Annotated in this window: 46 protein-coding genes, 5 rRNA genes and 1 pseudogene (2 of these 52 cut by a window edge); 24 read left to right on the plus strand and 28 right to left on the minus strand. The window is 44.3% G+C overall.

Translation table 11 applies throughout. The features are described from left to right. The 5 genes from FM038_RS01495 to rrf (FM038_RS01515) form a co-directional block, all read left to right on the plus strand. Positions 1 to 1,081 (plus strand): 23S ribosomal RNA (locus FM038_RS01495) (it extends 1,824 nt beyond the left edge of the window). Between the two features lie 149 nt (positions 1,082 to 1,230). Beyond that, a 5S ribosomal RNA gene (rrf, locus tag FM038_RS01500) occupies positions 1,231 to 1,346 on the plus strand. A 1,462-nt stretch (positions 1,347 to 2,808) separates the two neighbouring features. After that, positions 2,809 to 4,355: ribosomal RNA gene (locus tag FM038_RS01505) — 16S ribosomal RNA — on the plus strand. Between the two features lie 333 nt (positions 4,356 to 4,688). Continuing rightward, positions 4,689 to 7,593, plus strand: a 23S ribosomal RNA gene (locus FM038_RS01510). A 149-nt stretch (positions 7,594 to 7,742) separates the two neighbouring features. Continuing rightward, positions 7,743 to 7,858, plus strand: a 5S ribosomal RNA gene (gene rrf / locus FM038_RS01515). The 16S, 23S and 5S rRNA genes sit together here, the layout of an rRNA operon. A gap of 633 nt (positions 7,859 to 8,491) precedes the next feature. Here rrf (FM038_RS01515) and FM038_RS01520 read toward each other — a convergent pair. The 7 genes from FM038_RS01520 to FM038_RS01550 all read right to left on the minus strand — a co-directional run bounded on the left by FM038_RS01520 (position 8,492) and on the right by FM038_RS01550 (position 18,317). After that, the gene (locus tag FM038_RS01520) at positions 8,492 to 8,839 is read right to left on the minus strand and encodes a hypothetical protein (RefSeq protein WP_142874871.1); all 348 of its coding nucleotides are present in this window, start codon (positions 8,837 to 8,839) and stop codon (positions 8,492 to 8,494) included. Between the two features lie 181 nt (positions 8,840 to 9,020). Then, positions 9,021 to 11,255 carry a hypothetical protein gene (locus tag FM038_RS01525; protein WP_223292977.1) on the minus strand — a complete coding sequence of 745 codons (2,235 nt, stop codon included), beginning with the start codon at positions 11,253 to 11,255 and terminating at the stop codon, positions 9,021 to 9,023. Between the two features lie 59 nt (positions 11,256 to 11,314). Next, on the minus strand, positions 11,315 to 11,959 hold the full coding sequence (locus FM038_RS01530) for a DMSO/selenate family reductase complex B subunit (protein WP_142874869.1): 645 nt from the start codon (positions 11,957 to 11,959) through the stop codon (positions 11,315 to 11,317). 11 nt (positions 11,960 to 11,970) lie between these two features. Then, a complete protein-coding gene (locus FM038_RS01535) occupies positions 11,971 to 14,610 on the minus strand; it encodes a molybdopterin-dependent oxidoreductase (protein WP_142874868.1) in 2,640 nt (879 codons plus the stop codon). Positions 14,611 to 14,619: 9 nt separating this feature from the next. Then, positions 14,620 to 16,317, minus strand: coding sequence for an MtrB/PioB family outer membrane beta-barrel protein (locus FM038_RS01540; RefSeq protein ID WP_142874867.1), 1,698 nt, complete (start codon positions 16,315 to 16,317; stop codon positions 14,620 to 14,622). A 9-nt stretch (positions 16,318 to 16,326) separates the two neighbouring features. Then, on the minus strand, positions 16,327 to 17,187 hold the full coding sequence (locus FM038_RS01545; protein ID WP_142873541.1) for a DmsE family decaheme c-type cytochrome: 861 nt from the start codon (positions 17,185 to 17,187) through the stop codon (positions 16,327 to 16,329). 491 nt (positions 17,188 to 17,678) lie between these two features. Beyond that, positions 17,679 to 18,317 carry an ERCC4 domain-containing protein gene (locus FM038_RS01550; protein WP_142874875.1) on the minus strand — a complete coding sequence of 213 codons (639 nt, stop codon included), beginning with the start codon at positions 18,315 to 18,317 and terminating at the stop codon, positions 17,679 to 17,681. Between the two features lie 173 nt (positions 18,318 to 18,490). Here FM038_RS01550 and FM038_RS01555 point away from each other — a divergent pair, with 173 nt between their 5' ends. The 3 genes from FM038_RS01555 to FM038_RS01565 all read left to right on the plus strand — a co-directional run bounded on the left by FM038_RS01555 (position 18,491) and on the right by FM038_RS01565 (position 20,977). After that, entirely contained in the window at positions 18,491 to 19,177 is a 687-nt protein-coding gene (locus FM038_RS01555; protein WP_223292979.1) for an amino acid adenylation, read from the plus strand. Positions 19,178 to 19,367: 190 nt separating this feature from the next. Then, positions 19,368 to 19,649, plus strand: a complete 282-nt coding sequence (locus FM038_RS01560) for a helix-turn-helix domain-containing protein (RefSeq protein ID WP_142874866.1) — start codon at positions 19,368 to 19,370, stop codon at positions 19,647 to 19,649. Next, the gene (locus FM038_RS01565) at positions 19,649 to 20,977 is read left to right on the plus strand and encodes a type II toxin-antitoxin system HipA family toxin (RefSeq protein ID WP_142874865.1); all 1,329 of its coding nucleotides are present in this window, start codon (positions 19,649 to 19,651) and stop codon (positions 20,975 to 20,977) included. Before FM038_RS01560 ends, FM038_RS01565 begins: the two co-directional genes overlap by 1 nt. 306 nt (positions 20,978 to 21,283) lie before the next feature. Here the strand turns inward: FM038_RS01565 and FM038_RS01570 are convergent, their stop codons facing one another. The 12 genes from FM038_RS01570 to FM038_RS01625 form a co-directional block, all read right to left on the minus strand. After that, on the minus strand, positions 21,284 to 21,856 hold the full coding sequence (locus FM038_RS01570; RefSeq protein WP_142874864.1) for a PDDEXK family nuclease: 573 nt from the start codon (positions 21,854 to 21,856) through the stop codon (positions 21,284 to 21,286). A 449-nt stretch (positions 21,857 to 22,305) separates the two neighbouring features. After that, positions 22,306 to 22,857, minus strand: a complete 552-nt coding sequence (locus FM038_RS01575) for a hypothetical protein (protein WP_142874863.1) — start codon at positions 22,855 to 22,857, stop codon at positions 22,306 to 22,308. Between the two features lie 12 nt (positions 22,858 to 22,869). Further along, positions 22,870 to 23,538 carry a nucleotidyltransferase domain-containing protein gene (locus FM038_RS01580; RefSeq protein ID WP_185965875.1) on the minus strand — a complete coding sequence of 223 codons (669 nt, stop codon included), beginning with the start codon at positions 23,536 to 23,538 and terminating at the stop codon, positions 22,870 to 22,872. 82 nt (positions 23,539 to 23,620) lie between these two features. Further along, positions 23,621 to 24,238 (minus strand): tyrosine-type recombinase/integrase, encoded by a 618-nt coding sequence (locus FM038_RS01585; protein ID WP_142874861.1) that lies wholly within the window; start codon positions 24,236 to 24,238, stop codon positions 23,621 to 23,623. An 11-nt stretch (positions 24,239 to 24,249) separates the two neighbouring features. Then, positions 24,250 to 24,438: a hypothetical protein gene (locus FM038_RS01590; protein WP_142874860.1), complete on the minus strand. Its 189-nt coding sequence runs from the start codon at positions 24,436 to 24,438 to the stop codon at positions 24,250 to 24,252. 54 nt (positions 24,439 to 24,492) lie between these two features. Next, the gene (locus tag FM038_RS01595) at positions 24,493 to 25,860 is read right to left on the minus strand and encodes a replicative DNA helicase (RefSeq protein WP_185965874.1); all 1,368 of its coding nucleotides are present in this window, start codon (positions 25,858 to 25,860) and stop codon (positions 24,493 to 24,495) included. Further along, positions 25,853 to 26,632 (minus strand): Lin1244/Lin1753 domain-containing protein, encoded by a 780-nt coding sequence (locus FM038_RS01600; protein ID WP_142874858.1) that lies wholly within the window; start codon positions 26,630 to 26,632, stop codon positions 25,853 to 25,855. The genes FM038_RS01595 and FM038_RS01600 overlap by 8 nt, the downstream gene beginning before the upstream one ends. A 13-nt stretch (positions 26,633 to 26,645) precedes the next feature. Next, positions 26,646 to 26,885 carry a hypothetical protein gene (locus FM038_RS01605; RefSeq protein WP_142874857.1) on the minus strand — a complete coding sequence of 80 codons (240 nt, stop codon included), beginning with the start codon at positions 26,883 to 26,885 and terminating at the stop codon, positions 26,646 to 26,648. After that, positions 26,878 to 27,156: an AlpA family phage regulatory protein gene (locus FM038_RS01610; protein WP_199242722.1), complete on the minus strand. Its 279-nt coding sequence runs from the start codon at positions 27,154 to 27,156 to the stop codon at positions 26,878 to 26,880. Before FM038_RS01610 ends, FM038_RS01605 begins: the two co-directional genes overlap by 8 nt. A gap of 115 nt (positions 27,157 to 27,271) precedes the next feature. Continuing rightward, a complete protein-coding gene (locus FM038_RS01615) occupies positions 27,272 to 28,087 on the minus strand; it encodes a DUF6387 family protein (protein WP_142874856.1) in 816 nt (271 codons plus the stop codon). Between the two features lie 8 nt (positions 28,088 to 28,095). Next, positions 28,096 to 29,307 (minus strand): tyrosine-type recombinase/integrase, encoded by a 1,212-nt coding sequence (locus FM038_RS01620; protein WP_142874855.1) that lies wholly within the window; start codon positions 29,305 to 29,307, stop codon positions 28,096 to 28,098. Positions 29,308 to 29,488: 181 nt separating this feature from the next. Then, on the minus strand, positions 29,489 to 30,352 hold the full coding sequence (locus FM038_RS01625) for a YicC/YloC family endoribonuclease (RefSeq protein ID WP_142874854.1): 864 nt from the start codon (positions 30,350 to 30,352) through the stop codon (positions 29,489 to 29,491). Between the two features lie 179 nt (positions 30,353 to 30,531). Between FM038_RS01625 and rph the strand changes: the two genes are divergently transcribed. Then, positions 30,532 to 31,245 carry a ribonuclease PH gene (gene rph / locus FM038_RS01630; RefSeq protein ID WP_077753489.1) on the plus strand — a complete coding sequence of 238 codons (714 nt, stop codon included), beginning with the start codon at positions 30,532 to 30,534 and terminating at the stop codon, positions 31,243 to 31,245. 106 nt (positions 31,246 to 31,351) lie between these two features. Next, the gene (gene pyrE / locus FM038_RS01635) at positions 31,352 to 31,993 is read left to right on the plus strand and encodes an orotate phosphoribosyltransferase (protein WP_142874853.1); all 642 of its coding nucleotides are present in this window, start codon (positions 31,352 to 31,354) and stop codon (positions 31,991 to 31,993) included. Positions 31,994 to 32,053: 60 nt separating this feature from the next. Here the strand turns inward: pyrE and folE are convergent, their stop codons facing one another. The 5 genes and pseudogenes from folE to coaBC form a co-directional block, all read right to left on the minus strand. Next, on the minus strand, positions 32,054 to 32,713 hold the full coding sequence (gene folE, locus FM038_RS01640) for a GTP cyclohydrolase I FolE (protein WP_142874852.1): 660 nt from the start codon (positions 32,711 to 32,713) through the stop codon (positions 32,054 to 32,056). A 219-nt stretch (positions 32,714 to 32,932) separates the two neighbouring features. Further along, a pseudogene (locus tag FM038_RS01645) lies at positions 32,933 to 34,881 on the minus strand (alpha/beta hydrolase family protein). A gap of 514 nt (positions 34,882 to 35,395) precedes the next feature. Continuing rightward, a complete protein-coding gene (gene slmA, locus FM038_RS01650) occupies positions 35,396 to 35,989 on the minus strand; it encodes a nucleoid occlusion factor SlmA (protein WP_142874851.1) in 594 nt (197 codons plus the stop codon). A 138-nt stretch (positions 35,990 to 36,127) separates the two neighbouring features. Beyond that, positions 36,128 to 36,586 (minus strand): dUTP diphosphatase, encoded by a 459-nt coding sequence (dut, locus tag FM038_RS01655; RefSeq protein WP_142874850.1) that lies wholly within the window; start codon positions 36,584 to 36,586, stop codon positions 36,128 to 36,130. After that, positions 36,583 to 37,812, minus strand: a complete 1,230-nt coding sequence (coaBC, locus tag FM038_RS01660; protein ID WP_142874849.1) for a bifunctional phosphopantothenoylcysteine decarboxylase/phosphopantothenate--cysteine ligase CoaBC — start codon at positions 37,810 to 37,812, stop codon at positions 36,583 to 36,585. The genes dut and coaBC overlap by 4 nt, the downstream gene beginning before the upstream one ends. Before the next feature lie 152 nt (positions 37,813 to 37,964). On the opposite strand from coaBC, the gene radC reads away from it, so the two are divergent. The 4 genes from radC (at position 37,965) to argA (ending at position 40,799) form a co-directional block, all read left to right on the plus strand. Next, positions 37,965 to 38,642, plus strand: a complete 678-nt coding sequence (radC, locus tag FM038_RS01665; RefSeq protein WP_142874848.1) for a RadC family protein — start codon at positions 37,965 to 37,967, stop codon at positions 38,640 to 38,642. A 129-nt stretch (positions 38,643 to 38,771) separates the two neighbouring features. Then, a complete protein-coding gene (gene rpmB, locus FM038_RS01670; RefSeq protein WP_142874847.1) occupies positions 38,772 to 39,008 on the plus strand; it encodes a 50S ribosomal protein L28 in 237 nt (78 codons plus the stop codon). 6 nt (positions 39,009 to 39,014) lie between these two features. Then, positions 39,015 to 39,188 carry a 50S ribosomal protein L33 gene (gene rpmG / locus FM038_RS01675; protein ID WP_011494790.1) on the plus strand — a complete coding sequence of 58 codons (174 nt, stop codon included), beginning with the start codon at positions 39,015 to 39,017 and terminating at the stop codon, positions 39,186 to 39,188. Positions 39,189 to 39,479: 291 nt separating this feature from the next. Next, entirely contained in the window at positions 39,480 to 40,799 is a 1,320-nt protein-coding gene (argA, locus tag FM038_RS01680; protein WP_185965873.1) for an amino-acid N-acetyltransferase, read from the plus strand. A gap of 58 nt (positions 40,800 to 40,857) precedes the next feature. On the opposite strand, the gene rarD is transcribed toward argA, so the two are convergent. Both rarD and FM038_RS01690 read right to left on the minus strand, forming a co-directional pair. Continuing rightward, complete coding sequence (gene rarD / locus FM038_RS01685; protein ID WP_142874872.1) at positions 40,858 to 41,742, minus strand: EamA family transporter RarD; 885 nt, start codon at positions 41,740 to 41,742, stop codon at positions 40,858 to 40,860. Between the two features lie 169 nt (positions 41,743 to 41,911). Beyond that, positions 41,912 to 42,376 (minus strand): thioesterase family protein, encoded by a 465-nt coding sequence (locus FM038_RS01690; RefSeq protein WP_142874845.1) that lies wholly within the window; start codon positions 42,374 to 42,376, stop codon positions 41,912 to 41,914. 174 nt (positions 42,377 to 42,550) lie between these two features. Here FM038_RS01690 and recQ point away from each other — a divergent pair, with 174 nt between their 5' ends. Further along, positions 42,551 to 44,383 carry a DNA helicase RecQ gene (recQ, locus tag FM038_RS01695; protein WP_142874844.1) on the plus strand — a complete coding sequence of 611 codons (1,833 nt, stop codon included), beginning with the start codon at positions 42,551 to 42,553 and terminating at the stop codon, positions 44,381 to 44,383. Positions 44,384 to 44,433: 50 nt separating this feature from the next. Here recQ and FM038_RS01700 read toward each other — a convergent pair whose 3' ends face one another. After that, on the minus strand, positions 44,434 to 46,188 hold the full coding sequence (locus FM038_RS01700) for a nucleotidyl cyclase domain-containing protein (RefSeq protein ID WP_142874843.1): 1,755 nt from the start codon (positions 46,186 to 46,188) through the stop codon (positions 44,434 to 44,436). Between the two features lie 511 nt (positions 46,189 to 46,699). On the opposite strand from FM038_RS01700, the gene leuA reads away from it, so the two are divergent. From leuA to glpK, 7 genes are all read left to right on the plus strand, one after another. Then, the gene (gene leuA / locus FM038_RS01705) at positions 46,700 to 48,271 is read left to right on the plus strand and encodes a 2-isopropylmalate synthase (protein WP_142870923.1); all 1,572 of its coding nucleotides are present in this window, start codon (positions 46,700 to 46,702) and stop codon (positions 48,269 to 48,271) included. A 53-nt stretch (positions 48,272 to 48,324) separates the two neighbouring features. Further along, positions 48,325 to 49,419 (plus strand): 3-isopropylmalate dehydrogenase, encoded by a 1,095-nt coding sequence (gene leuB / locus FM038_RS01710; RefSeq protein WP_142870922.1) that lies wholly within the window; start codon positions 48,325 to 48,327, stop codon positions 49,417 to 49,419. A 3-nt stretch (positions 49,420 to 49,422) separates the two neighbouring features. Next, positions 49,423 to 50,823: a 3-isopropylmalate dehydratase large subunit gene (leuC, locus tag FM038_RS01715; RefSeq protein ID WP_142870921.1), complete on the plus strand. Its 1,401-nt coding sequence runs from the start codon at positions 49,423 to 49,425 to the stop codon at positions 50,821 to 50,823. 10 nt (positions 50,824 to 50,833) lie between these two features. Continuing rightward, positions 50,834 to 51,439: a 3-isopropylmalate dehydratase small subunit gene (gene leuD / locus FM038_RS01720; RefSeq protein ID WP_142870920.1), complete on the plus strand. Its 606-nt coding sequence runs from the start codon at positions 50,834 to 50,836 to the stop codon at positions 51,437 to 51,439. Positions 51,440 to 51,949: 510 nt separating this feature from the next. Continuing rightward, a complete protein-coding gene (locus tag FM038_RS01725) occupies positions 51,950 to 53,302 on the plus strand; it encodes an outer membrane protein transport protein (RefSeq protein ID WP_142870925.1) in 1,353 nt (450 codons plus the stop codon). A 181-nt stretch (positions 53,303 to 53,483) separates the two neighbouring features. Then, entirely contained in the window at positions 53,484 to 53,990 is a 507-nt protein-coding gene (locus tag FM038_RS01730) for a nuclear transport factor 2 family protein (RefSeq protein ID WP_142870919.1), read from the plus strand. 75 nt (positions 53,991 to 54,065) lie between these two features. Continuing rightward, on the plus strand, positions 54,066 to 55,559 hold the full coding sequence (gene glpK, locus FM038_RS01735) for a glycerol kinase GlpK (protein WP_142870918.1): 1,494 nt from the start codon (positions 54,066 to 54,068) through the stop codon (positions 55,557 to 55,559). A 79-nt stretch (positions 55,560 to 55,638) separates the two neighbouring features. Here glpK and FM038_RS01740 read toward each other — a convergent pair whose 3' ends face one another. Continuing rightward, positions 55,639 to 55,947: a hypothetical protein gene (locus tag FM038_RS01740; RefSeq protein WP_142870917.1), complete on the minus strand. Its 309-nt coding sequence runs from the start codon at positions 55,945 to 55,947 to the stop codon at positions 55,639 to 55,641. A 590-nt stretch (positions 55,948 to 56,537) separates the two neighbouring features. Between FM038_RS01740 and mraZ the strand changes: the two genes are divergently transcribed. Then, a complete protein-coding gene (gene mraZ / locus FM038_RS01745) occupies positions 56,538 to 56,996 on the plus strand; it encodes a division/cell wall cluster transcriptional repressor MraZ (RefSeq protein ID WP_142870916.1) in 459 nt (152 codons plus the stop codon). 31 nt (positions 56,997 to 57,027) lie between these two features. Beyond that, positions 57,028 to 57,671: the 5' portion of a 16S rRNA (cytosine(1402)-N(4))-methyltransferase RsmH gene (gene rsmH / locus FM038_RS01750; protein WP_142870915.1), read on the plus strand. Its footprint extends 298 nt past the window's final position; 644 of the gene's 942 nt are visible here — the first part of the coding sequence; its start codon is at positions 57,028 to 57,030; its stop codon lies off the right edge, out of view.

Here is a 57,671-nt window from a genome sequence, read left to right on the forward strand (position 1 = left end):
TATGACGCCTGCCCGGTGCCGGAAGGTTAATTGATTGGGTTATCTTCGGAGAAGCTCATGATCGAAGCCCCGGTAAACGGCGGCCGTAACTATAACGGTCCTAAGGTAGCGAAATTCCTTGTCGGGTAAGTTCCGACCTGCACGAATGGCGTAATGACGGCCACGCTGTCTCCAGCCGAGACTCAGTGAAGTTGAAATTGCGGTGAAGATGCCGTATACCCGCGGCTAGACGGAAAGACCCCGTGCACCTTTACTATAGCTTGGCACTGAACATTGAACCTACATGTGTAGGATAGGTGGGAGACTTTGAAGCAGAGACGCTAGTTTTTGTGGAGTCAACCTTGAAATACCACCCTTGTAGTTTTGATGTTCTAACTCTGGCCCCTGAATCGGGGTTGAGGACAGTGCCTGGTGGGTAGTTTGACTGGGGCGGTCTCCTCCCAAAGAGTAACGGAGGAGCACGAAGGTTGGCTAAGTACGGTCGGACATCGTACGGTTAGTGCAATGGCATAAGCCAGCTTAACTGCGAGACATACACGTCGAGCAGGTACGAAAGTAGGTCATAGTGATCCGGTGGTTCTGAATGGAAGGGCCATCGCTCAACGGATAAAAGGTACGCCGGGGATAACAGGCTGATACCGCCCAAGAGTTCATATCGACGGCGGTGTTTGGCACCTCGATGTCGGCTCATCACATCCTGGGGCTGAAGTCGGTCCCAAGGGTATGGCTGTTCGCCATTTAAAGTGGTACGCGAGCTGGGTTCAGAACGTCGTGAGACAGTTCGGTCCCTATCTGCCGTGGGCGTTGGATGATTGAAGGAAGCTGCTCCTAGTACGAGAGGACCGGAGTGGACGAACCGCTGGTGTTCGGGTTGTTATGCCAATAGCATTGCCCGGTAGCTACGTTCGGAATCGATAACCGCTGAAAGCATCTAAGCGGGAAGCGAGTCCTAAGATGAGTCATCCCTAGGAATTTAATTCCTCTAAAGAGCCGTTCGAGACTAGGACGTTGATAGGCAGGGTGTGTAAGCGTTGTGAGGCGTTGAGCTAACCTGTACTAATGACTCGTGAGGCTTAACCATACAACCCAGATGGGTTTGTGTAGTTAATGAGTGTTACTTCATAAGCACAAAAGAATACGTATTTGATTTAAGTTAGACCCAATTATTTTGCAATTTAGAAGACTTAATAGTTTTTTGAATAGCCAGCTTTCGAAATTTTGCCAAATTAGTCTGGAAACCATAGCATTGTGGCCCCACCTGATCCCATCCCGAACTCAGAAGTGAAACGCAATTGCGCCGATGGTAGTGTGGGGTCTCCCCATGTGAGAGTAGGTCATTTCCAGGCGCCTAATTAAGTAGAGAAGCCACCTGAATAAGGTGGCTTTTTTGCGTCTGGGTATTTTTAAATATAGATTTCATTTCCCATTTTCAACTTCAATGTAAACAGGTGGCTTATCCACTTAAGCACGTACGTGCAATGCCTACTTAACATGCAGTCCAAAGCTGCTAACGCAGTGTGGCCCCCTCAGTTCGACGACTATGTCGCCTCTCGCTACAAAGTCGCTGAATTCTTCGCATCCAAAGCGCGACTTCTCCGCCCCCATGTGTTCGGCCTTCGGCAAGTATCATGTCCATTCAAAGCTATGTCATTGGAAGGCGCCTTGGTTGCAGGCTACAAAACCAATTTATCCAACTTCACAGTAGGCAGGTGGCTTATTCACTTAAGCACGTGCAATGCCTACTTCACATGCAGCCCAAAGCTACTTACGCAGTGTGGCCGTTAATTGCTCCTCGGCTCTAGCAATAACATCCTTGTTAAAAGGCCAGTTCGACCTCCATGTCTCTCGCTTAAAAGCCATCATTTTATGATTTTCGCCCTGCTTCGCTCTCGCTAGTAGCTCCTCGGCATTTGTTCCTGACAATGCTCTACCTCTTATATCCATACAATCGTGCATTATTCTAGCTTCGTCCTTCCTTGGCCTCGCACCTCCTATAACCATTCAGTCGTGCACTTTATTCTTAAATGAAGGCGTGTTCCATACATCTGATATTTAGGATTACCAATTGCCATGATCTAAGGTTGCCAAGGATGATGTAAGCTTCGCAGCAAAAGAATGCTCCTATGTGGGGAATGGGCATTCTTCAATTGTGTAGGACCGGCTTTAGCCGGGAAGAAGAGATCAAATGGGCCCTGCATCTTTTTTTTCATGATTTATCCCTCTGTTTGTACCGCTGTGCAGTATCTTATATATGCGTATCGAGTGATAAGTGCCCACTCAGTCTTTATATCATCATTTTACTCAAATAAGCGCTTGCGCTTAAGGCTGACATCCCTATAATGCGCATCCACTGACACGGCAAACCAGTCCTACTAAGCAGAAAGCTAGGTAAGACCAAAGCCAGTCAGGGCAACGAGTTAAGCGATTTTAAAAACATTTTAAAAAAGCTCTTGACGCCAACCACGGAGAGTGTAGAATACGCCTCCTCAAGCCAACGACCTAGCGTCTAACGGCAGCATCTGAAAGATTGATGCTAACGCTCTTTAACAATTCAAAACAAGAAATCTGTGTGGGCACTCACAGGTGTTGAGTTATTCGAAATTGCCTTCTGTTCTTCGGAATGTAGGCAATCAAAAATTTACTCAATGAACTACTGAGTGACCATAGCAACTTATGATTTGTTTTCTTTCGAGAGAGTAATGATTAAGAAGCAAAATATGTAAGCTTCATAAACCTTCGGGTTTGTGAAAAACAGTATAATTCGTTGAGCCGTTCTTCATCCTTAATCGGGTGAGAACAAAAAAACTTTAATTGAAGAGTTTGATCATGGCTCAGATTGAACGCTGGCGGCAGGCCTAACACATGCAAGTCGAGCGGAAACAGGAAGGTAGCTTGCTACTTTTGCTGTCGAGCGGCGGACGGGTGAGTAATGCCTAGATATCTGCCTAGTCGTGGGGGATAACAGTTGGAAACGACTGCTAATACCGCATACGCCCTACGGGGGAAAGGAGGGGACCTTCGGGCCTTTCGCGATTAGATGAGTCTAGGTGGGATTAGCTAGTAGGTGAGGTAATAGCTCACCTAGGCGACGATCCCTAGCTGTTCTGAGAGGATGATCAGCCACACTGGGACTGAGACACGGCCCAGACTCCTACGGGAGGCAGCAGTGGGGAATATTGCACAATGGGCGAAAGCCTGATGCAGCCATGCCGCGTGTGTGAAGAAGGCCTTCGGGTTGTAAAGCACTTTCAGCGAGGAGGAAAGGTTGTAGTTTAATAAACTATAGCTGTGACGTTACTCGCAGAAGAAGCACCGGCTAACTTCGTGCCAGCAGCCGCGGTAATACGAGGGGTGCAAGCGTTAATCGGAATTACTGGGCGTAAAGCGTACGCAGGCGGTTTGTTAAGCAAGATGTGAAAGCCCCGGGCTCAACCTGGGAATTGCATTTTGAACTGGCAAACTAGAGTCTTGTAGAGGGGGGTAGAATTTCAGGTGTAGCGGTGAAATGCGTAGAGATCTGAAGGAATACCGGTGGCGAAGGCGGCCCCCTGGACAAAGACTGACGCTCAGGTACGAAAGCGTGGGGAGCAAACAGGATTAGATACCCTGGTAGTCCACGCCGTAAACGATGTCTACTCGGAGTTTGGTAACTTAGTTACTGGGCTCCCAAGCTAACGCATTAAGTAGACCGCCTGGGGAGTACGGCCGCAAGGTTAAAACTCAAATGAATTGACGGGGGCCCGCACAAGCGGTGGAGCATGTGGTTTAATTCGATGCAACGCGAAGAACCTTACCTACTCTTGACATCCACAGAACTCGCTAGAGATAGCTTGGTGCCTTCGGGAACTGTGAGACAGGTGCTGCATGGCTGTCGTCAGCTCGTGTTGTGAAATGTTGGGTTAAGTCCCGCAACGAGCGCAACCCTTATCCTTATTTGCCAGCACGTAATGGTGGGAACTTTAGGGAGACTGCCGGTGATAAACCGGAGGAAGGTGGGGACGACGTCAAGTCATCATGGCCCTTACGAGTAGGGCTACACACGTGCTACAATGGTCGGTACAGAGGGTCGCAAAGCCGCGAGGTCAAGCTAATCCCACAAAGCCGGTCGTAGTCCGGATCGGAGTCTGCAACTCGACTCCGTGAAGTCGGAATCGCTAGTAATCGTAGATCAGAATGCTACGGTGAATACGTTCCCGGGCCTTGTACACACCGCCCGTCACACCATGGGAGTGGGCTGCACCAGAAGTAGATAGCTTAACCCTTCGGGGAGGGCGTTTACCACGGTGTGGTTCATGACTGGGGTGAAGTCGTAACAAGGTAGCCCTAGGGGAACCTGGGGCTGGATCACCTCCTTACCTATACGACTAACTCAATATTTGCTGAGTGTTCACACAGATAACTTGTTCTTGTTAGAGCGAGAAACATGCCTTTACGGTGATGTTTGTTCTTTAAAAATTTGGAAAGCTGATAGTGTTAATGTGAAAGGGACTATTGTGAAAGCTGATTCGTAAGATTCGGTAATTGCAGTGGTTTATAGCATTAGCGCGAAATATAAAATAATTGAGTTCTCAAACACTTAAATCAAGTGCCGAAGTGCAGCAATGCACTTCAAGAGTATTCTTTTGGCGAAAGTAAACACCATTAGTTGCGATACAATTTACATTGGTTTAGACCTATGTGGGTTGTATGGTTAAGTGACTAAGCGTATACGGTGGATGCCTTGGCAGTCAGAGGCGATGAAGGACGTAGTAACTTGCGAAAAGCGTTGGCGAGCTAGTAACAAGCATTTGAGCTAACGATATCCGAATGGGGAAACCCACTCACATAAGTGAGTATCACATACTGAATACATAGGTATGTGAGGCAAACCCGGGGAACTGAAACATCTAAGTACCCGGAGGAAAAGAAATCAACCGAGATTCCCCTAGTAGCGGCGAGCGAACGGGGATTAGCCCTTAAGTCTATAGGGTGTTAGTGGAATGAGTTGGAAAGCTCAGCGGCACAGGGTGATAGCCCCGTACATGAAAACTAACTATAGATGAAAACGAGTAGGACGGGACACGTGACATCTTGTCTGAACATGGGGGGACCATCCTCCAAGGCTAAATACTCCTGACTGACCGATAGTGAACCAGTACCGTGAGGGAAAGGCGAAAAGAACCCCTGTGAGGGGAGTGAAATAGAACCTGAAACCGTATACGTACAAGCAGTGGGAGCGGTCCTTGAGACCGTGACTGCGTACCTTTTGTATAATGGGTCAGCGACTTACATTTTGTAGCAAGGTTAAGCGAATAGCGGAGCCGTAGGGAAACCGAGTGTTAACTGCGCGTTTAGTTGCAAGGTGTAGACCCGAAACCGAGTGATCTAGCCATGGGCAGGTTGAAGGTTGAGTAACATCAACTGGAGGACCGAACACACGTATGTTGAAAAATGCGGTGATGACTTGTGGCTGGGGGTGAAAGGCCAATCAAACTCGGAGATATCTGGTTCTCCTCGAAAGCTATTTAGGTAGCGCCTCGTACGAATACCATTGGGGGTAGAGCACTGTTAAGGCTAGGGGGTCATCCCGACTTACCAACCCTTTGCAAACTCCGAATACCAATGAGTACTATACGGGAGACACACGGCGGGTGCTAACGTCCGTCGTGAAAAGGGAAACAACCCAGACCATCAGCTAAGGTCCCAAAGTTATTGCTAAGTGGGAAACGATGTGGGAAGGCTTAGACAGCTAGGATGTTGGCTTAGAAGCAGCCATCATTTAAAGAAAGCGTAATAGCTCACTAGTCGAGTCGGCCTGCGCGGAAGATTTAACGGGGCTAAGCAATACACCGAAGCTATGGGTTTGCTAGTTTACTAGCAAGCGGTAGAGGAGCGTTCTGTAAGCCGTTGAAGGCGAAGGGGTAACCCACGCTGGAGGTATCAGAAGTGCGAATGCTGACATGAGTAACGATAAAGGGAGTGAAAAACTCCCTCGCCGAAAGACCAAGGTTTCCTGTCCAATGTTAATCAGGGCAGGGTAAGTCGACCCCTAAGGTGAGGCCGAAAGGCGTAATCGATGGGAAACGGGTTAATATTCCCGTACTTCTACTAACTGCGATGGAGAGACGGAGAAGGCTAGGCTAGCGCGGCGTTGGTTGTCCGCGTTTAAGGCTGTAGGCTGTTCACTTAGGCAAATCCGGGTGAACGCATTAAATTGCAAAGCTGAGAGTTGATGACGAGTCCCCAAGGGGATGAAGTAGTTGATGCCATGCTTCCAGGAAAATCTTCTAAGCTTCAGGTTAGTAGGAATCGTACCCCAAACCGACACAGGTGGTTGGGTAGAGAATACCAAGGCGCTTGAGAGAACTCGGCTGAAGGAACTAGGCAAAATGGTACCGTAACTTCGGGAGAAGGTACGCTGCCGGCGGTGATGGGACTTGCTCCTTAAGCTGCTGGCAGTCGCAGATACCAGGTGGCTGCAACTGTTTATCAAAAACACAGTACTGTGCAAACTCGCAAGAGGAAGTATACGGTATGACGCCTGCCCGGTGCCGGAAGGTTAATTGATTGGGTTATCTTCGGAGAAGCTCATGATCGAAGCCCCGGTAAACGGCGGCCGTAACTATAACGGTCCTAAGGTAGCGAAATTCCTTGTCGGGTAAGTTCCGACCTGCACGAATGGCGTAATGACGGCCACGCTGTCTCCAGCCGAGACTCAGTGAAGTTGAAATTGCGGTGAAGATGCCGTATACCCGCGGCTAGACGGAAAGACCCCGTGCACCTTTACTATAGCTTGGCACTGAACATTGAACCTACATGTGTAGGATAGGTGGGAGACTTTGAAGCAGAGACGCTAGTTTTTGTGGAGTCAACCTTGAAATACCACCCTTGTAGTTTTGATGTTCTAACTCTGGCCCCTGAATCGGGGTTGAGGACAGTGCCTGGTGGGTAGTTTGACTGGGGCGGTCTCCTCCCAAAGAGTAACGGAGGAGCACGAAGGTTGGCTAAGTACGGTCGGACATCGTACGGTTAGTGCAATGGCATAAGCCAGCTTAACTGCGAGACATACACGTCGAGCAGGTACGAAAGTAGGTCATAGTGATCCGGTGGTTCTGAATGGAAGGGCCATCGCTCAACGGATAAAAGGTACGCCGGGGATAACAGGCTGATACCGCCCAAGAGTTCATATCGACGGCGGTGTTTGGCACCTCGATGTCGGCTCATCACATCCTGGGGCTGAAGTCGGTCCCAAGGGTATGGCTGTTCGCCATTTAAAGTGGTACGCGAGCTGGGTTCAGAACGTCGTGAGACAGTTCGGTCCCTATCTGCCGTGGGCGTTGGATGATTGAAGGAAGCTGCTCCTAGTACGAGAGGACCGGAGTGGACGAACCGCTGGTGTTCGGGTTGTTATGCCAATAGCATTGCCCGGTAGCTACGTTCGGAATCGATAACCGCTGAAAGCATCTAAGCGGGAAGCGAGTCCTAAGATGAGTCATCCCTAGGAATTTAATTCCTCTAAAGAGCCGTTCGAGACTAGGACGTTGATAGGCAGGGTGTGTAAGCGTTGTGAGGCGTTGAGCTAACCTGTACTAATGACTCGTGAGGCTTAACCATACAACCCAGATGGGTTTGTGTAGTTAATGAGTGTTACTTCATAAGCACAAAAGAATACGTATTTGATTTAAGTTAGACCCAATTATTTTGCAATTTAGAAGACTTAATAGTTTTTTGAATAGCCAGCTTTCGAAATTTTGCCAAATTAGTCTGGAAACCATAGCATTGTGGCCCCACCTGATCCCATCCCGAACTCAGAAGTGAAACGCAATTGCGCCGATGGTAGTGTGGGGTCTCCCCATGTGAGAGTAGGTCATTTCCAGGCGCCTAATAACGAATAAGCCCATTGCTAACGCAATGGGCTTTTTTCGTTTTTAGCCTGGAAAGATGACCACTCGAGCATGGGGAAATAGAAAGTCCGAACGCAGTGAGATTCATTTCATGTGATAGTAGGGCGAATATCGCAATAGCGATGTGCTTATGAGCGCGAAGCTTTAGCGTAGCTGGCCATGACAGGCGCCTTTGTTAAGGTTTTAAAAGCTCCTGCTTCGAAGCTATTCCGCCGCTGAGCGGTCAGCCCCCTCAGTTCAGCGACTATGTCACTTCTCGCTACAAAGTAGCTGAATGCTTCGCATCCAAAGCGCGACTTCTCCGCCCCCACGTGTTCGGCCTTCGGTAAATAAAGATATGTCCGAAGCTGGCCATGACAAGGGCACTCCTTATTTGACTGTGACTAAGCTACCTTATCAAGGTAGATTTTTTGTACAGGAAGTGCTTATCTTTGGACGCCAAGAGTGGGGTAGGAAAGGGGTTGCGAAATATAGAGCCTTCGCGTTCACTCTTTACCTAGGTCATAGGGGCTAAATACTGCGTATATACATTTCGAGAAGGAGTTGCTAGATAGAGAAAAGTGTCTTGTATCATTTGCCTAGAGCCTAGAGCCTAGAGCCTAGATAAACTAGCTAAGCATGCTTAGGCTGTTTTTGTCTTTCGGGCGTTTATCTAGCATAGGCTGCAGTAATGGGTATTTTTCGGTAGCGGCTTTGATGATAAACAACGCGATATTCTGTGTATGATTTCTCTCGATAGGTAACTGCTCGGCGCAGTAAGCGAGGGCTATCAGACACTGGGTCTGGTCATCATAATCATCAGCCTGCTCTACTGCACAAGTAGCAATATAGTTGCTCACTTTGGTAAGAGAAATCTGTTTGAATACCTGAGTGATCTTGAGATCTTGGCTGATAAACTGCTCAAGTTTAGCTGAGAGTTTTACTATTTTATATTGGCGCTGTATTAGATTCATCATGGCCTACCTGAGTGCTATTTTACAGTTATCTATTATCCATGATTTAGCGGCCGTATAGAAAGCTGTTAACGGTGATAATTTGAACTTTATACAGTTTATTTCGTGATTTATCTTAGCTAGTTATTGCTGAATAACAAAAAGCCCAGCAGGTGCTGGGCTTTGTTTAGGGCTTAATAGTTAATTAACGGTTGTCGCCTGTGTACTTGTAGAACTCAAGACCCGCACGAGCATTGTCGTTAACATCTTTATCGATATTACAGTAGCTAGCAGTACCTAAATAAAGCTCTTCATCGATAACAACATAGTTACGCACACCGTTGTTACAAGAGTTATCGAAGCCATGCTTATCAACGATAGTTGCAGGTGAGTCAGTATTTTCAAATACTACTAACCATCCACCGTGACCCGCAAGAAGGTCGTCTTGGTTCTGATCTCGAACCGCTTTATACAAGAAGTAAGCAGGGTTGTTTGCGTATGCACGCACGTCACCTGGAGAAGTTTCTGGCAGTGGGTTTAGGAATGGCGGAAGCCCACCGTCAGCTAGCATCTCGTCGATCGCTTTATGTAACTCGCTGCCATCTGTCTTGTATACCGTAGCATCACCAGGTTGGTTAGTGTCATCCATTACGATGTAGTTGTGACTATCTGGGTTCTTATGCTCAATTGGGTCAAACATATCAAATAGACCCGCAGTAGCATTCCAAGTACCGATGATTAACTTCTCATCGTGAACAGCCATGGTCCAGGTATACACAAGGCCTTCATGACCGTAACCAGACTTACCATAAAGTGGCTTCTTACCAAGTAGGTTGTCTTCTAGCACAAATTCATAAGATCCATTGCTATCCATACCAGCTGGATTGGTAACGTCGATTCTCCAATCTTTTTCATTACCGTAAAGAAGGTCAGCTTGAGCATCGGCATTAAGCTCAATATCGTTAAGCTTGATACGGAATAGCTGGCTTGAACGCCAAGTCTTCATCATAAACTCTTCGTGAGAAGCTTCTTCTGCTGTGGCATTACACACGGCTGGAACTGAAGGTTGCTCAACAGTACCCGTACAGAACTCGCCCAGAATATGAGAATACTCACCGGTAGTGCCTTGGTGGTATGAACCGAAGTATAGATAGTCACCGTATACAGCGTTTGCACCAAACTTAGCGGCAACCGCACCGATTGGATCAGGATCAAAGTTACTCATCTGGAAGAAAGGTTCGAAGTGTGCCTGGTTCTCCTTAGTGTAACCCGCCGCTGGCATTGGGTTCGTGAACAGCATAGAGGCTGGTGTGTGCTTCGTTGGGTGGTACCAAGCTGAGCTTACGAAGCGCTGGTTACCTTCTTCATCGGTAAATGGTGTAAAGTCACCAACAGCACCGTAGTTGTTAAAGTCTGCATCAGAGACGATATCGAAACCGTTTCTCTCACCACCTTCAAATGGTGCATCAGGTGAACCCACCCAACGTAACATCTGACTAGCAGATTGACCCGCTTGACCACCAGACTGATCGGCGCCGCCGAACCAATATAGTGCTTCACTTCCATCTGGATGTGAGACCTCTTTCCAGCGACGAACAGTATCGTAACCGAACTCTGCATAGCCTACGTACTTAAGTTCGGCAGTACGAGCATCGAAGGCGAGTACGCGGTTGTAACCGACTTTAGCACCTTCAGTGATCACTCCTGAGAAATCACCTTCAGCAGGATTACCCGTTTCAGTTTGTGGAACCGCAGTTGAGCCGACCATAAACACGATACCCTTATGAGATCCCGCTGCGCGGAAAGTCAACGTGTAGCGAGTGTTGTCATCTACAATGTCACCCGTTTCGGTGTCATAGGTCTGTAGGCCAATATCAGCACCTCGAACGTTCATCATATCTGTCCAGAACTGCGCACCGTTTTCAACGGTATCTGGGCCAATATGCAAGTTTTTCTGTGTATTTACGTCATACATATAAACTTGTGCATCTGGCATGGTCGCATCTTCGATACCAACAGGCTTAGGACCCATTAGATGACATGCTTGACGTTCTGTCTCATAGTTCATCAGGTTCATTGGCATAGCCATAGAGATCATTGGCCAGTAACACCATACACCAGCGGCTGTGCCATACCAGATTTGAGATTCGTTAGTGGTAGTACCTAGCGCGTACTGAGCGTTCTTCCATGGTTGAGCGCCAGCAGGTTGAGGTCTGCCTTCTGAGAAGCCCGCATAATCTAGCTCATTACGGTCATCATTTAGGCCATACCAAGCACCGTCGGCAGGGGCTGTGAATTCACGCTCCCAGCTGAGTTCAAGTGGTGCGGCAGGTACTGGTACTTCAATTGTTTCAGTTTCATCATCACTGCTACAAGCAGTCATGCCTAGGGTTAATGCTGTTGTTATAGATACAGCGAGTAACTTCTTCATCATAGTCATCATGTTTACCTTTGTTTTAAGCGGGCGGCTCAATTTGGGTATAAACCGCCCACAGATTCTTAAACTTCGTTTGGATTCAAAACGCTGCCATTGGTATCGCCGGTAGGGCGAGAGCATTTGGCACCGCGAATAAGCAAGTTAGGTTGAGTAATTCCGGCATCAGGCAACGGCGCAATATGGCCAACACCCGGCGCACCACCATATTTGGCTTGTAGCTCGTCAACCGTGCCGCAATCCAGTGCTCGCTGTGAGCAAGACTGAACACAAAATGGTTTGAGACCGAACTCTAGACGCTCAAAACAACCGTCACACTTGGTCATCTTGCCGCGCGTCTTGTCTAGCTGAGGCGCATCATAAGGGCAGGCTTCAGCACAGCTGTTACAGCCGATACAGATGTCGTCATGTACCGCGACGATACCGTTAGCCTTCTTGTGCATAGCACCCGTTGGGCAAGCTGCAGTACAAGCCGGCTTTTCACAGTGGTTACAACTTACCGATGCGTAGTAGGCAAAGGCGTCCTGAGACATAGTGCCGTCTGCGTTCTTGGTAAAGGTACCGCCACCGTACTCATAGACACGGCGGAAGTTACGGTCTAGAGATAAGCCGCGACCATCTAAACAAGACACCTGACAGCCCTTACAGCCGTTACAGCGAGATGCATCGAAATAAAATGCGAAAGCTTGATTTTCTGTAGCTTTAGTCATAATTAAGCTCCTTACGCTTTAGTGATACGAACGCGAACTGAGTTCATAGGATTACCTTTAGCCAATGGTGTTGGCTTCTGGCGGGTTAAGGTGTTGGCGCAACCACCGACATCTTTATTACCCAACTTCTTATGCCAAGCCCCTTGACCGATAGCGACCACACCCATAGCGATACGTGTCGTTACCTTTGCAGGAACTTCGATTGTGCCGCGGGGGCTAGCCACATCGACCATCTCACCGGAGATGATGCCGAGGTTGTTGGCGTCATAGGGGTTGATCCAGATAGCGTCTTCATACACCTTGCGCAGCGTCGGACAGTTGTGGAAGGTTGAGTGGGCACGTCCCTTAGTGTGGTAGTTCACTAATTGGAACTCGAAGCCTTCATCGATAGCATCTTGGTCTTCAAAATCTTCCCAGGTTCGAAGGTACTTAGGCAGTGCTGTTACGCCACCATCAACATACTCTTCGTCTTTGTCCCAACCTTTGTCTGAAGCAATCCAGGCCAATCTTGGAGAGTAGGCTTCAACTAAGGTCGATGGAGTCGATAACTTAACGCCGCCACCCCGTTGGTTGAACTCTTTCTCCATACCGATTGAAGGTTCTTCAAACTTATGCGTGAACACATAACCGTGCTCTTCATGATCAGACCAGTGAGGTAGCGTCGGATCACCCATCGGGCCGTTGACCGCTTCATCGATAAAGGTCTTAGTCATCGCTTCCTGGGTCAGTCCCTTAGTCGCAAAACCGGTGACGCCCATCTCTTCAGCAAGCATGACAAGGAATTCAAATACGGGTTTACTGTCACCGATAGGCTCGATACTTGGTACTGTATAAACAGTGGTATTGTCGGAAGCAATATAGTCATAGCGCTCGGTCCAAGTGGTATCAGGCAGAACGATATCGGCCCATTGCGCCGTTGGCGTCATCTGGGTATCGATAACCACGTGCATATCTAGACCAGGCTCCTCTTTTTGACCTGGGGTAGGCTCAAGACTAAGCACTTTTTTAACTTCTTCGATATCACCATGCTGATTAACGGTATTACCCGCAATGGTCATCAAAAACTTGATGTTAGTACCATATTTTTCATCATTCTCAGGGGTATCTGAGTCAACCGTCATACCAAGCACACCATCACTTCGCTCAGTCATTTCATGACCGCGAACCATAGCCTCAAAGGTCTTATAGGTTGGGATTTTTGCTTTAACAACTGAGGCCGGTGCTGTACCGCCAATGAAGCCTGGCACGGTAGGATCGGACCAAAATGCCATCGGGATCATGGCGGCACCTGGACCTGCTGCTGCGACCATAGGTAGGTCACCATTGTTGGTACCACGACGGCCGATAGCATTAAGCAGTACAGGTAGTGTATAGATGGCACGCATCACCTGTTCGCCACATGCATTACGTTGAATACCTTGGCCAGAACAGATAAATGGTGCGTCGGCACTCAGTAGATCTTGTGCGACTTCACGGATCTTACCGGCAGGAACACCACAGATAGGCGCAGCCCATTCAGGTGTCTTAGCTTTACCGGTAAAGGTGCCCATGATGTAGTCGTACAAGTTATCTTCAGGCTCGATATGTTCGGCGTATTGCGCATTGCCATCAGTTATCTCACCAGATTCAAGTTCAAGTTCTAGCTTAGTCTTGTACTCTTCTAGGCTCTTGTTAGTTAGGCCAAGGATCGCTGTGTTAGCCCAGTTACCACGCTTATCTGCGAAGGTGTTTGTTTCACTGTCGTAGCCATAGGCAACAAGGACCTGATGGAAGATAGCTTCAATTAATGCGCCATCGGTACCTGGACGAATACCTAACCAGTCATCCTCACGACCTAAGCAGGTATCTGTGTAGCGAGGATCAACATAGACGAATTTGATATCATTACTTTCAAGCGTCTGAGCAAAATGGTGACCCTCACCGCCGCCCGTCATAAACATCTCGAGTGGGTTATAACCAAAAGAGAGAATATAGTCAGAGTGCTTCATCTCTGTGACTGACGAAGAACCTGTACCTTGACCGTAAGCTAAGTTTTTAGTGCTGGGGCCAAAGGTATAAGGGATGGCTTGCTCTTTCATACATGCGCTGTAGTAGCCGTAAGTCTTCTGGAAGCCACCAAGCAAGTTCATTAAACGCACATGTGGGCCCATGATTGGGTATGAGCTATGGGCAGCGCCAGAGCCATTACCTAGCATGACTGCGCGGTTACCACAGCTGTCGATAGTGCTACGCAGAGATTGAGCTATTTCACTAGCGGCCTGCTCCCAGCTGATCTCTTCAAACTTACCTTCGCCTCGTTTTCCGACACGTTTAAGCGGCTTAGTCAGACGCTCTGGAGAGTAAACTAGCTCTTTAAGCATCAAGCCTTTAGCGCAGGCCTTGTTATGGATAAAGCCAGAGTCGAAGTTATCATCACCTTCAGTATGTGGCTCGATACGAATAATTTTGCCATCTTTAGTGATGACTTTTAGTGGACACCAGGCCCAGCAGTTACTTTGACACTGAGCCCAAGCATGGCTCTCACCAGCGATGGGGTCAGTGATCGGTTGTTCAATCGGCTTAGCAGGTTCTGCTGAGTCAGAGCTACAACCAGTAACACTTGCTACTGCGGCTGATGCTGCACTGACTTTAAGAAAGTCGCGACGTTTCATAGTTGTCCCTTACAGCTTTATTGTGAAAAATGCACCGATCTTGTGGTCGGTGTAATTTTGATTAAGGTCTTCAATACTATTGATGGCTTCAATCGGTTGGTTGGCGTAGTTCGTGTCGTAGTTACGTTCATAGCTGTAAGCAAAACGGGTCGAGATACGCGCATTGATGCGGTAATCCATATGGATTTCAGCAAGGTGTTGGTACTGGTAGTAGTCACCCATTTCGGTGCTATCTACCGCAGTGTCACTGCCCGAAAATGAGAAGGTGTAGGAGGTGCCGAGTGCCATATCTTCATTGATTTGGTACTTATTCAGCCCAAAACCAAAGTAGGTGAACTCATCGCTTACTGTGGTGTTGTGTATCTCTAGGCTGTCGATGGTCTGAGTACCGGCATAGGCATTCAGGGTCATCTGCTTGCTGATAAGGTAGTAACCGTCGAGGTTGACTGACATCTCGTCAGACTCTTGCAGCGCCGAGCTGTTTGAGTACTCGTCACTGGCCAAAACCACTTTCAGGTTAGCGCCGTAGTTGTTTTGGCTATAGCCAAGACCCAGTTGCGTGCTGACACGGTCGCGGTCGGCTAAGTAGTACTTTTGAAAGATATCGTCGCCGATACGGTACTGTGAGCCAGTGCGTTCGCTGCTGGTGAACTTAACGTGGGTGCTCAGTTGCTGGTAGCGGTAGTCGACACGGCCAAAGATTTCACTCTCTTGAGTCTCTTCGCGGTCTGAGTCTGAGCGGACACGGTCGTTTTGCTCAAAACCGGCGCTGAACTTAGTGCTGCCTAAACGGTAGCTGGCGTCGACGCCGTAACGTGTCTTGCTGCTATCGATTGGGGTGTTGATGGCTTCGAAAAACTCATAAGAGCCACTGACATTATCGCGGTCACTGTAGCTGTAAAAACCTGCGACCTTGATGCCTGCAACGCGAGAGCTAATGCGGGCACTGTAGTCGAGCGTTTCGACTTCACCGTCGAAGTTTGAGATAGGCACTAATGAGTTTTCTTGCTCGATAGGACCATCTTGTATCATCTTGCCCGAAGCGGCGCTGACGCTTAGGCGCGTTTTGCCATAGTTCAGGCCGGCTTTAACACTGGCTTGCTGAGCGCTGTTATCGGCATCGATACCGGCGTTATCGGTAAAGTCAGAGCTGACGGCCGCAAGACCAACATTCCAAAAGTCACCATGGAGTTGTACACCGGCGTTCATCACTTGGGTGGTGTGGTCGATGGTCTCTAGGAAGTTAGTTGGTTTTGGGTCAACTACTGAGCTAATACGCTGACCTTGCTTGTCTTCCGAGCTTGCTTTCACAAAGGCGGTAACGAGCTGAGTCTGATACTTAGCCGCGGCCGATAACTGCTGACGCTCGGCGCCGATGTCGTTATCGTCGAGGTTCCAGCGATTGACATAAGCCAGCTCCAGGGCGAAATCGCCTAGGTTGGCTGCCGCTTTTAGATGACCATTGTCAGCGCCTGCATTTTTAGCATCGATAGTGTAGTTTTCACCACGAATATCGGCATTGGCGCCGTATTGGCTGTCTAAGTGAGTGCGCTGCTCGGTCATCAGACCGACAGTGTTGCTGTGCTCGGGAGCGACACAACGCTTACAGGCATAGTCATTATTAATATTTTGCGGTACAGCGAAGTTTGCTGCGGTAGCATTGGCTGAGAGAACAGCGAGTGCTACTAAAGTAAGTTTAGCGTTCATCATCGACTCCTATTTCTCAAACAAGTGGCCAGAAGGGTGGTTCGAGCCATGTATCTTGCTGTGACAGTTCATGCAAGATTGCCCTTGAGTGAAGCCATTTAAGCTGTTGTGCACATCACCTGGGTGACCGGCTTGGTTGTGACAACTCTGACAAAGCTGAGGTGCACGACTGTTAAGCAGGTTGTCGTTGACCGAGCCATGTGGGTTGTGACAGGTGGTGCAATCTTCAGTGACAGGCGAGTGCTCCCAAAGTGCAGGTCCACGCTTCTCGGCATGACAGCTGTAACAGGTGTCATTAATAGATAGCGGCGCTTCTTCATGTGGGTTGTGGCAATCGCTGCAGGTTAAGGTGCCTAAGTGAGTCGAGCGCTTAAACTGGGCCGAGTCTTGCTGGCTGTGACAGTTTGCACATTGAGCTTGTGGCTGCTCGGCAACTAACTCAGCTTGGTGAATGTTGTGACAATCACTACAGGCTTGGTCATGGAAGGGAGTGTGCTCTTGGCTGTGGCAAGACTCACAGACGCTGTTGCGACCTTCGACAGAGAACTCATCCCCGAAAGTGAGCATGGGTTCGTTGTTACCTTTGTGCTTACCTTGTGGTCCATGACAGGCTTCACATTGAAGTCCAGCCATTGGGCCCTTGTCGGTATTGCCGTGTGGCGTATTGAAAATAGCCATAACGGATGGTGATTTTTTGTGGCACATCAGACAGGTGTCAGCACCTTTCTTAGAGTAGTTAGCCTCCGTGAATTTATTAACCAGTTGCTGCTCCAAAGGAGTAGCGGTGTCATTTGCCAGTGCGCTTGGCACTGAGAGGACTGTAGCGGCGATAAACGCAGTTAGCAGGCCGATTTTTTGTAAGATTCTCATCACTTCTCTCACACTCGTAGTTTCTAAAGGAAACGATATTAATATTTTTGTACTTATTTCGAGGTAATAATATTTACAAGTGTCGACTAATAATGTGATCTGGATCTGGTTAATGTAAGCATGTGTGTATCTATATGTTGATATTGACACTTTGGTTGTAAAATCGGCTTGTTTTGTGAGTTGGATCTACATGGTTAATGATAATTAAAATCGTTTGGTTATAACGATTTAACTTTTGGGTTGCAGTCTGTCACAGTTTTAATTTGGTTTATGACCGATATGGCAAATTGATGACATTAGGTACTAATTGCGTTGACAGGTGTCTTTTGGTGGGCGTAATCTGAACTGGCTTTTTGTTGTTCCCATTATGATTTATATATCTTAAGTATTAGATACGGACCATGTAGTTAAAGCTATGATCATCTTTCCCTGCAATGTTGGATGCCGCTCCATGGTCCTTTTTTCTATACTGCTTGAAAGGTGCTTGTTGATTATTGCGTTAATATTTCGCGTATTTTTCGAGCCTTATCTCGTCCTATCCCCTCAACGTTGATCAACTCCTCTTCTGTTGCAGTAAATACCGCTTCGATATTGTTAAAATGACTTAATAGGCGTTTGGCTAACTTGGGGCCTATCTGTGGAAGGCTTTGCAGTATGAAAAGTTGGCGGTTTTTTTTACGCTTAGGCTTTCTACCATCAAGTTTTAACCCAGCTTCTCTGCTGTATAATTGTGTGGCACAGAAGTAGAGGATTTTAGCCGACTCTGTTTGGGACAAGCTGCGTAAAATGGGCATATTGAAGCTGAGTGAAATTGAGCATATCGCTCCTATTAAGGATTCTCGAGTAATGTCATAAGAGGCAATATCACGAGTTGTTCCTTCAATAAGTAGTGCCGTATTACAGGAACTTTCAGATAATCTATAGATCTGAGAAAATAGCCTACCATTGCAGAGTGATAAGGCGAGATCTGGGAGTGTTTTTCTTTCTATCAGCCAGTTGTTTATCTGATAATCACCGAGCATTAGGCGTTTTCTTATCAGGTGAACATCTGTGTGGAGTGTTAGTTGTTCGAGCAATATCTCAGCGTGCTCTCTATCATCATAAGCGATCTCAATGAGCATTTTATTCATCCTGAATATTTCATCAATCCTTCGACTATTGCTGAGTTTAGCCCAGATATCACTATGGAAGCTTGATTTAGCAGCTTTGTATGCCAAAGGTGATAACATATTGGTCATCTAACGAGTTAATCTGAGTGATCTTGATGGCGCTGTTTTTAAGTTTGTCCAACCTAATGTGTAAAATGCTTAAAGAGCCTCTTGAGCGAATAACTGACAGCGATGGAAATAATCCGGGTGTGCAATCGATTAGCACTAATGCCAATCGAGTTAGCTGGCAGGGGCAGGTTATTCAACTATCTGGCCGTCAGTGGCAACCCTATGATGATGGCAGTTGGCTCGTGGTATTTATGGAGTCCCATAGCCGCTACTGCATGATGATTCATTACCCGTTAAAGCCCGACTGGCAGCAGGTACAGCAAGATTTTTATAATCAGTGGAAACTGCACACCATTGGCTGGCTGCGAGCAAATCGCTTTATTCGACATGACGATCACGGTATACAGGTTCTCGATAATATCGAGTATTACTTTGATCAAACCAAGGTCCACTGCTTTCGTAATCTAGATCCCAGTATCGGTGCCCATATTACTGAGGTACAGCACTACCTGCACTCATTGTTTGATGACCACAAGCCGCGCCGCTTTGACAATGATGAGGCGTGGGAGTTGAGCATGTATATCAATGAACAGCCTAGGAAGATTGCAGGGCAACGAAGTAAAAAGAGTGAGTTTACTCCTGCAGAACGCTTTATCGACGATGCCCTATACCGCTTTGGCAGCGGTATCTGCGATCAGGACTTTCCTGATATTAAACCAGGAAATTTTCTCTGCCCCTATCCTGAGAAACCGATACTCAGGTTGTTAAAATGATATTAACTGCATGGTGCTTAACGATAATATCGAGGCTTAACCTTTGTATAGTTACACTCTTCAGCGTGTAAACTAAGTTTAACGGTCATAGCGTGTAAACTGGTTTTAACGGTTTTAGCGTGTAAAACTTGATTTACCTGCTTTAGCGTGTAAAGTAGATTTGAGAACAGTTTCTATAGGTAAAGTGATTATGAAGGTGACCAACTCAAAACAGCTTAGTGCGTATCTCAAAGATGCACGACTGAATATGAAGCTCTCGCAAAGTAAGGTGGGCAATAAGGTCGGCATTCGTCAGGATACGGTTTCTAGCTTTGAGCAAAACCCCGATTCAACCAAATTAGAAACGTTGTTTAAGATCTTATCAGCATTAAATCTTGAGCTAGACGTTAAGGTTAGAAATCCAGAGTTGGGGGGTGAAATCCACGATGATAAAGCCATAACCTCTGACCAAGAATGGAAGGAGGAGTGGTAATGGCTATTCTTGATGTTTATATGAATGGTTACTTCATCGGGGAGTTCACTAAATCTACTACAGGCTCCCATCTGTTTAAGTATGAACAGCAATGGTTAGATATATCCGGTAGCCGCCCTATATCGCTCTCTATGCCACTGCGAAAGCATGAGTATAAGGGAGATGAAGTTTATAACTTCTTTGATAACTTACTTCCAGATAACACGGACGTTAGAAATAGAATAGTTGCTCGTCACAATGCGCAATCTACCCAGGCGTTCGATCTGCTATATAAAGTAGGACAAGACAGTGTCGGTGCGCTGCAGTTAGTACCACATGATCAAAATGCTTTTGATGTAAAAAAAATTGAATCTAAACCTTTGTCCGATAAAGAATTAGAAAAAGTACTAAAGGGCTATCAGTCAGATATCCCGTTAGGTATGTTAGCGGATGAAGATGATTTTAGAATTTCTATTGCTGGAGCCCAAGAAAAGACTGCTTTACTTAATCTCGATGGCCAATGGCACCTTCCAATTAAAGCAACTCCTACAACTCATATTATCAAGCTGCCAATCGGTGAGATCCAGAGCCATTCACATACAATTGATATGTCAGACAGCGTTGAAAATGAATATTTGTGCATGATGATAGTCAGAGAGTTTGGCTTAGATGTGCCGCAATGCTCAATAATCCAAGTGGGTGATATTAAGGCGCTTACTGTTGAACGCTTTGATCGTAAGTTATCGACCGATGGCAAATGGATTATGCGGTTGCCACAAGAAGACTTTTGTCAGACCTTAAATATTCCACCAGCCAAAAAATATGAAAGTCATGGTGGTCCCGGTATTGAACAGATCATGCCTTATCTTCTCGGCTCTAAGAATGCAGAGCGAGATAGATATAATTTCATGAAGTCTCAAGTATTGTTTTGGCTGCTAGCTGCAACCGATGGGCATGCGAAAAACTTCTCATTATTCATTGAGGCTGGTGGCGGTTATCGATTAACCCCCTTTTACGATATTTTGTCCATATCCCCAGCCATTGGAGGAAAAGGTTTAAATATCCGTAATGCTAAGTTGGCTATGGGACTCAAAGCGACGAAAGGTAAGGAATATCGGATAGCACAGATCTTCCCAAGGCACTTTATCCAAACAGCCAAGGCTATAGGTTATGACACTGACGCTATGGCGTACATTATGAGTGAGCTAGCGGATGTAGTAGATTCGGTAGTTACCAAGGTGAAGTCACAGTTACCTATAGACTTTCCTGTTCATATACGGGACTCCATTCTAGATGGTTTAGAAGCGAGAGCTAATCGATTAGTGAATCTTGCCCCTGTCAACATGTAAAAACACGTGCTAGAACATATATTTATCTACGAACATAGAAGTAAAGGAAAACAAAAAGCCCCGTAAGTACGGGGCTTTGGTGGGTTTTGTGAACGAGGTTAAACCGTGAAAAACACTACTCTACGTTCTGGATCTGCTTGTTGAGTAATCTTTTATTTTTCATTTAAATCAATGCATTGCTTAATGGGTTTTGTTTGGTTGTATTTTTGCCCACCTATTTGCCCACCAATGTGGTGATAGAGCAACCTTTAAATGTCTAATACTGGATTTACAAGTAGATATCAATATTTGGTACGGCTATTCAGATCACTCTTTCTTAGCATCCTCACCTTCAGTGATACCTTCAGTGATACCTTCAGTGATACCTTCGGAGCTTACTTCATTAGCTATTTCTGGAATCTTGATCTTGACAGTATTGCATTCGTGATCAGTGTAAGCAGAGTATGAATGTTTAGTAAAAACAAGGCCTTCAAACGCATCAAAACCAACTGAATAAAAAGTTATTCTAGGGTCAATGAACCAAGATAGAAAACTTTCAAAAATTGGTGCCATAAGAATACCGTATATGAAGTAATCTTCATCAATTGTGTACTTGTCACCCAGCCAGTTTAAAATGCCACCCATGTATTTTGTTACCTGTGGAATTTGAGCCGCCCCAATTGAATCGCGTTTTAGTTCATAAAGATAAATTTCTAGCTTGTCAGTTTTCTCATCTCGACCGATTCCAAGAATATCAACAATGCCATAATCACCGAGTTTAACTTGACGATAAAACGTGGGGTTAACAGGTACTGGAAAGCCCTGGTCAGATAATCTCTCAAAGTCTTGTTCTAACCCTTTGAATATTAAATCTTCTAACTCTTTCTCAGAAAATTCCATAAATTCATCCATCTGAATGGAAAAACCTAATCATTGTCCTTTAACCACAAAAAATCAATATTAGAGATGACGATGTTTGTATTTGTGACGGGTCACTTTATCATGCAAATGTGATTTTGACCGACTCCTATTAGGATTTATTCACTGTATAACAAAGCAACAACCAACCCCGGAAATTTTCATTTATAGTGATGTGTCGGGCGTCTAATTACCCTTGAAGGGCACTATGCCAGAAGGACTCGTTCATGTTTAAAAATTAGCCTTTCTGAAGAGAGATTGAGAGGAATCATGCAATTGATAAGTAAAAATAAAGGGTTATGTTCTTCTCTCGCCTATAGAGTTCGAGAAATAGACGAAAATCGGGAGGTATTATGACCCCTCGATGAATCTATATGTGCCAGGGTCCCCTCCAATTTAAAGCCCACCATTTTGGTGGGCAGGTTGGTATTTTAAGACAATATACTTGCAGCTTCCTTGGCTAATACCTCTTGGTCTTGTTCGTACTTCTCCCAGTACGCAAAGCTTTCTTTTGCTCTTGCCAGGCTTTTCATCCTTTGGTTCTCTTTATCTTTTATCGATTGTTTGTATTTTTTCTTAGCGTCTAACCCTGCTTGCTTTTTTTCTGCTTCAAATGCGGTTTTTGGCCTAATCAATTCAATATAACAGCGGCCACGTTCAGAAACGATTGGTAGACCAAATACTTCATCAGACCTTAAGTCCATGAATAATTTTTCTTCGGCTTTGTATCCATCAGCCAGTTTGCTTATGAGCCATCTAATTGATGACTGTGAATCATCGCCATCTATGTTAAATGACTCCCACCCGCTTACTGAGTCAATGGCATTTTTTACCGCTTCTTTTTGGGCTTCGGGAACCTCTAAGATCTCTGCATTTAGTTCAGTTAACCCTGTTGCTATTAGCTCTTTCAACTCGTCACTCGTTAGAAAGTTTAAAGCTAATGCTTCTTCGTTCGCTTGTTCAATTGTTTTACCTAATATCATACGTACTCCTAGTTAATGACTATGAATGTTGAAAACTGTTTTGTTGCCTTCTGGTATGTCATCCGGATCGGGCATACAAGCTTGGATGCTGATCACTCGTGAACCATTTTTTAGATACTTTCTTACGTCTGTTTCTGGCCAGTAAATGAGTTCAGAGAATGTCCGGAACTGTCTCCCGTCCCTTTCCATTTCTAGTGTTCTTTGCTCTCGTATCGAGGAAAAGTTGTCAGAGAACTTTGGTTTTCGTTCTACGCGAATATAAAGGTCAATATCACTGACAGTTGGAGCATCGGTTAGATAGCTACCAAATAAAATAACTTCACTGACCTGGAATAAATATTTATCACTGGAGTTTATTTCGTTAACTCTTTCCATAAATTCTTCATAGTGCTTATTTGCCGTAGAGCGTTTAACCTTTTTTGATGCTGTTGCTTGAGCTAATGAGTTTCCCTTTATTGTTGTTATATGGGTTCTATCTTTACTAGGCGGATCAATAGCCTCTATATACCCTTCGCTTATAAATGAATTAAGGTGCGATTGAGTAACTTTCTTAGTCGTTCCAATAACTGACCTTAATGTTGAAATATTAAATCCTTCATGGTTACGTGATAAACCCCTTATTATTTTTCTAGCTTTAAGTGCAGGGAAGTTGGCTATTGTATCTGTGCTATTAATTTTCATAAAAACCCCCATTTTTTACAAAGTTCAAATCTAGTAAAATCAGCGTTTTAACCTAAACTTGGGACGTAACTTGTAAACTGTCTCAATTACTTTTTACATCCCCAAATAACGCCTCATCACCAGCTATAAACGTATCCACTAAATCTTGTTCGTTATTGTCTAAGTAGTTGATGGTTGTATCTGGCTTACTGTGGTTCAGTAACTGTTGTAACTCTTCTAAAGTACAGCCCACTTGTTGCCTTAAACGTGACCCTGATTTACGTAGGGAGTGAGTGCCTAAGTTCACCCCTCCTAAGCGACCACATGATCGCCTGTGTCGAATCACATCGCTCTCAACTTCATCCATCCAACGCCATGCTGTCTTTCGGCTTAACGGCCTACGTTCACCGCCATATCTACTTTCAAATAAGTAGGTATTATTTGGGGCTTCCAGTCGCATCTTATTGAGTAATTTTATTGAGTGAGGTGTTAACGTTATCACCTTAACTTTTTGGGTTTTCCCTTCGATTATTGAGAACTCTCCAGTATCAAATGATTCATCAATTTGCCTCGTGGTAATAGCTAGGATATCGCTGATCCGTAATGCCCATAGAGCTGTCAATTCAGCAAGGCACCTGGCCATAAATCCACGTCTGTTTTCTAGTGAATTCAAGATGACCTGAAATTCATCTCGATCTCTGGCTGAATGGACTCTAGGCATACTTTCTCCTACTAAATATTATTGCTTGATGCTATTTCAGTTATTTCATTCGACAACTCATAAGTGAGCTGGAAGAGGCTTTCAATATGCAGGGACGAAAGCTCATCAATATTTCCTGACTGAGATATTATTGATATCACTTCTAGCTGCTTTGACTTTTTCGAAATTAAATCAGCTTTGCTATCACTTGAATTTGGCATGACTTCTCCTTAGCCTATTAATCAGATTAAAGGCTTTAGTTATATTACTTGGTTTTAAAAGTTAGCTGTTCTACTGTTTGATACGTTTAATTTAGTATCATTATTTATTAGACGTTCAATTTCATTTTCTTGAACATCAATAAACCCCATGCTGGTTAGCTTTTGATAACAAGTACCAGTTTCACCATGTCGATTTAATTTAACTAAAATCTCAGTAATGTTTTTCCAGGGCGAATTGGTATTGAATACTGAATCTCGATAAAGGCCGATCCAGCTATCAACATCTTGCTCCACTGCTCCCGAATCTCTTGAGTCGCTAGGAACTGGACGTTTATCAATTCTCGAGGTATTTCCTCGGTTGAGTTGAAGCAACATGATAACGGGACACTGAAATTCTTTCGACATCCCCTTTAATGCTCGAGTCATAGCGCCTACCTCTAAATCTCTTCGGTCATACTTTCGGTCTGACTCCATGAGTTGAAGGTAATCAACAAAGATACCGCCTATATAGCCATGCTTACGGGTTATTTTTCTGGCTTCTCTTCTGATCCTAGACACTGAGTTATCATGTTTGTCATCAATGTAGATATTTGCTGCTCTGTAATCCTCTAGCTTGGTAAAAAACAGTGACTCACTAGTTTTTTCTGGATCGTTATCATCATTGAAGTTATTCATGATCAATTGCTTAGCTAATTTGGCGTACGAGCTGATTAACCTATGTACAACCTGGAAGTCTTGCATTTCCATAGAGCCAACATACACGGGAAGTTTTTTTTCAATCCCAAAGTGATTTATTATTTTTGCCATTAGCTCTGTTTTTCCCATTTTGGGATTCGCAGCAATAGCATGTAGTCCTATTTCATATCCTCCCCCGAGGATCTTGTCTAAATCGGTAAGCCCACTGCTGAATAAAACCTTATCAGAATTGTTCCACCTATCATCCAGGTAAGAGAGATAGTTTTGTAGGCATTCAGAGATATGTTTAGCCCCATCAGTTTGATTCGTAATACCTGTCTCATAGTCAAAGAGTGATGAAATCGCATTAAGCTTTGTGTCTAAGTCTGTAGGCTTAGAAATCAACTCATTAATGGAGTTCACCCTTTGTTGTATAGTTCGCAGCTCTGAGAGCTTCTTTAGGTGCTCCGCGTAAGCTTTAAGGTTGTATCCTGAGCTGGTGTTTTTAAGAGTTTCATAAATGTAGAGATATCCATCATCACAAAATCTATGCTGTGTTACAGCATTTACATCTGGGTTAATACCTTTCTGCTTAAGATCTACCATTGCTTGAAATATGTGTTTATGGGTCTGAGAGCAAAAATCTTTTATGTTGAGCAGATCCAACACTTCATCAACAGTGTCTCCAAATCCCTTCAAGAACATGATTGCACCTAAGAGGTTTTGTTCTGTTAGATGACTATCCATTTGAACACCCCACGTCATCGTATTGCCGCTCTTTTACCGCGACATAGCAACGATCTGACATGATGAAATCAAAGTTTCTTTTTTTATAAACCCCTCCAGTATTTGGGTTTGGGCGGTCCTCAAGCATCCAGCCACAGTTCTCAGAAATAAATTCAAAGTAAACTTGAAGAGTTTCGATGGTAAATATCTCTCCTTTTTCAGATGTACGTTTCTTGAAAAAGCTTTTTACTGATTTACGCCTGGCGTCTGAATAGACTTCAACCTTGGAGAGCATTGGTAAGCTCTCATGAAAGGTATTTACTACTTGTTGATGGTCAATTTGTGATTTATCACCAGTAGTACTCTTATCTCTTCTCTTCTCTTCTATTCTATTCTCTTCTTTCATGACTGAGTCATGACCCGTCATGATTGAACCATGACTTAACCTTATCTCTTTGATTATATTTCGCATATCCTTGCTGCTTGTCATCGATTGGTCTAGTCTTTTTGCTAGTTTTAAGCAAGTGACAAGTCCGTTATCAACTTCAAATAACCCTGAATTAATAAAGTATTTCATCATTTCGGATACTCTTGCTTCTGAGCAGCCAGTATTTCGAGCAATAATTCTTGCGTCATGTTCTAGACGAAAAGTGATATTACTAGAGTCAACTTTCCCCGCGATTAATTCTAAGCAGTACCAATAAAGACCATACCCGTCCAAACCGTGATCGAGTAAAACCATTTGAAGCTTTGCATCCATGTTGGCATTGGTGTCATGTTTAAACCATTTCATAAGCAAACTCCTTTTATGATGCAAGCCATTTAGTGACCATCTCGAACTTATCGCCATAATCAATAATTGATTCAAAGTCTTGGATATTGTCTTTTCTCGCCGCCCCAAAATATATTCTGGTGTATTCGCCGTCGAGACAACGAAGCAACGTAAAGTGCAGCGGTTCGCCGTCTTTGTAGGCAATAACAATTCCTCTACGTTGAAGTACATGAGCATCGTTAAGGGGCAGTGTTAATCCATTACGCTTAATCATGCTCACCTCTATGACTGGATGGGGTAGGTAAGGTTTGAAATTGGGATACGAACCAAAGAAGATCTGATAAAAGCCAAGCAGTAAACCTATAACCTAATCGGGTGGCTTTAGGGTGTACCCCAGCTCGTTCAAGTCTCCATGATTGAGAGCGCGAAAGAGCTGTAATTTTTTCTCGTTCAGGATTTCTTACTAAGCGTTCGGATTCTTCGGCAGCCTCTAGAATCTTTTTACGCTGCTCAGGTGTTGGTGGGGTAAATTGTTGTCTCATCATAAGCCCTTTTTTGTTTCAGTAGGTTTAGGCTTATGCTAGAGAGAGTCGTTGATACAATTTCTTATGTTTTGAATTATCAAAACAGTAGATTTTAGTAAGAGTTTGTTTTAGTTTGTTATTTTCTGTTTTCTTTTTTTATTTGTTCAGTTAGTTGCAAGTAAACACTAAATTTAAGAAGTTCTTTAGCTCGAGGTCGAAGAGTATTTGATACATAGTCAGGGTCATTAATTTCTGGAGGTAACTTGATTAATGTCTCTTCAATTTTTTTACCCCAGGCATACTCATATCCATATGCTTTTGCCCATAAATAAAGGTCGATGTATTTAAAAAAATATCCACACTTTAGTCGTTTTATGTTTGCTTTAGTATAGGAGCCCCTTTTAGGTTCAGGTAAGTTGAACTTCTCTCTAATATCTTGCAACCTTTCAGAGAGATCAGCTTCAATTTCGGCATTGGTTGCATTGGCTAAATTCAGCCAAACAAAAGTAGAGTTATTTTTAACTTCAAAGCTATCAACTTCAATTAAGCTATCTATTTCAGTTTGGTATTGGTGGCTTATCTGACATGTTGCTGAGGCCATATCTCCAATACTGACAGGTGAAACATTGGATGTCTGGTAATCAAGTGCCCAACCTATTTGCTCATCAAACCCTACAGGGTCTCCCTCCTCTTCGGCAGAGTATGCATCGAAGTGGTCTTGAGTATCTATTTCTTCATTGCTCTTGATAACTGATCTATCTGAGAATAGATCTTGTTGTAAGCAAGTATCATATTCATTAGATTTAAGCTGCTCAAAAACTTCAATGCGGCGCAGTAACTCATCAGCTATATATTGCAAATCTGCGTTATTAAATACTGAATAGCGGCTATCTTGAAACCATGGAATCATCTTTTGAAGCTTGCTTGCGCAATCTATTACCTTATTAGTCATTTCTGAGCCTAATTAATTATTGGTTCGAGGATAACGGCTACTTTTGCATGCGCTTCTCTTCGCTCTTCCAGGTAGTCATGGCGATCGTAGATACCTTCAACACCTTTTAATTTGTGGTTAAGACAGCGTTCGGCTACATGACCAGCTATACCATTGGAAGCAGCTAAACTTCTGAAAGTTCTTCGCAGGTCATGGGGGGAAAAGTGTTCCATGTCACCCATTAAGTTTGGTGGTTGTTTTTTACGGCCAGGTTCACGGCCAAACATTTTAGATATGGCTCTATTAAGTGTGTCGTTACCCATATGTAGTTTTGTAGATACTCTACGTGGTGGAAAGAGGTAGTCAGATCCGCAAGCTCTCATCTTTAACTCTTCTAACCAGGATAAAACTTGTTTAGGCAGTGGGATTGTAATTGCTGCGCCCGTTTTGCTTCTGCCTTCTGGTAGATTCCACAGAGTGTTATTGAGTTCGAATTCTGACCATTTAGCACAACACAATTCACTTTTACGAACACCTAGCGTGACTAAGAGTGCGCACGCCAGGTAATTATCCCTCGTGAATTTTGTTTGATGCTTCCGGAAAAGCCCAAACGCCATTTTTAACTCATCAAATGACAGTGCCCTGTCTCTACTCGCTTCTACGCCGCCAGCATCTGAAACGGTAAAGGCACTCGCGGGATTATTAGCTATTAAGTCTAGTTTTATGCCATGTCGAAAAAGTTGCTTCAAATACATCAAAGAGTCATTGGCGATGGTGGGGCGTTCGTTAGCAATGCTTTGAATGATCGATCTAATATCTCTTGCATTTACTTGCTCAATTTTCATGTCACCTATAGATGGCTTGATATCTTTTACGTAAACACGTTTGGGGATGTTCGGATGCTTTAGGCGCTTAGCAATATCGTTGTCGTACCAATCTTGAAAAAGGTCATCGACTAAGCGGATCGACTGTTCTTTGATTCGTCTTCTAGTGATTAAGGGATCGGCACCTGACTTAACCTCACGCTTCTGTATTGCTGCATCAGCTTTGGCATCTGCCAGTGATAAATCAGGGTAATGACCAATTGTCATCTCTTTACGTTTGCCATTGGATGAATAGCGAAGCATCCAATATGGGGTGGCGCTATCCCTAACTACTAGATACAACCCCCCGCCTATAGCGTTACGCTTGGGTTCACTTTTTACGAAAGATTGAATTTGCTTTGCTGTAATAGTTGCCATACCAATACCTTTGCCCACCAGTTGCGTTTTGGAGTGAAGTTGCTGCTCACCACTTTGCCCACCACAAATGATACAACGTATGGAAACGAATAGAAACGTATGGAAACGCATGGAAACAATAAAGCCCTGTCATTGCAGGGCTTTTTGTATAGATTTTCATTAAATGAAAAGCATGGGAATATTACTCGACGTTCTGGATCTGCTCGCGCATCTGCTCGATTAGCACTTTGAGTTCTACCGCTGCAGAGGTTATCTCTGCGCTGATAGATTTAGAGGCTAAGGTGTTCGACTCACGGTTGAATTCCTGCATCATAAAGTCTAAACGACGGCCTTGAGCGCCACCTTTTTTGAGGATACGTTGAGTCTCAGCAACGTGGGCGTCGAGTCTGTCCATCTCTTCGGCGACATCCATTTTTTGCGCAAGTATTACCATCTCTTGCTCTAGACGAGCCGGGTCCAGTTCACCAGTGATCTCGGCTAGACGGTTGGTCAGCTTGTCACGTTGCCATTGCATCACTGTTGGCATATGTTCACGTACGATAGCGACTTGGGCGACGATGGCATCGAGACGGGTCTGTAGCATGGTGTTAATGGCTGCGCCTTCACGGCTACGGGCTTCGATAAACTGATCGATGGCACTATCGAAAGCGACAAGCAGTTCTTTACCTAGGGAGTCCATATCTTGCTCTGAACCGGACATTACGCCAGGCCATTTGAGTATATCGACGACGTTAAGCTCACCTTGACCAGCTTCTTGTTTTACCCAATTAGCGGCATTTACTAGTTGTTTAGCCAGATCTTGATTTAACTGCAGTTCATTGCTGCTATTGTCGGCCAGATCGTATCTGAGGTTAACTTCAATTTTTCCGCGATTTAAACGCTTTCGTAGTCTGTCTCGTAAGATAGGTTCTAGACTACGGAAATGCTCAGGTAGGCGTAGATAGGTTTCTAAGTAACGCTGATTAACTGAACGAATTTCCCAAGAGGCTGTGCCCCAATCTGCTTTATGTTCGATACGTGCGTAGGCTGTCATGCTTTGAATCATGGTTTTTCCAATTGTTTAACCGTGAATGTGATCGAGGATTATAGACCTAAGCCAGCTAGGTTCAAAGTAATGTGTCTTGGCTTTACCTATTATGGGCAAATAACATGGCATCCTTGGTCACAAATCCCTATAATATCCTCCCAAAATCGCCTATCGATTCATCAATACAGGAAATTCTTATGCGCCCTAGTGATAGAACGCCAGCTCAATCTCGTCCAGTGACAATCACTCGACAATTTACCGCTCATGCTGAAGGTTCTGTTTTAGTTGAGTTCGGTGATACTAAAGTACTTTGTACTGCTAGCTTCGAAGAGGGTGTTCCTCGTTTCCTTAAGGGGAAGGGTCAAGGTTGGGTTACCGCTGAATACGGCATGTTGCCACGTTCTACTCATAGCCGCATGAACCGTGAAGCGGCTCGTGGCAAACAGTCTGGCCGCACACAAGAGATCCAACGTCTTATCGGTCGCTCACTGCGTGCTGCTGTCGATATGAAGGCTTTAGGCGAGAATACTATTGTTATCGATTGTGATGTCATCCAGGCCGATGGCGGAACACGTACTGCTGCCATTACTGGTGCCTGTGTTGCTTTGGTTGATTCACTGAACTGGGCGCGTGGAAAGGGCATTTTGAAAACTAATCCACTTAAGTTCCTTATCGCTGCAGTCAGTGTGGGTATTTATAAAGGCGAGCCAATCTGTGATTTAGAGTATTTGGAAGACAGCGAAGCTGAAACCGATATGAACGTTGTGATGACAGAAACCGGTAAGATGATCGAAGTCCAAGGGACTGCCGAAGGTGAGCCATTTAGCCATGAAGAGTTGCTTAGTATGTTAGAACTGGCTAAGCACGGTATTCGTGAAATAGTCGATGTACAGAAAGCGGCATTGAGCTAAAATTGTTTTAAACATAAAAAGGACCCTGATGGGTCCTTTTTTGAATAAGCTAATTATTAGAAGTAACAAGAAAAGTAACATTAAACTAGTCAATTGAGGAGAGAGTGTGAAAGCCTATCAACGTGAGTTTATCGAATTTGCCCTAGAGCGTCAGGTATTGAGATTTGGCGAGTTTACACTTAAATCTGGTCGTGTTAGTCCTTATTTCTTCAATGCTGGTCTGTTCAATACGGGGCGCGATTTAGCACGTCTGGGACGTTTTTACGCGACCGCTTTAGTCGACTCAGGTATTGAGCATGATCTGTTATTTGGTCCAGCCTACAAAGGTATCCCGATTGCGACCACTACGGCTGTTGCCCTATGTGAGCATCATGATATCGATATGCCATATTGCTTCAACCGTAAAGAGAAGAAACAGCACGGTGAAGGCGGCAGCCTAGTCGGTAGCGAGCTGAAAGGTCGTGTCATGCTAGTCGATGATGTGATTACTGCGGGCACAGCTATTCGTGAGTCCATGGAGATCATTCAGGCCCATGAGGCGTCGCTAGCGGGCGTGTTAATTGCTCTGGACCGTCAAGAGAAAGGCAAGGGTGAGCTTTCTGCTATTCAGGAAGTTGAGCGTGATTTCGGTTGCGACATTATCTCTATCATCAAGCTAGGCGATCTGATTAACTACTTGTCTGAAAAGCCGGGTATGGAAGTGCAATTAGCTTCAGTGAGTGCTTATCGTGATCAGTACGGGATTTAAGGTTTAAGAGAAGCCTCGAGTTCCTAGTGCCTAGGTTCTAGGAACACGCATCTTGTATTCTTAATTGCTTAAGAACTCTGCACGGGTGGCTGGGTTAGATTTAAATATCCCGCCTAATGCTGTTGTGGTCGTTGAGCTGGTGGAATCCATCACGCCGCGTGATTTGACACAGTAATGTACCGCATCCATTTTTACTGCGACATTTTTGGTTTCTAATAAGGTCTGCAGCGCAACCAATATCTGTTGAGTGAGACGCTCCTGAACTTGAGGGCGTTGAGCAAAGAAACGTACAATTCTGTTTATCTTGGATAGGCCGATAATATTCTTTTTAGGCAGGTAAGCCACGGTTGCCAGTCCATCGATAGTGACGAGATGATGTTCACAGGTACTAGTTAGGCTAATATCATTCACCTTGACCATCTCATCGAAGCCCATCTTATTTTCGATGACGGTGATCTTAGGGAAATTGGCGTAATCTAAGCCTGAAAAAATTTCATCGACATACATCTTAGCAATACGCTTAGGGGTGTCCATTAGGCTGTCATCGCTGAGATCCAATGACATCAAATTTAAGATGGCGCGCATATGCTGCTCTATCTTCTCTTTACGCTCCTCTGCACTGAACTCAGTCGGTAGCATAGGTGTTTCAAGGCCACGCTCTAGTAATGCTGTTTGTACTAGTCGTGCTGACTCACTGAGTTGTGCTTCTTTCGATGTCATAGTTTCCTCCACTTTCTATATAGTGGTTATATCAAGTGTGCAGTCTGATGTCATATTTTTCATCGTGCTCTGTTGCAGCAACAGATACTCTGAGTCCTACCTGTTTAGTAGGAAATGGGCAAGGAGGATACCTTTAATTGCTGTGAAATTATACCCAGAATAAGTAAGGGCTTAATAAAGAGCCGATCTTGGGAACGGTTTTTTTGTAAGCAGCTAAAGTTATAGATTGAGATTCTCTTTTAAGAAACTCACCATCTCACCAAAATATTTAGCCCTGTGCTTATCGTTATAAAAGCCGTGCCCTCCATCATCCATGACTAGCTTTTGGAAAGGATAATGATGTTTGTTGAGCGCTTCTTCTAAGGCTTTGAGCTGCTCAATAGGAACTCGCTTATCTTTTTCACCATGAACTAACAGTAATTTTGCTTTGAGCTTATCAATATTGTGAGCGGGTGACATGGCTTTAAGTTGAGCTGTGTCTGTTCCAATGGCGTAATCTTGGTAGCTGCGCCCTGAGCGAGAGTCTGCCACATCACTATCGTCTTTCCAAAGTGGCAAGTCATATACTCCTGCAAAACCTACAGCACATTTGAACATGTCGGGTTCTATTATTGAGCTTTGCAACGCTGCATAACCACCGAAGCTCCCGCCAGCTATACAGATCCGGTTTCTATCAACTAAACCTTGTTCGATGACATAGCTCGTTCCATCGATAATGTCGTGCAAAATATCGGTGCCCCATTTCTGGTAACCCGCTTTTTCAAATGATGCTCCATAGCCACTAGAACCACGGAAGTTGACTTGCAATACTGCCATCCCTTCACTTGCCAGCAGTTGGTTTTGTGGATCGAAGCCCCAAACATCACGTACACCATGTGGCCCCCCGTGAGGGGTGACTACCAAGGGTAAATTTTAGCCTCTATACCCTGTGGCAAGGTTAAGTAGCCGTAGATCTGTTTGCCATCACGGCTGGTAAAGTTAATTGGCCTCACCTCTGCCATTAATTCAGGATCGAGCCATTTCTTGGAAGAGGCTAGGTATTGCAGTTTTAGTTTCTTGGTGTCGAAAACATAATAATCACCGGGGTTACGGTCATTGAAGGCCATTATGATGAGTTTTTCTGAGTTGCGGGATTCACTAATAATCCGTACCTGATGGCCTGGTAATGTGGCTAACAACTGTTTTAATAATTTGGAATGGCTCTCATCTGGGTTTACGAAGGCATAGTCAGGATAACCATTTTCAAATTCGACGGCATAGAGTTGTTTTGTTTCTTGATTGATCCAAAAATTGCTCGGGTCGACAACATCATCTTGAATGATTGATTTTTTATCACCGGTTTCTAGGTTGATTTTATACACGCCCAAAGTCTGACCTTTCTCACGGCCTGCAGCATAAATACTATTTTTATCATCGGCAAAGGAGATTGGGCTGAAACCATCGAGATTAAGTTCGAGTTTATCGGTATTTATCCACTTATCATCTTTACGAAAAAATACTTTGGTGGTGTTTGTTTTATCTTCGCCAGCCACAAAGCGTACTTCACCTTCATGGTCGGTTAAAAATCGGGAATAACCAATGGGGGCTCTAGTTATTTTACGACGCTTGCCATTAAATAAATCGACGCGATAGACATCCTGCATCTTTGAATAGTCGAGTGTTCGCGCTTGGTTCCATGGAATGGCATTGACTAACATATAGCGGTTATCGTTTGGCAATGGATCTAAAATATAGGCTGTGGCGCGGATAGCGGTATTCTTTTTAAACATGGTGCCGGTTTGTTGCTCACCAGCTTCATAGCCAAACAGATAGGCTGCTTTAGAACCATCGGCATTAACAGCCATCAATTCACCGTTATAATCGGGCTGATCTTGCCAGCCTTTTAGGTACTCTTTTTGAAGTACAACACGCTCATCGCTGGCCCAGGCATAACTGCCGACTTGTGCATTATCTGGAAAGTACACTGCGTGATGTAATTTCTTGGTTTTTGCATCGAGAATGATCAGGTTATTTTTGCCACTATTTTTGGTGATTGCGCTGATGTAATCCCCCGCAGGCGATATTTTAACATCGCTAAATTCAGCACCTCGACTGAACAATTGAGCGGATGACTGGATTTCTGCGGCAATGGCGGGTGATATTGAGCCAATACCGGCAAGTAAGGTCATGGCCCATTTTTTTGAGAACGTCATACAACTTCCTTGTAAAACTGACTGTAATACCAATTCCATTAAACATATGATCAATTCAGAGCTTTCTCAGGGCTTTAAATTCAAGGCGCATTGTTGACGAAATGGTTATTCCCTTTCGAGGCAATGCAACGCAGAAGTCGAAGCCCTGAGAAGCTCACGAAGTGCGGGTTTAAAAACACTTTAAGCTGCGAAAGTGGTTTTCGATATACGACTGCATGGATGCAGAAGGTAGGGCGAAGCAGGATGCCAGAGCCGAGAATAACTATTAGCTTCAATCCCCTTATCTTGCCTACAGCGTTTTTAACTCCCGCTGAATGGTCACTTATTTAATGGAAATGGTATAAATCATTGAATTATTTTTGTTACAAGCTGAGAGTAAGAGAAAAGTCCAAGATATTCAATTGGGTGAATAGATAGGTCGTAGGTAATTTTTATTTGGCTGGAATTTAGTGCTACCGCTAGTGACGGCTTAACCGTCACTAGCCTAGTTCTAGCTTTGCAGTAACTGTTGCTGGATAAATATCCACTGCTGTTCGAAATGTTGTGTAGGTTTTTGTTTAAACTCGCTGCGAACAAATTGGGCGATACGACCTTCGGCTATGGCGAGTAAAAGGTTAGCTAAAATTGCTTCATCTAAATTGAATCCCTTACCTTCACGCAGCGTTTTCTCTCGTAAAATTTGCTTTAGGTGGGTCTCAATTTTGGAAAATATTTGATTAACACGACTGCGTAAACGTTCGTTTTCACCGAGCAGCGCATCGCCGCTGAGTATGCGTGATATGCCCGGATTGCGCTCTGAAAAAATCAGTAAAAGCTGGAGCAATTGTTGGCAACGCTTCATGGTGTCTTTCTCTTCATCCATGATCAGGTTGATACGTGATAATAGCGACTCCTCAATGAAATCAATTAAACCTTCGAACATACGTGCTTTACTTGGAAAGTGGCGGTATAGGGCTGCCTCGGACACACCAACTTCAGCAGCTAGTTTAGCTGTGGTGATTCTTTGTCCTGGATTGGTTTCTAACATGGTTGCTAGACATTGGAGAATATGTTCGCGGCGGTTGAACTTGGGGCTTGCAGCCATTTAGTTTTCCTTCACTCAAAAAATACGACAGGAGCTAGGTGATAGCTTTACTCGCCTTAGTGATAAAGCGAGTCAATGTCATTCTTATTATTTACATCTAATTAGCGCGTATGGAGAAATAGCATTTTAGCTGTGTTGTTATTTGGTGCCTGAGTGACCAAAGCCACCTTCACCTCGGCTTGAATTATCAAATTCATCGACAAGCTTAAACTCAGCTTGCACCACAGGTACGAACACCAGTTGTGCTAGACGGTCGCCGATCTCTAAAGTGAAAGCTTTATCACTGCGGTTCCAACAGGAGACCATAAGAGGGCCTTGGTAGTCTGAATCAATCAGTCCAACTAAGTTACCTAGCACTATGCCGTGTTTATGACCCAAACCTGAGCGAGGTAGTATGACGGCAGCAAGGCCTGGATCGGCAACATGAATTGAGATACCCGTCGGGATTAACACCGTCTCGCCGGCGGCTACGGTCATAGTGGTTTCGATCATAGCTCTAAGATCCATACCTGCACTGCCGGGTGTAGCATAAGCTGGAAGAGGGTATTCAGAACCAATGCGTGAATCGAGGATTTTAACTTCTATTGGAGTTTTCATTTGTTGTCGTCTTTTAAAATATGTATTTGCTCGGCGATTAATTCGAGCAGTTGTTTGGCCAAAGTATGTTTATCAGTTGCAGGAAGGTCCTGCTGACCTTTAGCCCAAATCACTTTGAGCGCATTGCTATCGGCATTGAAGCCTAATTCTGAACTCGATACATCATTGGCGGCGATCATATCGAGATTTTTACGGACTAATTTGTCTTTAGCGTAGCGCTCTACATCTTGAGTCTCTGCCGCGAAACCTATGGTAAATGGTCTAGGTGTATGGCTGGCAACGGTGGCTAAGATATCAGGATTTCTAACCAAGGCAAGTTGCATATCAGAAGATGATTTTTTTATTTTTTCATCGGCTACTTTTGCAACTCGATAATCTGCAACGGCGGCACAACCAATAAAAATACTATGGTTATCCACTTCGGCCATGACAGCATCGAGCATATCTTTAGTCGATGTCACATCGATTCGATTAACCCCTGCTGGAGTCGCTAAGTTTACAGGACCCGAAACCAAAGATACGTTTGCTCCCATGTCAGCTGCGGCTTTTGCGATAGCAAAGCCCATTTTTCCTGAGCTGTGGTTAGAGATATAACGTACTGGATCGATAGCTTCACGAGTTGGACCAGCGGTTAACAGTATCGAGTAACCAGTGAGAATCTTGGGCGCAAAAAATTGTACAGCACGCTCAGCAATATCGAGTGGTTCAAGCATACGCCCAGGACCTACCTCACCACATGCTTGGCTGCCAGATGCTGGTCCCCAGATAGTGATACCACGCTTGGATAAGTTAGCCAGGTTATCTTGGGTCGCCTGATTGCGGTACATCTGACGATTCATGGCTGGACAGATCACAACTGGTGCTTCTGTGGCTAAGCAGGTAGTCGTCACAAGTTCATCGGCCATACCTGCGTTAATACGGGCGATTAGGTTGGCGGTCGCAGGGGCGACAATGACCAAGTCAGCCCAACGAGCTAGCTCGATATGACCCATGGCAGCTTCTGCCGCAGGATCGAGTAGATCTGATGCAACGGGATATCCAGATAGCGCTTGTAAGGTCAGCGGTGTGATAAATTCTTTAGCGCTTTGGCTCATCACTACACGGACATCGAAGTTGCGTTCTTTTAATCGACGTATTAGATCGGCAGATTTGTAGGCTGCAATACCGCCACCGATGGCGAGTAAGACATTTTTTTTGGCCTGATCTGTGTCGGTACTTTGATTCATACTTTTGCCCATCACCGGTAGCTTGTATCAAACTAGCCAGTCACTAAATTGAATAGCGCCTAAGATATCACAAACCTAAGTCTGTGTTAGATACAAGTTTTAGAAAACTCGACCATACTCAACATAAATGAACAGTCACGCAAGGAGGGGTGATGGCGATTAAAGATTGGCCAGACGGAGAAGGCCCAAGAGATAAGTTACTAAATCGTGGTGTGGCTCAGCTATCCGATGCTGAACTGCTAGCTGTAGTGCTCAGAAATGGCTTACAAGGACTTAGTGCGGTTGAATTAGCCCGTGAGCTCATCAATGAGTTTGGGGGGCTAAGAGGAGTGTTTAGCGCTTCACAAACACAAGTATGTAAATTGGCTGGAATGGGGCCGGTAAAATACGCTCAACTGCAAGCTTCGGCTGAGCTAGGTACCCGAATTTCTGCAGAAAAGTTAAAAAGAGGCAAAATATTGAGTGATCCTGATTTAACTCGGGACTATTTAATGAGACAATTGCGGGATCGTGCCTACGAAGTGTTCGCCATTTTATTGTTGGACAGTCAGCATCGAGTTATTCAGTTTGTTGAATTATTCCGTGGCACTATAGATTCGGCCTCTGTATATCCACGTGATGTGGTGTGCTTAGTGCTTGAGAAAAAAGCTGCGGCTGTGATTGTCTGCCACAACCATCCATCAGGAGTTGCGGAGCCAAGTCAGGCCGATAGACGAATAACTGAGCGATTAAAATTTGCCTTAGGAACCATTGATGTTTCCTTGCTAGACCATATGGTTATAGGCGATCGCGAGATAGTTTCATTTGCAGAGCGGGGATGGTTAGATTAACTATCCCTTGATCTTTGTTTTTAGATCCTGTATAAAATGCGCCCTCTGTTGTGTGCCTCAGGCGACGGCCGTGTTCGAGGTGCATTAATGCTCGAGCGTTAAATATATTGTTTTTTGGAGAAGATTGACATGTCAAGAGTATGCCAAGTAACTGGCAAGCGACCAATGGTTGGTAACAACCGCTCGCACGCAAAAAACGCGACGCGTCGTCGTTTTTTACCTAACCTACAAAACCACCGTTTTTGGTTAGAAGGCGAAAAGCGTTTCGTTAAGCTACGTATCTCTACTAAAGGTATGCGTATTATCGATAAGAAAGGTATTGAAGTTGTTATTGCTGAACTTCGTGCCCGCGGCGAGAAGGTATAATAAACCATGGCTAAATCTAAAGGTAATCGTGAGAAGATCAAGCTAGTTTCTAGCGCTAAAACTGGTCATTTCTACACGACTGAAAAGAACAAACGTAACATGCCTGAAAAGATGGAAATCAAGAAATTTGATCCTGTTATCCGTCAGCACGTTATGTACAAAGAAGCTAAAATCAAGTAATAATTTGATGCTAACTTCTATAAAGCCCCTGTTTCAGGGGCTTTTTTTTGCTTAAAATTTAATGGACTCTACGAGTTGTAATACCCCCTTCCTAATATATAAAAATTCATTTCAATGTTTTTGTTTTTTGTTCTTATATCATTTATACAGCTGAGATAAATAAACAATGACGGCCCACTCATAGTGGGTATAAATGCTTTTATTTTGAATTAAAATGCAATACTATGCTTTATATAGCTTACGGTTGTTGCCGTCTGTTTTGCATAAATGAATCAAGGTGAGAATATATTCGTGCGTACTACAGAACTTGTTGATGGATTTCGCCATTCTGCTTCCTATGTTAATGCCCATAGGGGGAAGACTTTCGTTGTCATGCTTGGGGGGGAAGCGTTAGCTAATAGGCAGTTTCGCTCGATTATTAATGACATTGCCCTACTGCATAGTCTGGGTATCAAAATTGTTCTGGTCCATGGTGCTAGGCCACAAATCGATGCAGCCTTAGCTGAGAAAGCACTGCTCCCCGAGTATTATAATGGCGTACGGATCACTGATGAAGATGCATTTAAAGTGATTAAACAGGTCGTCGGTGGCTTACAACTTGATATCACTGCCAGGCTATCTATGAGCCTGAGTAATACGCCAATGCAGGGAGCACAGATAAATGTGGTCAGTGGTAACTTTGTCATTGCACAGCCTCTGGGTGTGGATGATGGGGTTGATTACTGCTTGAGTGGTAAGGTGAGACGCATAGATGTTCAAGGTCTCAAGGCTCAGCTAGAGAGGAATGGCATTGTGTTGCTTGGCCCGGTAGCGGCCTCTGTGACAGGTGAGAGCTTTAATCTGACCGCCGAAGAGGTTGCGACTCAGATAGCAGTAAAGCTCAAGGCCGATAAGATGATTGGCTTTAGTTCACAAGAAGGTATTTTAGATAGCGAAGGCCAGGTCTTAGCCGAGTTAATGCCAAATGATGCACAAACTATTTTAAACGATTTAGATCAGGGCTCAAGTGTTTGTCTAGGCACCAAAGCTTTTCTTAAGGCGAGTATTGATGCTTGTCGCAATGGTGTCTCTCGTTGTCATTTTGTTAGTTACCTTGACGATGGTGCCCTGCTGCAAGAACTCTTCTCCAGAGATGGCATAGGCACTCAAATAGTGACTGAAAGCGCTGAGCGACTTCGTCGTGCTGGTATCGGTGATATTGGCGGTATCTTAGATCTGATCCGTCCATTGGAACAGAAAGGTATCTTAGTCCGCCGTTCCCGTGAGCAGCTGGAGATGGAGATCGAGCAGTTTATGTTGATTGAGCGCGATAGTCTCGTTATAGGTTGTGCGGCTTTCTATCCGTTTGAGGAGGATAATGCAGGAGAGTTTGCTTGTCTGGTTGTGCATCCTGAGTATCGTGATGCGGACAGAGGTAGCATCCTGCTGAAGAATATTATTGGTCAAGCTAGGGTAAGAGGTTACACAAAGCTTTTTGCGTTGACGACACGTAGTATTCACTGGTTCTTAGAGCATGGTTTCGATATCGTCGATGTTGATGTTCTCCCAGATAAGAAGAAGCAGCTGTATAACTATCAGCGAAAATCTAAGATACTCGCCTTAGAGCTATAACCGATCGCGTTTATAAAAATGCCAGCTTATGCTGGCATTTTGTTTGAGTCGACAATGACTATTTGGCTTTACGTTTATAGAGCATATCTATAGTAAAGACGACAAGTGCTCCCCATATAAACAGGAAGGTAATGCCTTTTTCGAGATCAAAGGGTTCACCATAAAGGCTAATCGCTAAAATAAACATGATACTCGGGCCTAAATATTGGAAGAAACCCATGACTGACAATGGAATTCTTACTGCAGATGCGGCGAAGCAAAGCAGAGGAATCGTGGTAACAACACCGGCGGCTAGTAGGAGCAGGTTGAGTGATAACTCATTGGTGCTAAAGTTGGTGAGTGCTCCACCCACGTTGGCAAATAGATAGATGAGTGCCACAGGAAATAAGATGGCTGTTTCGACCAAAAGCCCCGTCTTAGCATCGACATTAACCTTTTTGCGCAATAGACCATACAAACCAAATGAGCAGGCCAAGCCTAAAGACACAAGAGGTATTGACCCAAATGAAATCAATTGCACTAAAACGCCGGTAGCGGCTAGTGAAACCGCAAACCATTGCAGTTTTCTCAGTCGTTCCCCCAAAAATGCCATGCCTAGCATGACATTCACTAGCGGGTTGATGAAGTAACCTAAACTGGCATCCAGCATATGGTCGTTATTGATGGCCCAGATAAACAGCAGCCAGTTTGCTGCAATGAGAATGGACGTAAAAGTCAGCATTAATAGCTGCTTGGGCTTTTTAAGCACTTGTCTGAGTCTTGAGAACCCACCAAATAGAGCCATCAGCACAGTGACAAATACAAAAGACCAGATCACGCGGTGGATTAAAATTTCGGTAGCAGAAACTTGACCGAGTAATTTGAAGTAAAGTGGCGCAAAGCCCCAAAGGGTGTATGCACAGATAGCAAAGACGATGCCTTTACGATATTCAGAATCGAGCATGAAAAGAACTACAAAAGGAGAGTGTGCTGCATTGTATGCTTCAAATCCTATGGTCTCAAGTTTTAAGCGATGACTTAATATTCCATATCTGTCCCATAAAGCTGACACGAGGAAAGTAAAGCTGACACAAGGAAAGCTGCTACTTCCCTCTGTCTGAGGTTGAGCTACTTTAACCAACCATATAAGTTCCGGTGCCGAAAGCGATATGATCGCCCTGTTCGTTATGTAACTCCATGCGACATACTGATACTCGGTTACCCGCACGAATAACGGTTCCTGTACCGGTAAAAATCTCCCCTCTACCGGGTCTAAGGTAATCGATTCTAAGATCTATGGTGCCTAAGGTTTGTAATCGGTTCTGTAGTTCTTCTACGCTCCAGTCATCTCTACTGGCGACTAAACCAGAGAATGCGGTTAATCCCCCAACAACATCGAGTACCGTAGCGGTGACTCCACCATGAAGGATCTGCTGGTGGATATTGCCAATAAGCTCAGGTTTCATATTAACAACCACTTCAACACCGTCGATATCGTAATGCTTGATATCCATGCCTAACAGGTTGTGAAAAGGAACCTGTTTATCGAATACCTCCGCGACTCTATTTAATATTTCGGCTTGCACTGGGCTAGTCATAAGCATCCTTGTACGAACTTGCGTTAGTTATTGATTATTATTAGAGCAATTAATCTATCGCTTATTTACCTTGATATGCAAGGCGAAAACAAGATTATTAGCAAACAGTCTGTGATCAGGAGAGACAAGAGGAGTTAGCTTCATTAGAATAGGCGACCCAATTTCTCACTTTCGATGCCCATGGAACCTGTGACACCTGAACCTCAATTAGATCCACTCTCAGCGAGCTTACAGTCTGTATTCGGTTACCGGACATTTAGAGATGGGCAAAAAGAGGTCATTGAGCAAAGCTGCCAAGGGGTAGATTGTTTGGTGATCATGCCTACCGGTGGTGGTAAGAGTCTTTGCTATCAGCTTCCCGCACTGCAGATGCCAGGTTTGACTATCGTGGTATCACCATTGATTTCACTGATGAAAGATCAGGTGGATAGTTTGCTACAGATGGGCGTCTCAGCGGCTTACTTAAATTCGTCGCTGCCGGGCGAGGAGCGGGCTAAAGTTTTCCAAAGGATGCATAGTGGTGAGTTAAAAATGCTCTATGTATCTCCAGAGCGCTTACTTCAAAGCAATTTTATCGACAGGTTGCATGAGTTACAGATCTCTCTATTTGCGATCGATGAGGCGCATTGTATATCCCAGTGGGGCCATGACTTCAGGCCTGAGTATGCAGCACTGGGCAAGCTGAGAGAGTTTTTCCCTCACGTGCCTATTATGGCGTTGACGGCTACGGCGGATCAGGCGACTCGACAGGATATTTGTGAACGCTTAACCATAACCCCGTTTTCTTTTCTGACCAGTTTCGATCGCCCCAATATTCGTTATACCGTGGCAGAGAAGCTCAATGCTGCAAATCAGTTGCGTCAATTTGTGGCAGCTCAGAATGGCAATAGCGGTATTATTTACTGTAGCAGTCGACGACGTGTCGATGAAGTGGCTGAGCGGCTGCGCTTACAAGGTCATAATGCCGATGCTTACCATGCAGGTAAGACACAGGAAGAACGCGCTGCAGTACAAGATAAATTCTTGAAAGATCAGTTAGACATTGTTGTGGCTACGGTTGCCTTTGGTATGGGGATTAACAAGTCTAATGTACGTTATGTGGTGCATTATGATATCCCTAAAAGTGTAGAGTCTTACTATCAGGAGACGGGAAGAGCAGGACGTGATGGTTTAGATTCAGAAGCCTTGATGTTGTTCGACCCCGCAGATATTGGGCGAGTGCGTCACTTAATTGAACAATCTGAGCCCGGCCCGCAACAACAAGTTGAATTTCATAAATTAAATACCATGGCGGCATTTGCAGAAGCGCAAACCTGTAGACGGCAGGTGTTGCTACATTATTTTGATGAGAGCGCTGAAGAGCCTTGTGGTAATTGTGATATCTGTCTAGATCCACCCAAAAAATATAATGGGATCCAAGATGGGCAAAAAGTCCTGTCTTGTATCTATCGCCTCGGCCAACGATTTGGTATCAATCACCTTATTGAAGTCTTGCGCGGATCTAAAGCCGCGACGGTTTTAGATCGTGGTCATGATAAGCTATCGACTTGGGGAATAGGTAAAGACAAGAGCCATGAGTATTGGCTCAGTATCATACGTCAGATCATACATCTAGGCTTTGCCAGTCAAGATATCACCCGAGGATCCTCGGTTAAGTTAAACCCATCTGCACGTGCCGTATTAAAGGGAGAAGTTGAGCTATTATTGGCTGAACCTAGAATGGTACTGCAAGCCACCACGAAGAAACGTAGTGGTAGTACTCGTGCACCGCTGAACTATGATCGTAAGCTATTTGCCAAGCTGAAATCACTCAGAAGAAAGTTAGCAGAAGAGCTGGATGTTCCACCCTATCTGGTTTTTAATGATGCGACATTAGCTGAAATGGCGGCGATACTACCAACAAGCCCAGGTGAAATGTTAGCGGTAAATGGAGTTGGCGAGCGTAAATTGAGTCGCTTTGGTGGAGAGTTTCTCGATGAAATAGCCAGCCATCTAACTGACAGTTAATACCGCTCATTTCGCCAAGCCTAGTATACCCAAAGTGCAGTCAGCTTAGATTACGTTTCAACCTCTGTTTTAGGCTGTTTTTTGTTTTTCAATAATAACTGTTTCACTTTAGCTCGCTTTATCAAGGAGCCTAAGTTGTCTTGTTGCTGTAATTTGGCATAGCCAATATTCGGCCTGTAACCGTGAAGCAGGGGTTCCATGACCACTTCAATCAGCTTAATGATTCTTAATGATCCAGCTTCTTGGGTGTGGAGTAATAGAATGACTATCTCCTCATCAACACTGTGTGTGACGATGTCTTGCTCTCTGAGCAAATGCTGCAGTCTTGATTGTAAGAGAGGAAGGTCGGCATGAAAAATGTGTATAGGATCGATAAGGATTAGACTCAACGGACTGCTGATTAGTTTGCTATGGCTGATAAGGCGATCAATTTTCTGCTCTGGTGAGATGGTTAACACTGAAGCTTGTTTGTGTTCTTGCTTTGTCGATTTTCGCTTAAATTTGAAAGTGATCATCAGAACCAAAGTCAATAAGGCGAATAGGAGATATTCACCCTGAAATTGGCTTTGACCAACTTGAGTTAGTCTAAGTCTATCGTTAGCTAAACTCGATATCTGCAGTCGACTTAGTCGTGCATTTAACTGTAGTAATCGAGTGTCTTTAATGAAGTTATAGCCGTTTTCTGCGGCTGTGAATTTTTTCACTTGATACTGATAACCGAGCTCGAAATTACTTTTCTCAACGTAATAGTCACTCAATACCTGATAGCAAAGTACAAGTTCATAAAATTTAGCTGTTTGTAGGGCTGTTTCGATTGCCTGATTAATCAGTACTATGGCTTTTGATTCGTTGCCAGTATCAAATAAAACCTGTGCTAACAAGCGCTGAGCTCTTAATCTCTCGATAGTACTCTTTTTTTTGATAAAAGTGTTTAGGCTGATCTCGAGTAGTTGAAGTGCTCGGGTATTATCGCCTCTATTGCGCTCAAGTTGAGCTATCTGGGTGTAGCTCAGGGCTAATTCAAAGGCTGTTTCAAGTTCAGGAAGTAAGTTTTTAGCCTGCTTTATCAGTTGTTCACTCGGTAAGGCTTGGTTGAACTGAGCCAGTTTTGCGACCTGTATGTAGGCGGCGAGTAAAACTTTACCTTGAAGATCTTCGCTGGCGATTGCTGAATCTATCAGCTCATAGGCTTGCTGATGTTTGCCATTTTTTTCTAATAGCTGACTGAGTGCTATTTTTATGCTGATCTGTGGCGGAAGGGCCCAATTTCTCTCTTGTGATTGAATATCTAAATAGATATCACTGGCTAAGCCTAGATCTTCGAAGGCGCTGCTGTAGCTGTCTATGTGAGTATCTATAATTCCCCTTAGCCTTAAACCATTCACAAGAGATTGTGGCTGTTTCTGTTCTCTTGAAAGCATAATTGAGGCATCTAATAGGGGTAAGGCTTGCCGAAAGTCACCATAGTTATTGAATGCACCAGCCATACAATTAAGGAAGTAGGGGCGAGCTTGATCTAGTTTGAGAGTTTTTGCCTTTGCTTCACTTATTCTAGCAATATTAATAGCAGCTTCATTTTCACCTAGCTGTAGAAAGGCTTCACATCTTAGCAGTGATAGTCGTAATTTGGCTGCTTCAGTAAGGGCTATAGGAGATGTAATGCTATCTAATGCATTGATCTTGTTGAGGGCTTGAGTCGGATATTGATATAGCAAATCATTGATGCTATCGAGTTTATCTTGTACGTCGGCTTGAGCTGGTGTCAGCCAAAAGGCAAGACATAGCATGACGATCCGAAAACCCATCTATTCTAGCTCCATTCAATTAACTCGATATCCATGAATTTTTATTATACAGAATTTATTTTATTTATTGCATTAAAAAACAATATGGAATGATTTAGAGCTTTTTGTTTTAAATACGGTTTTTAACTGAAGAATCGGACTATAAAAGTGACAGATACTAAGGTTAATAGAAAAATTTGCAGTTTTTAAAGGCTGTTTCTCTGGTCTAATCTGTGATTATTGAAAAAATTTGGGTTGACACTTGGGTCGTCACACGTTAAAAATTAACCACTCTATAGGAATTTGAAATTAACTTTATCGCATAATTATTTATGCCTACTGAATATTAAGACAGATGAATACTAAACGTGCATTACTCAGCCTCCTCATTCTCATTCTCGCAGTTCCTGCGCGGAGAAGGTAGTGTTGCACGCTCGATAGAGATAACAGCATTAACAAACCCCGCGCTAACAAACGCGGGGTTTTTTGTTTTTAGCGCAGATAATAATTAGGTCTTCCACGGAGAAACCAGATGTCTAACCGAGTAATTATATTTGATACAACCCTACGTGATGGTGAGCAAGCTTTAGCGGCAAGTTTAACGGTTAAGGAAAAGCTACAAATAGCACTGTCTCTGGAGCGACTGGGTGTAGACGTGATGGAAGTTGGTTTTCCTGTCTCTTCACCGGGAGATTTTGAGTCCGTTCAGACGATTGCCCGAACGATTAAAAACAGTCGAGTCTGTGCCTTGTCTCGCGCCTTGGAAAAAGATATTGATGCCGCTGCTCAGGCGTTATCGGTTGCCGAACAGTTCCGTATTCACACCTTTATTTCAACATCGACCATTCACGTAGAAAGCAAGCTTAAGCGCTCTTTCGAACAAGTATTAGAGATGGCTGTTGGTGCTGTTAAGTATGCGCGTCGCTTTACCGATGATGTTGAGTTTTCTTGTGAAGATGCGGGTCGCACGCCCATAGATAACTTGTGTCGCATGGTCGAAGAGGCAATCAAAGCCGGCGCTAGAACGATTAATATTCCTGATACTGTTGGTTATACGGTGCCAAGTGAGTTCGGTTCCATCATCGAAAGTCTATTTAATCGTGTGCCAAACATAGATCAAGCGGTTATTTCGGTGCATTGTCATGATGATTTAGGCTTATCGGTTGCTAACTCTATTACAGCAGTACAGCATGGTGCACGTCAGATTGAGTGTACGGTTAACGGTATTGGTGAGCGAGCGGGTAACTGTTCGCTTGAAGAGATAGCCATGATTTTGTCGACACGTAAAGCGTCTCTGGGTTTTGAGACGGGTATCAATGCCAAAGAGATCCATCGGACTTCTAACTTAGTTAGCCAACTTTGTAATATGCCAGTACAGGCCAATAAGGCCATTGTCGGTGCTAATGCATTTACTCATTCATCGGGTATTCACCAAGATGGCATGCTTAAGTCGCAAAACACCTATGAAATCATGACTCCCGAAAGCATAGGATTGCCACGCAACAATCTTAATATGACTTCTCGCTCTGGCCGTCATGTGATTAAGCATCGTATGGCGGAGATGGGTTACAGCGAACAAGATTATGATATGGATAGTTTATACGAGTCATTTTTGAAGCTTGCAGATAAGAAAGGTCAGGTGTTTGACTATGACCTTGAAGCACTCACTTTTATGGAAGCACAAGCCGAAGAAGAGTCTCATTTTAAGCTAGAAAAGCTAATTGTGCATTCGGATTCCAGTGAAGGTAATGCAAGTGCGACGGTAACAGTTGATGTCGATGGTGAGCTAGTCACTGAAACTGCAACGGGTAACGGCCCTGTCGATGCTGCTTACATCGCGATGGCGAAAGCCAGTCAATGTGAAGTGAATATCACTAGCTATCAGTTAAGCGCAAAAGGCGAAGGCCAAAATGCACTGGGTCAGGTCGATATTGAAGCGAATTACAATGAGCAGAGCTTTCATGGGGTAGGATTGGCTACCGATGTCGTACAAGCATCCGTTCAGGCACTTATCCATGTAATGAACCTGACGTGGCGCGCAGATAAGGTTGCGGATTGTAAGAAACAAATTGCACAAAAACGTCGTGAGTTAGGCGGCGTATAACACTTTATCAATAATTAGAATTGTCATATTTAAGAGTCGGGAGTATGTGTCGTATGAGTTATCAAGTCGCTGTATTAGCTGGAGATGGAATTGGACCTGAAGTGATGGCCGAGGCACGCAAGGTGTTGGCCGCAGTCGAGAAGCGTTTCGATCTCTCAATCGAATATAGTGAATACGATGTTGGTGGCGCAGCTATCGATAATCATGGTTGCCCTCTACCTGAGGCAACCCTAAAAGGTTGTGAGTCGGCCGATGCCGTATTGTTTGGTTCAGTTGGCGGCCCTAAGTGGGAGCACTTACCACCAAACGATCAACCTGAGCGTGGTGCGCTGTTGCCTCTACGTGGGCACTTCGAGCTTTTCTGTAATATGCGTCCAGCTAAATTACATCTGGGCCTCGAACATATGTCGCTACTACGTAGTGATATCTCAGAGAAAGGTTTCGATATTCTCTGTGTGCGTGAGTTAACCGGCGGTATCTATTTCGGTAAGCCTAAGGGGCGTCAGGGCGAAGGCGAGAATGAAGAAGCATTCGATACCATGCGCTATAGCCGCAAAGAGATCAGGCGCATAGCTAAGATTGCATTCGAATCTGCTCAAGGTCGTCGCAAGAAAGTGACCTCTGTCGATAAAGCTAACGTTTTAGCTTGCAGTGTACTTTGGCGTGAAGTGGTAGAAGAAGTCGCTAAAGACTATCCAGATGTCGAACTTGAGCATATCTATATCGATAATGCCACTATGCAGCTTTTACGCCGCCCTAATGAATTTGATGTCATGCTGTGCTCTAACTTATTTGGTGACATCATCTCGGATGAAATCGCTATGTTAACGGGCTCTATGGGTCTGCTCTCTTCTATTAGCATGAATAGCGAAGGTTTTGGCATGTATGAACCAGCGGGCGGAAGTGCGCCAGATATTGCGGGTCAGGGGATCGCTAACCCAGTAGCACAAATTTTGTCAGCGGCGTTACTTCTTCGTCATAGTTTGAAACTTGAAGAGGCCGCACTGTCTATTGAGGTTGCCGTAGGCAAAGCACTTAGTGACGGTTACTTAACGGGTGAGTTACTGCCTGCAAGCGAGCGTGGTAATGCTAAGTCAACCAGTCAGATGGGTGATTACATTGCTCAAGCTGTAGCAGAGGGAGTGTAACTGATGGCAAAGACACTGTATGAGAAGGTTTGGGATACCCATATTGTCGTAGAAAAAGAGGGCGAAGCGCCACTTATTTATGTCGACAGGCATTTAGTCCATGAAGTGACTTCACCGCAGGCATTTAGTGGTCTAAGGGCAGCGGGTCGTAAAATGCGAGCGCCAGAAAAAACCTTCGCAACCATGGATCATAACACGTCGACTAAGAGTGCAAGCCTGGATGCGTTGAGCCCTATGGCCCGTATCCAAGTGGAAACGTTGCAGGATAACTGTAAAGAGTTCGGCGTTCGTCTTTATGATATCCATCATAAGAACCAAGGCATTGTGCATGTAATGGGGCCAGAGTTAGGTATTACCTTACCCGGTGCCGTTATTGTGTGTGGAGATTCACACACGGCGACTCATGGTGCATTTGGGGCGCTAGCATTTGGTATCGGCACCTCTGAAGTTGAACATGTGATGGCAACGCAGACGCTGCGCCAATTAAAAGCTAAGACGATGAAGATTGAGGTTCGGGGACATGTCACTCCTGGGATCACGGCTAAAGATATCGTGCTAGCGATTATTGGCAAAATAGGTATGGATGGCGGCACAGGTTATGTGGTCGAATTCTGTGGTGAGGCGATAGAAGCGTTAACCATGGAAGGTCGTATGACAGTCTGTAATATGGCGATTGAGATGGGGGCTAAGGCAGGTATGATAGCGCCGGATGCGACCACTGTTGATTATATGAAAGGTCGAGAGTTTGCACCAAAGGGTGCGGCTTGGGAGCAAGCGGTAGCGGATTGGGCTGAGCTAAAAACCGATGACGATGCCATTTTTGATGCTAGCATCGTGCTTGAAGCTGGCAATATAGCACCTCAGTTAACATGGGGAACAAATCCTGGGCAAGTCGTTGCTATTGACGGTGTGGTGCCCAACCCTGCCGATGAACAAAACGCGACCGTCAGAGACAGTATCGAAAAAGCACTCGAGTACGTTGCTCTCACCGCGGGTACATGTATGACTGATGTGAGTATCAACAAAGCCTTTATTGGTTCATGTACTAACTCACGAATTGAAGATCTGCGTGATGCGGCTAAGCAAGCAAAAGGACGTAAAGTTGCTAATGGCGTGACTGCCATTGTGGTACCTGGTTCAGGTCTAGTGAAAGAGCAAGCAGAAGCCGAAGGTCTGGACAAAATATTTATCGAAGCAGGCTTTGAGTGGCGCCTACCGGGTTGCTCTATGTGTCTGGCGATGAATGATGATCGTCTAGAGGCGGGTGATCGGTGTGCTTCAACCAGTAATCGTAACTTCGAAGGGCGTCAGGGACGAGGTAGTCGTACTCATCTTGTTAGTCCGGCTATGGCTGCTGCAGCTGCTATTGCTGGTCATTTTGTCGATATTCGCAAATCTTACTAGGAACTCAGTTATGAATCCATTTACCTCACACACTGGGCTTTCGGTCATGATCGACAGTGCAAATGTCGATACCGATCAGATCATCCCTAAACAGTTTCTATCTAAGGTGACTCGAGATGGTTTTGGTGTTCACCTATTCCATGATTGGCGCTATCTTGATGATGCGGGTGATCAGCCAAACCCGGAGTTTACACTCAACTACCCTAGGTATAAGGGAGCATCAATTCTTATTTCTAAGGAAAACTTCGGCTGCGGCTCTAGTCGTGAACATGCGCCTTGGGCTTTAGCCGATTTTGGCTTGAGAGCGATTATTGCTCCAAGTTTTGCCGATATTTTCTATGGTAACTCTATCAACAATGGTTTACTTCCGGTGCGCTTATCCGGTGTAGAAGTGCAACAGTTGATGGATGAAGTGGAGGCAAGAGAAGGTGCTGAGATCACTGTCGATCTTGAAGCTCTCACTGTGACGTCACCATCTGGTGCTAAGTTTAATTTTGAGATAGCACCTTCAGCTAGACATAATATGTTGCACGGCCTAGATGCGATAGGTTTAACCTTGGCCTACGGGGCAGAAATTACCGCATACGAAGCCAGTCTTCCAAGCTGGCAGGCTTAAAATATTTAAGCGTACATTTGTACTAGCTTGTTAAAAAAAGACAGCCGGATGAGTAATTACTTATCCGGTTTTTGTTTTAAGTGAAAAACCATTCTGTGTATCGTTCTGATTTAACGCTATTTTTTGTTTTTCTGTGAACTGGAACAAGCATTTAACTTCTCAGGGCAGTGGCTTTCACTAGTTTAATCTATCTATGTTAGCTAACGCGTGTAAGTCATCACTGTTGGTGTTAGGTATTGAAATTACAGGTTATTTTTAATATTTACTCATGTTTGATTTTGTTGTTTGTGTATTTATTTAAACAAATGTTCGCTTTAAATTTGTTTTAAATAGTGAATTAATCTGAATTTGCACTAGTTTGATCTAATTATTTAGTGTTTTACGCTTTGTTATCTCAATTACTTGCAAACATGTTCTGCGCGAGTAAACTCCCGCCAATAAAAATCGAGCTAATACTCTATTTAAGAGTCTATTTAGAATGATATAAAAATGGGAATAACAATTAAGATGATGAACAAACGCGTAATCGCTCTGGCTGTAGCAACAGCACTAATGGGGTCTGTCACACAGGCTCAAGCTGCAGGTTTTCAACTCGCTGAATATTCGGCTACAGGTCAAGGACGAGCATTCGCTGGTGAAGCGGCTATGGCAGATAATGCGTCAACTCAGGCTCGTAACCCTGCTATGTTAACTTACTTAGAAGGGACCCATTTTTCAGCTGGTGGTATCTATGTGATGCCAAATGTTGATGTGACTGGTGATGTGTCCATTGCTTCTGCGTTATTAGGTCCAGATCCTTTAGTGATGAACGGCGATGCGCTCGATGTTGCTGGTAATGCGTTAGTACCAAATTTTTACTTTTCAAGTCAGTTAAATGAAAACTGGACTTGGGGGCTGGCGGTAAATTCTAACTACGGTCTTGCAACTGAAGTCCCTACTACACATTCAGCTGCGATTTTCGGCAATGAAACGTCGGTAACAACGGTCGAGTTCAACCCGAACATAGCCTATCGTTTCAATGATGCCTTCAGCGTTGGTGCTGGTATCCGAGTCGTTTATGGTGAAGGCAGTATTGGTGCAACCGCTCCGGGTTGGATCGATAGTTTGAAAGCTCACCCTGCATTACCAGAAGAGATAGCTGCCGCATTGCCAGCTGGTGGTACTAGCCTGAAAAGCATGGAAGGCGATGATATTGCTATGGGGTGGAAAGTCGGTGCTAGCTGGCAGATAAATCCAGTACATCGTCTGGGTCTGGCTTATCACAGTGGTGTGGAGTTAGAGCTTGATGGTTCAGCTTCAGGTTTACTCTATACCGGTGGTCAAGATGTCGATATTGAAGGTAACTTACCCCTAGAGCTTCCGGCTTTTGCCGAATTGGCTTCTTACCATCAGCTCAGCGATAAATTTGCTATGCATGCCAGTGTTAATTGGACTCAGTGGAGTGTATTTGATGAGCTAGTGGCTTATTTCCCAGGAGACGTTAAGCCTGTTGGTGGACTGGAGTCCGACCTTGTAAAAGAAGAGAACTTCAAAGATAACTGGCGTTTTGCGTTGGGATCTACATATCAGTTAAATAATGAATGGCTACTGCGCACAGGTGTTGCATATGACATGACAGCGGTTGATGATGAGTATCGAACCATGACTATTCCTGATTCTGATAGATTATGGTTTAGCGTTGGTGCTGGTTATCAGGCATCTGAAAATCTGACATTTGATTTTGCTGTGACCTATATCAAGGCTTATGGTGATGCACCTATCAATGAATCTATGAACCTAATGGATCTGGCTCAGGTGAGTTTTGACGGTGAAGCTAGCGGAGATGTTTGGTTGGTGGGGATGCAGTTAAGCTATAAGATGTAATACGAAAGTTTGATTTATTTTAGACTGATAATGCCTCACTTGCGTGGGGCATTGTTGTTTCTTGGCTATATGTCTATATTTTGTTAGTAAAATGAACTTCATAAGATTATATTCATCTAATACGATGAATGTAATCAGCATATCTGTATCAGATGTGTGCATAGAAAATAAGAGGTGTGATATGAAGCCCTACCTACTTGCGGCTAGTCTGTCTTTACTCCCTATAACCGCAATGGCGAATCAAACTTCGACTGAAATTGTTGAAGGTTTTATCGCGGCTTACAATACACATGATGTTAAGCAAATGGTGCAGTACACAACCGAGACCGTTCGTTGGATGCATGTGACCGGAAGTAAAGTTGAAGTTGAGACTTCAAGTCAGGCTGAGTTTGCTGCTGCAATGGCGGATTACTTTGAAACGTTAACGGATGCCAATGCGACTATCCTTAAGATGATTGATTCAGGTAACTATGTCAGCACAGTAGAAAGAGTGACTTGGAATAATGACGGTGAACAACTAAGCCAATGTAGCATAGGTAACTTTCGTATCAAGAATGGCAAGTTAGCTGAATTTTGGTATTTGCCTGCCCACGCCTGTGATGAGCTTGTCGTCGAAGATATTGTTAAAGACGAACCTGCCAATATAGTCAAACCAGAAATCGGTGTATTACAAGAAACTCAGCAGTGATCTTACTGCCCATTCCGCAAGTTTATAAATTGTCTTTTGTTTGTAGAAGCCAGTGCCCTTAGCTAGGAATTTGTTTTGACCAAAAAATATGTGATCGCTTTAGATCAAGGCACAACAAGCTCAAGAGCTATTGTATTTGATCATGATGCTAATATCGTTGCTAGTTCCCAAAGAGAGTTTACTCAGGTTTATCCTCAAGCGGGTTGGGTTGAGCATGATCCTATGGAAATTTGGGCTTCGCAAAGTTCAACGTTAATTGAAGTTTTAGCCAGGGCTGGAATTCATAGCGATGAAGTTGCAGCTATCGGTATTACCAATCAACGTGAAACTACAGTGATCTGGGATAAACACACAGGTAAGCCAGTTTACAATGCCATAGTTTGGCAATGTCGTCGTAGTAATGGGATCTGTGATGATCTGAAGGCACAAGGCTTAGAGGACTATGTCCGTGAATCGACAGGCTTGCTGTTAGATCCTTATTTCTCAGGTACCAAGATTAAGTGGATATTGGATAATGTTGCAGGTGTCAGGGAGCGTGCTGAAAAAGGAGATTTGTTATTTGGTACTATTGATACTTGGCTTGTTTGGAAGCTTACCGAAGGCAAGGTACACGTAACCGATCCGACGAATGCAAGCCGCACCTTGTTATTTAATATTCATAGTCAGCAATGGGATTTAAAGCTGCTGCAGGCACTCGATATCCCTATCTCTTTACTACCTGCAGTTAAGCCTTCGAGTAGTCTCTTGGGCAAGACTAGGATAGCGGGTGAGGGAGGTGAAATAGATATTGCGGGTATCGCAGGCGATCAGCAGTCAGCCCTTTTTGGTCAGTTATGTATCGATGAAGGTATGGCAAAGAACACTTATGGGACAGGCTGTTTCTTATTGATGAATACAGGTAAGCAGGCAGTTAAGTCGAATCATGGTTTATTAACCACTATAGCAATAGGCGCTAAAGGAGAGGTTAACTATGCGCTTGAAGGTGCTGTATTTATGGGGGGAGCCACCATTCAGTGGCTAAGGGATGAGTTAGGTCTTATCCGTGATGCTCAGGATACAGAATACTTTGCCTCAAAAGTGGACGATACCAATGGCGTGTATCTGGTGCCAGCTTTTGTCGGATTGGGCGCACCTTATTGGGATCCCAATGCTCGGGGAGCCTTGGTCGGTTTGACTCGAGGTTCTAACCGCAATCACATCATAAGGGCAGCCCTAGAAGCGATTGCATACCAAAGCAGGGATCTGCTCGATGCTATGAGCAAGGACTCCGGGGTTGCGTTAAAGCAAATAAGGGTTGATGGCGGCGCCGTAGCTAATGATTTTTTGATGCAGTTTCAAGCCGATATCACCAATGTTGAAGTTAAAAGGCCGGCAGTGACTGAGACTACAGCCATGGGTGCAGCGTTTCTTGCTGGTTTGGCTGTTGGTTTTTGGACGTCTGCCAATGAGCTAAAGCACAAAGCCAACTTAGATAAATCTTTTAAACCTGAGATATCTGCCGAGAAAAGAGAAAAGCTGTACCTAGGTTGGAAAGAGGCAGTGGCTCAAGTTACATCAACAAGAGGCTAGTTGGGAAAGCTCTTACCATTTTATTACTTGTGTAAATTCAACTTAGGTTTTTGATTATAGGCTTGAATGGTTTTTTAGCTTAAATATCGATATCAATTCTAGGGAGCGGTGAGTTCACAGCTTCATTTTCAGCGAGTTTTCTCTTGTTCTCGTCTTGCTGCTCTTTTTCTGAAGCACCGCGACGATCACCCCTATATTCATTTTCGCGTCTATCTTGTTGAGATTGTCGACGCTCAAGACTTTGTGGAAGTTTGGATTGTGGAGCTTCGTGTGCGTCTTCAGCTATCCCTGTGCTGCTATCAGTCTCTTCAACGATTAAGCGCTTACGTTTAATCGTTGGTCGAACTGGGCGTGCTAACATGGCATAAAGACTATCTAAACCAACCATAATATCTCCTTATAAATTGTCCTCACTCACTATATCGGCATTAACAGCCTAATATTTAGTCATTCTTAAGTATCAATTAAATATTTAGCTTTTCAGATCAATAACTAAGTGTATTGACTTCTTGTGTCAATTTGATTGCTACAACCCTATAGATAAATGGCCACTCCTGTTATTTATTGGCTTGTATATACAATTACTGATCTGATGATTAAATTTAGTTTATTTTGTTCACAATAGCTGCAATTTGGGGTTTAGTTTTTTTGGAAAATATAAATAAAAATATTTTTTGCAAATTCAATTTTTATTTAAAACCAATTTTAGCAGGGATCTGGCCCCACTTATTGACTACATGATTGCTAACCCCTTCTTATTTCTGTCTGTTTTTTCTACTTTTTAGGGTGGTAGCTCCACTTTAACCCATACATTTTTGTCAAATTAATGATTTTTTAAAATGCTGCCAACCCGCTTGAATACTGGATTTATAAATAGTTGATGCTCTTGACAAGGCTTGTGTTCTATCTCTAGAATTAGCAGTTGTGGGAATTTGTGGATATTTGTGGATCATTCATTGACAGCAAGGACCAGCTAACGTGTTTCGTGGTGCAAGCGCTATTAACCTTGATACAAAAGGACGGATCGCTATTCCAAAGCGCTACCGAGAGCAATTGCATGCTGAATTCAATGGCCAATTGGTGATAACTGTCGACTTCCAATCATCTTGTCTTCTGCTTTACCCATTGGGTGAGTGGCATAAGATCGAAGCAAAACTACTCCTGCTTTCCGATACCCAAGCTCCTGAAAGAGCGATGAAAAGGTTATTGCTAGGTTATGCACATGAGTGTGAGCTTGATGGCAATGGTAGGTTATTACTCCCTCCGCCGTTACGTCAATACGCGAATTTAGCAAAGCATGCAATGCTAGTTGGGCAGTTGAATAAATTTGAGCTCTGGGATGAAACTGCATGGCAGCAGCAAATAGAGCAAAGCCGAGAGACGATTCTGAGCGTAGAGTTCGCCGATAATGAACGTCTTGCCAATTTCTCACTGTGATTCAGTGACGTTAAATAAATAGAAGATACTAATGAGCCAAGAATTTGCACATTTGTCAGTACTGTTAAGAGAAACAGTTGCTGGCCTGAATATTAAAGAAGACGGCATCTACATTGATGGCACTTTTGGCCGAGGTGGGCATTCACGTGAGGTCCTTAAGCATCTGGGGGAGTCAGGTCGCCTGATTGCGATCGATAGAGATCCTCAAGCTATTATAGCGGCTGAGCAATTTGCTGAAGACCCTCGTTTTAGTATCGTTCATGGTGGTTTTGGACAGTTAGCGACTTATGTTGAAGAGCTGGGTTTGAAGGGTAAGATCGATGGGGTTTTACTTGATTTTGGTGTGTCATCACCCCAACTCGATGATGCCGAACGAGGTTTCAGTTTTCTAAGAGATGGTCCACTCGATATGCGTATGGATAACTCTCAGGGGCAAACAGCTGCTGAGTGGATTGCACGCGCAGAAATTGAAGATATGGCTTGGGTTTTCAAAACCTATGGTGAAGAAAAGAATTCACGCCACATCGCCCGCTGCATTGCCGCAGATCGTGAGAAAACACCTTTCTTAAGAACGAAAGAATTGGCTGACTTGATCGCTAGGATCAGTAAAAGCAAAGAGCGCAAAAAACACCCTGCCACTCGGGTTTTTCAAGCTATCAGGATCTACATCAATAG

Origin of the sequence: Shewanella eurypsychrophilus, from assembly GCF_007004545.3 — a bacterium.
Taxonomy (GTDB): domain Bacteria; phylum Pseudomonadota; class Gammaproteobacteria; order Enterobacterales; family Shewanellaceae; genus Shewanella; species Shewanella eurypsychrophilus.

Coding starts and splice junctions, on each gene's coding strand:
- FM038_RS01570 (WP_142874864.1), bottom strand. CDS start 21,856: ATGGAATTTTCTGAGAAAGAGTTAGAAGATTTAATATTCAAAGGGTTA.
- rarD (WP_142874872.1), bottom strand. CDS start 41,742: ATGCTCGATTCTGAATATCGTAAAGGCATCGTCTTTGCTATCTGTGCA.
- FM038_RS01565 (WP_142874865.1), top strand. CDS start 19,649: ATGGCTATTCTTGATGTTTATATGAATGGTTACTTCATCGGGGAGTTC.
- FM038_RS01690 (WP_142874845.1), bottom strand. CDS start 42,376: ATGACTAGCCCAGTGCAAGCCGAAATATTAAATAGAGTCGCGGAGGTA.
- FM038_RS01610 (WP_199242722.1), bottom strand. CDS start 27,156: ATGATGAGACAACAATTTACCCCACCAACACCTGAGCAGCGTAAAAAG.
- dut (WP_142874850.1), bottom strand. CDS start 36,586: ATGAAAACTCCAATAGAAGTTAAAATCCTCGATTCACGCATTGGTTCT.
- FM038_RS01585 (WP_142874861.1), bottom strand. CDS start 24,238: ATGCCTAGAGTCCATTCAGCCAGAGATCGAGATGAATTTCAGGTCATC.
- leuD (WP_142870920.1), top strand. CDS start 50,834: ATGAATCCATTTACCTCACACACTGGGCTTTCGGTCATGATCGACAGT.
- FM038_RS01525 (WP_223292977.1), bottom strand. CDS start 11,255: ATGACTATGATGAAGAAGTTACTCGCTGTATCTATAACAACAGCATTA.
- FM038_RS01600 (WP_142874858.1), bottom strand. CDS start 26,632: ATGAAATGGTTTAAACATGACACCAATGCCAACATGGATGCAAAGCTT.
- radC (WP_142874848.1), top strand. CDS start 37,965: ATGGCGATTAAAGATTGGCCAGACGGAGAAGGCCCAAGAGATAAGTTA.
- leuA (WP_142870923.1), top strand. CDS start 46,700: ATGTCTAACCGAGTAATTATATTTGATACAACCCTACGTGATGGTGAG.
- rpmG (WP_011494790.1), top strand. CDS start 39,015: ATGGCTAAATCTAAAGGTAATCGTGAGAAGATCAAGCTAGTTTCTAGC.
- FM038_RS01700 (WP_142874843.1), bottom strand. CDS start 46,188: ATGGGTTTTCGGATCGTCATGCTATGTCTTGCCTTTTGGCTGACACCA.
- FM038_RS01540 (WP_142874867.1), bottom strand. CDS start 16,317: ATGAACGCTAAACTTACTTTAGTAGCACTCGCTGTTCTCTCAGCCAAT.
- FM038_RS01535 (WP_142874868.1), bottom strand. CDS start 14,610: ATGAAACGTCGCGACTTTCTTAAAGTCAGTGCAGCATCAGCCGCAGTA.
- FM038_RS01520 (WP_142874871.1), bottom strand. CDS start 8,839: ATGATGAATCTAATACAGCGCCAATATAAAATAGTAAAACTCTCAGCT.
- rpmB (WP_142874847.1), top strand. CDS start 38,772: ATGTCAAGAGTATGCCAAGTAACTGGCAAGCGACCAATGGTTGGTAAC.
- folE (WP_142874852.1), bottom strand. CDS start 32,713: ATGACATCGAAAGAAGCACAACTCAGTGAGTCAGCACGACTAGTACAA.
- leuB (WP_142870922.1), top strand. CDS start 48,325: ATGAGTTATCAAGTCGCTGTATTAGCTGGAGATGGAATTGGACCTGAA.
- coaBC (WP_142874849.1), bottom strand. CDS start 37,812: ATGAATCAAAGTACCGACACAGATCAGGCCAAAAAAAATGTCTTACTC.
- rph (WP_077753489.1), top strand. CDS start 30,532: ATGCGCCCTAGTGATAGAACGCCAGCTCAATCTCGTCCAGTGACAATC.
- FM038_RS01620 (WP_142874855.1), bottom strand. CDS start 29,307: ATGGCAACTATTACAGCAAAGCAAATTCAATCTTTCGTAAAAAGTGAA.
- FM038_RS01590 (WP_142874860.1), bottom strand. CDS start 24,438: ATGCCAAATTCAAGTGATAGCAAAGCTGATTTAATTTCGAAAAAGTCA.
- slmA (WP_142874851.1), bottom strand. CDS start 35,989: ATGGCTGCAAGCCCCAAGTTCAACCGCCGCGAACATATTCTCCAATGT.
- FM038_RS01595 (WP_185965874.1), bottom strand. CDS start 25,860: ATGGATAGTCATCTAACAGAACAAAACCTCTTAGGTGCAATCATGTTC.
- FM038_RS01615 (WP_142874856.1), bottom strand. CDS start 28,087: ATGACTAATAAGGTAATAGATTGCGCAAGCAAGCTTCAAAAGATGATT.
- FM038_RS01725 (WP_142870925.1), top strand. CDS start 51,950: ATGAACAAACGCGTAATCGCTCTGGCTGTAGCAACAGCACTAATGGGG.
- FM038_RS01555 (WP_223292979.1), top strand. CDS start 18,491: ATGCTTAAAGAGCCTCTTGAGCGAATAACTGACAGCGATGGAAATAAT.
- FM038_RS01550 (WP_142874875.1), bottom strand. CDS start 18,317: ATGAATAAAATGCTCATTGAGATCGCTTATGATGATAGAGAGCACGCT.
- recQ (WP_142874844.1), top strand. CDS start 42,551: ATGCCCATGGAACCTGTGACACCTGAACCTCAATTAGATCCACTCTCA.
- FM038_RS01740 (WP_142870917.1), bottom strand. CDS start 55,947: ATGGTTGGTTTAGATAGTCTTTATGCCATGTTAGCACGCCCAGTTCGA.
- FM038_RS01575 (WP_142874863.1), bottom strand. CDS start 22,857: ATGATATTAGGTAAAACAATTGAACAAGCGAACGAAGAAGCATTAGCT.
- FM038_RS01560 (WP_142874866.1), top strand. CDS start 19,368: ATGAAGGTGACCAACTCAAAACAGCTTAGTGCGTATCTCAAAGATGCA.
- leuC (WP_142870921.1), top strand. CDS start 49,423: ATGGCAAAGACACTGTATGAGAAGGTTTGGGATACCCATATTGTCGTA.
- FM038_RS01545 (WP_142873541.1), bottom strand. CDS start 17,187: ATGAGAATCTTACAAAAAATCGGCCTGCTAACTGCGTTTATCGCCGCT.
- FM038_RS01580 (WP_185965875.1), bottom strand. CDS start 23,538: ATGAAAATTAATAGCACAGATACAATAGCCAACTTCCCTGCACTTAAA.
- FM038_RS01605 (WP_142874857.1), bottom strand. CDS start 26,885: ATGATTAAGCGTAATGGATTAACACTGCCCCTTAACGATGCTCATGTA.
- FM038_RS01730 (WP_142870919.1), top strand. CDS start 53,484: ATGAAGCCCTACCTACTTGCGGCTAGTCTGTCTTTACTCCCTATAACC.
- FM038_RS01530 (WP_142874869.1), bottom strand. CDS start 11,959: ATGACTAAAGCTACAGAAAATCAAGCTTTCGCATTTTATTTCGATGCA.
- FM038_RS01625 (WP_142874854.1), bottom strand. CDS start 30,352: ATGATTCAAAGCATGACAGCCTACGCACGTATCGAACATAAAGCAGAT.